51 protein-coding genes and 1 riboswitch (2 of these 52 cut by a window edge) are annotated in these 56,834 nt (G+C 68.9%); of the genes, 26 read left to right on the top strand and 25 right to left on the bottom strand.

Annotated elements, in window-relative coordinates:
* From cydD to hisC, 4 genes are all read right to left on the bottom strand, one after another.
* Window positions 1–1,246 carry the beginning of a thiol reductant ABC exporter subunit CydD gene (gene cydD / locus ACFY0K_RS31100; RefSeq protein WP_390642595.1) on the bottom strand. Its footprint begins 2,450 nt before the window's first position, so the window shows 1,246 of its 3,696 coding nt (coding positions 1–1,246); the start codon lies at window positions 1,244–1,246; the stop codon falls past the left edge of the window.
* Window positions 1,247–1,296: 50 nt separating this feature from the next.
* Window positions 1,297–2,304 carry a cytochrome d ubiquinol oxidase subunit II gene (gene cydB, locus ACFY0K_RS31095; protein ID WP_388719387.1) on the bottom strand — a complete coding sequence of 336 codons (1,008 nt, stop codon included), beginning with the start codon at window positions 2,302–2,304 and terminating at the stop codon, window positions 1,297–1,299.
* An 18-nt stretch (window positions 2,305–2,322) separates the two neighbouring features.
* Window positions 2,323–3,831, bottom strand: a complete 1,509-nt coding sequence (locus ACFY0K_RS31090; RefSeq protein ID WP_390642594.1) for a cytochrome ubiquinol oxidase subunit I — start codon at window positions 3,829–3,831, stop codon at window positions 2,323–2,325.
* 270 nt (window positions 3,832–4,101) lie between these two features.
* Window positions 4,102–5,181, bottom strand: coding sequence for a histidinol-phosphate transaminase (gene hisC / locus ACFY0K_RS31085; protein ID WP_390642593.1), 1,080 nt, complete (start codon window positions 5,179–5,181; stop codon window positions 4,102–4,104).
* A 470-nt stretch (window positions 5,182–5,651) separates the two neighbouring features.
* Here hisC and ACFY0K_RS31080 point away from each other — a divergent pair, with 470 nt between their 5' ends.
* The 3 genes from ACFY0K_RS31080 (at window position 5,652) to ACFY0K_RS31070 (ending at window position 9,159) form a co-directional block, all read left to right on the top strand.
* On the top strand, window positions 5,652–6,764 hold the full coding sequence (locus ACFY0K_RS31080; protein ID WP_351956859.1) for a LacI family DNA-binding transcriptional regulator: 1,113 nt from the start codon (window positions 5,652–5,654) through the stop codon (window positions 6,762–6,764).
* Between the two features lie 255 nt (window positions 6,765–7,019).
* Entirely contained in the window at window positions 7,020–8,108 is a 1,089-nt protein-coding gene (locus ACFY0K_RS31075) for a metallophosphoesterase (protein ID WP_390642592.1), read from the top strand.
* A 181-nt stretch (window positions 8,109–8,289) separates the two neighbouring features.
* On the top strand, window positions 8,290–9,159 hold the full coding sequence (locus ACFY0K_RS31070) for a hypothetical protein (RefSeq protein WP_351956857.1): 870 nt from the start codon (window positions 8,290–8,292) through the stop codon (window positions 9,157–9,159).
* 93 nt (window positions 9,160–9,252) lie between these two features.
* On the opposite strand, the gene thiC is transcribed toward ACFY0K_RS31070, so the two are convergent.
* Window positions 9,253–11,055 carry a phosphomethylpyrimidine synthase ThiC gene (gene thiC, locus ACFY0K_RS31065; protein ID WP_390642591.1) on the bottom strand — a complete coding sequence of 601 codons (1,803 nt, stop codon included), beginning with the start codon at window positions 11,053–11,055 and terminating at the stop codon, window positions 9,253–9,255.
* A riboswitch (TPP riboswitch) is annotated at window positions 11,048–11,225 on the bottom strand. Its footprint overlaps the gene before it by 8 nt.
* Window positions 11,226–11,296: 71 nt before the next feature.
* Between thiC and ACFY0K_RS31060 the strand changes: the two genes are divergently transcribed.
* Window positions 11,297–12,901, top strand: a complete 1,605-nt coding sequence (locus ACFY0K_RS31060; protein WP_390642590.1) for a YibE/F family protein — start codon at window positions 11,297–11,299, stop codon at window positions 12,899–12,901.
* A 179-nt stretch (window positions 12,902–13,080) separates the two neighbouring features.
* Here the strand turns inward: ACFY0K_RS31060 and ACFY0K_RS31055 are convergent, their stop codons facing one another.
* From ACFY0K_RS31055 to ACFY0K_RS31040, 4 genes are all read right to left on the bottom strand, one after another.
* Window positions 13,081–13,518 carry an SsgA family sporulation/cell division regulator gene (locus ACFY0K_RS31055; RefSeq protein ID WP_093500910.1) on the bottom strand — a complete coding sequence of 146 codons (438 nt, stop codon included), beginning with the start codon at window positions 13,516–13,518 and terminating at the stop codon, window positions 13,081–13,083.
* Between the two features lie 98 nt (window positions 13,519–13,616).
* Entirely contained in the window at window positions 13,617–14,483 is an 867-nt protein-coding gene (locus ACFY0K_RS31050) for an IclR family transcriptional regulator (protein ID WP_390642589.1), read from the bottom strand.
* 133 nt (window positions 14,484–14,616) lie between these two features.
* A complete protein-coding gene (locus ACFY0K_RS31045; protein WP_089100495.1) occupies window positions 14,617–14,829 on the bottom strand; it encodes a DUF5326 family protein in 213 nt (70 codons plus the stop codon).
* A gap of 164 nt (window positions 14,830–14,993) precedes the next feature.
* Window positions 14,994–15,311: a cupin domain-containing protein gene (locus tag ACFY0K_RS31040; protein WP_382731226.1), complete on the bottom strand. Its 318-nt coding sequence runs from the start codon at window positions 15,309–15,311 to the stop codon at window positions 14,994–14,996.
* Window positions 15,312–15,370: 59 nt separating this feature from the next.
* Between ACFY0K_RS31040 and ACFY0K_RS31035 the strand changes: the two genes are divergently transcribed.
* From ACFY0K_RS31035 to ACFY0K_RS31015, 5 genes are all read left to right on the top strand, one after another.
* Complete coding sequence (locus ACFY0K_RS31035; protein WP_351956854.1) at window positions 15,371–15,748, top strand: phage holin family protein; 378 nt, start codon at window positions 15,371–15,373, stop codon at window positions 15,746–15,748.
* A 7-nt stretch (window positions 15,749–15,755) separates the two neighbouring features.
* Entirely contained in the window at window positions 15,756–16,247 is a 492-nt protein-coding gene (locus tag ACFY0K_RS31030) for a low molecular weight protein-tyrosine-phosphatase (RefSeq protein WP_390642588.1), read from the top strand.
* Window positions 16,244–17,374, top strand: a complete 1,131-nt coding sequence (locus ACFY0K_RS31025; protein WP_390642587.1) for a cystathionine gamma-lyase — start codon at window positions 16,244–16,246, stop codon at window positions 17,372–17,374. Before ACFY0K_RS31030 ends, ACFY0K_RS31025 begins: the two co-directional genes overlap by 4 nt.
* Before the next feature lie 227 nt (window positions 17,375–17,601).
* Window positions 17,602–18,507 carry a LysR family transcriptional regulator gene (locus tag ACFY0K_RS31020; protein ID WP_390642586.1) on the top strand — a complete coding sequence of 302 codons (906 nt, stop codon included), beginning with the start codon at window positions 17,602–17,604 and terminating at the stop codon, window positions 18,505–18,507.
* Window positions 18,508–18,593: 86 nt separating this feature from the next.
* Window positions 18,594–19,076, top strand: coding sequence for an NUDIX domain-containing protein (locus ACFY0K_RS31015; protein WP_093500896.1), 483 nt, complete (start codon window positions 18,594–18,596; stop codon window positions 19,074–19,076).
* Window positions 19,077–19,080: 4 nt separating this feature from the next.
* Here the strand turns inward: ACFY0K_RS31015 and ACFY0K_RS31010 are convergent, their stop codons facing one another.
* On the bottom strand, window positions 19,081–20,163 hold the full coding sequence (locus tag ACFY0K_RS31010; RefSeq protein WP_390642585.1) for a globin domain-containing protein: 1,083 nt from the start codon (window positions 20,161–20,163) through the stop codon (window positions 19,081–19,083).
* Between the two features lie 684 nt (window positions 20,164–20,847).
* Complete coding sequence (locus tag ACFY0K_RS31005) at window positions 20,848–21,480, bottom strand: HAD family hydrolase (RefSeq protein WP_390642584.1); 633 nt, start codon at window positions 21,478–21,480, stop codon at window positions 20,848–20,850.
* Between the two features lie 193 nt (window positions 21,481–21,673).
* Between ACFY0K_RS31005 and ACFY0K_RS31000 the strand changes: the two genes are divergently transcribed.
* Window positions 21,674–22,540: a GNAT family N-acetyltransferase gene (locus tag ACFY0K_RS31000; protein ID WP_390642583.1), complete on the top strand. Its 867-nt coding sequence runs from the start codon at window positions 21,674–21,676 to the stop codon at window positions 22,538–22,540.
* A 69-nt stretch (window positions 22,541–22,609) separates the two neighbouring features.
* Here the strand turns inward: ACFY0K_RS31000 and ACFY0K_RS30995 are convergent, their stop codons facing one another.
* Together ACFY0K_RS30995 and ACFY0K_RS30990 are read right to left on the bottom strand one after the other, a co-directional pair.
* Complete coding sequence (locus ACFY0K_RS30995) at window positions 22,610–23,029, bottom strand: heme-binding protein (protein WP_390642582.1); 420 nt, start codon at window positions 23,027–23,029, stop codon at window positions 22,610–22,612.
* Between the two features lie 45 nt (window positions 23,030–23,074).
* Window positions 23,075–24,283 (bottom strand): MFS transporter, encoded by a 1,209-nt coding sequence (locus ACFY0K_RS30990; protein ID WP_390642581.1) that lies wholly within the window; start codon window positions 24,281–24,283, stop codon window positions 23,075–23,077.
* A 142-nt stretch (window positions 24,284–24,425) separates the two neighbouring features.
* Between ACFY0K_RS30990 and ACFY0K_RS30985 the strand changes: the two genes are divergently transcribed.
* Window positions 24,426–24,884 (top strand): MarR family winged helix-turn-helix transcriptional regulator, encoded by a 459-nt coding sequence (locus tag ACFY0K_RS30985; protein WP_390642580.1) that lies wholly within the window; start codon window positions 24,426–24,428, stop codon window positions 24,882–24,884.
* Window positions 24,885–24,893: 9 nt separating this feature from the next.
* Window positions 24,894–25,346, top strand: a complete 453-nt coding sequence (locus ACFY0K_RS30980; RefSeq protein ID WP_390642579.1) for a GNAT family N-acetyltransferase — start codon at window positions 24,894–24,896, stop codon at window positions 25,344–25,346.
* A gap of 84 nt (window positions 25,347–25,430) precedes the next feature.
* On the opposite strand, the gene ACFY0K_RS30975 is transcribed toward ACFY0K_RS30980, so the two are convergent.
* The gene (locus tag ACFY0K_RS30975) at window positions 25,431–26,816 is read right to left on the bottom strand and encodes a serine hydrolase domain-containing protein (RefSeq protein ID WP_390642578.1); all 1,386 of its coding nucleotides are present in this window, start codon (window positions 26,814–26,816) and stop codon (window positions 25,431–25,433) included.
* 81 nt (window positions 26,817–26,897) lie between these two features.
* Window positions 26,898–28,373, bottom strand: coding sequence for a replicative DNA helicase (dnaB, locus tag ACFY0K_RS30970; protein WP_351956841.1), 1,476 nt, complete (start codon window positions 28,371–28,373; stop codon window positions 26,898–26,900).
* A gap of 459 nt (window positions 28,374–28,832) precedes the next feature.
* Here dnaB and ACFY0K_RS30965 point away from each other — a divergent pair, with 459 nt between their 5' ends.
* Complete coding sequence (locus ACFY0K_RS30965; protein WP_390642576.1) at window positions 28,833–30,170, top strand: MATE family efflux transporter; 1,338 nt, start codon at window positions 28,833–28,835, stop codon at window positions 30,168–30,170.
* A gap of 169 nt (window positions 30,171–30,339) precedes the next feature.
* On the opposite strand, the gene rplI is transcribed toward ACFY0K_RS30965, so the two are convergent.
* From rplI to rpsF, 4 genes are all read right to left on the bottom strand, one after another.
* Window positions 30,340–30,786 (bottom strand): 50S ribosomal protein L9, encoded by a 447-nt coding sequence (gene rplI, locus ACFY0K_RS30960; protein ID WP_093500876.1) that lies wholly within the window; start codon window positions 30,784–30,786, stop codon window positions 30,340–30,342.
* Window positions 30,787–30,804: 18 nt separating this feature from the next.
* Window positions 30,805–31,041, bottom strand: coding sequence for a 30S ribosomal protein S18 (rpsR, locus tag ACFY0K_RS30955; RefSeq protein ID WP_003949403.1), 237 nt, complete (start codon window positions 31,039–31,041; stop codon window positions 30,805–30,807).
* A 48-nt stretch (window positions 31,042–31,089) separates the two neighbouring features.
* Complete coding sequence (locus ACFY0K_RS30950; protein ID WP_351956839.1) at window positions 31,090–31,683, bottom strand: single-stranded DNA-binding protein; 594 nt, start codon at window positions 31,681–31,683, stop codon at window positions 31,090–31,092.
* Between the two features lie 75 nt (window positions 31,684–31,758).
* Complete coding sequence (gene rpsF, locus ACFY0K_RS30945; protein WP_093500872.1) at window positions 31,759–32,049, bottom strand: 30S ribosomal protein S6; 291 nt, start codon at window positions 32,047–32,049, stop codon at window positions 31,759–31,761.
* 262 nt (window positions 32,050–32,311) lie between these two features.
* Between rpsF and ACFY0K_RS30940 the strand changes: the two genes are divergently transcribed.
* From ACFY0K_RS30940 to ACFY0K_RS30930, 3 genes are all read left to right on the top strand, one after another.
* Window positions 32,312–32,614 carry a hypothetical protein gene (locus ACFY0K_RS30940; protein ID WP_382725158.1) on the top strand — a complete coding sequence of 101 codons (303 nt, stop codon included), beginning with the start codon at window positions 32,312–32,314 and terminating at the stop codon, window positions 32,612–32,614.
* Window positions 32,615–32,774: 160 nt separating this feature from the next.
* The gene (gene femX / locus ACFY0K_RS30935; RefSeq protein WP_351956837.1) at window positions 32,775–33,896 is read left to right on the top strand and encodes a peptidoglycan bridge formation glycyltransferase FemX; all 1,122 of its coding nucleotides are present in this window, start codon (window positions 32,775–32,777) and stop codon (window positions 33,894–33,896) included.
* Between the two features lie 84 nt (window positions 33,897–33,980).
* Window positions 33,981–35,012 (top strand): alanine racemase, encoded by a 1,032-nt coding sequence (locus tag ACFY0K_RS30930; protein ID WP_093500866.1) that lies wholly within the window; start codon window positions 33,981–33,983, stop codon window positions 35,010–35,012.
* A 110-nt stretch (window positions 35,013–35,122) separates the two neighbouring features.
* Here ACFY0K_RS30930 and ACFY0K_RS30925 read toward each other — a convergent pair whose 3' ends face one another.
* Both ACFY0K_RS30925 and ACFY0K_RS30920 read right to left on the bottom strand, forming a co-directional pair.
* Window positions 35,123–36,622, bottom strand: a complete 1,500-nt coding sequence (locus tag ACFY0K_RS30925) for a glycosyltransferase family 87 protein (RefSeq protein ID WP_390642575.1) — start codon at window positions 36,620–36,622, stop codon at window positions 35,123–35,125.
* 131 nt (window positions 36,623–36,753) lie between these two features.
* The gene (locus tag ACFY0K_RS30920; protein ID WP_390642574.1) at window positions 36,754–39,393 is read right to left on the bottom strand and encodes a transglycosylase domain-containing protein; all 2,640 of its coding nucleotides are present in this window, start codon (window positions 39,391–39,393) and stop codon (window positions 36,754–36,756) included.
* Between the two features lie 362 nt (window positions 39,394–39,755).
* On the opposite strand from ACFY0K_RS30920, the gene ACFY0K_RS30915 reads away from it, so the two are divergent.
* The 3 genes from ACFY0K_RS30915 to ACFY0K_RS30905 all read left to right on the top strand — a co-directional run bounded on the left by ACFY0K_RS30915 (window position 39,756) and on the right by ACFY0K_RS30905 (window position 43,001).
* Window positions 39,756–40,439, top strand: coding sequence for a helix-turn-helix transcriptional regulator (locus tag ACFY0K_RS30915; RefSeq protein ID WP_390642573.1), 684 nt, complete (start codon window positions 39,756–39,758; stop codon window positions 40,437–40,439).
* A 43-nt stretch (window positions 40,440–40,482) separates the two neighbouring features.
* On the top strand, window positions 40,483–41,565 hold the full coding sequence (locus tag ACFY0K_RS30910) for an inositol-3-phosphate synthase (RefSeq protein WP_390642572.1): 1,083 nt from the start codon (window positions 40,483–40,485) through the stop codon (window positions 41,563–41,565).
* Window positions 41,566–41,705: 140 nt separating this feature from the next.
* Window positions 41,706–43,001, top strand: coding sequence for an MFS transporter (locus tag ACFY0K_RS30905; protein ID WP_390642571.1), 1,296 nt, complete (start codon window positions 41,706–41,708; stop codon window positions 42,999–43,001).
* A 96-nt stretch (window positions 43,002–43,097) separates the two neighbouring features.
* On the opposite strand, the gene ACFY0K_RS30900 is transcribed toward ACFY0K_RS30905, so the two are convergent.
* Window positions 43,098–44,540 (bottom strand): CCA tRNA nucleotidyltransferase, encoded by a 1,443-nt coding sequence (locus tag ACFY0K_RS30900; protein WP_390642570.1) that lies wholly within the window; start codon window positions 44,538–44,540, stop codon window positions 43,098–43,100.
* Between the two features lie 289 nt (window positions 44,541–44,829).
* On the opposite strand from ACFY0K_RS30900, the gene ACFY0K_RS30895 reads away from it, so the two are divergent.
* The 7 genes from ACFY0K_RS30895 to trxA all read left to right on the top strand — a co-directional run bounded on the left by ACFY0K_RS30895 (window position 44,830) and on the right by trxA (window position 54,633).
* Window positions 44,830–47,265, top strand: a complete 2,436-nt coding sequence (locus ACFY0K_RS30895; RefSeq protein WP_390642569.1) for a DUF6049 family protein — start codon at window positions 44,830–44,832, stop codon at window positions 47,263–47,265.
* Between the two features lie 45 nt (window positions 47,266–47,310).
* On the top strand, window positions 47,311–49,584 hold the full coding sequence (gene murJ, locus ACFY0K_RS30890) for a murein biosynthesis integral membrane protein MurJ (protein ID WP_390642568.1): 2,274 nt from the start codon (window positions 47,311–47,313) through the stop codon (window positions 49,582–49,584).
* A gap of 118 nt (window positions 49,585–49,702) precedes the next feature.
* On the top strand, window positions 49,703–51,427 hold the full coding sequence (locus ACFY0K_RS30885) for a protein kinase family protein (protein WP_390642567.1): 1,725 nt from the start codon (window positions 49,703–49,705) through the stop codon (window positions 51,425–51,427).
* 35 nt (window positions 51,428–51,462) lie between these two features.
* Entirely contained in the window at window positions 51,463–52,188 is a 726-nt protein-coding gene (sigM, locus tag ACFY0K_RS30880; protein ID WP_390642566.1) for an RNA polymerase sigma factor SigM, read from the top strand.
* Window positions 52,185–53,093 (top strand): anti-sigma factor family protein, encoded by a 909-nt coding sequence (locus tag ACFY0K_RS30875; protein WP_390642565.1) that lies wholly within the window; start codon window positions 52,185–52,187, stop codon window positions 53,091–53,093. Before sigM ends, ACFY0K_RS30875 begins: the two co-directional genes overlap by 4 nt.
* A gap of 191 nt (window positions 53,094–53,284) precedes the next feature.
* The gene (gene trxB / locus ACFY0K_RS30870) at window positions 53,285–54,253 is read left to right on the top strand and encodes a thioredoxin-disulfide reductase (protein ID WP_390642564.1); all 969 of its coding nucleotides are present in this window, start codon (window positions 53,285–53,287) and stop codon (window positions 54,251–54,253) included.
* Between the two features lie 47 nt (window positions 54,254–54,300).
* Window positions 54,301–54,633 (top strand): thioredoxin, encoded by a 333-nt coding sequence (gene trxA, locus ACFY0K_RS30865; RefSeq protein ID WP_093500841.1) that lies wholly within the window; start codon window positions 54,301–54,303, stop codon window positions 54,631–54,633.
* A 52-nt stretch (window positions 54,634–54,685) separates the two neighbouring features.
* Here trxA and ACFY0K_RS30860 read toward each other — a convergent pair whose 3' ends face one another.
* The 3 genes from ACFY0K_RS30860 to ACFY0K_RS30850 all read right to left on the bottom strand — a co-directional run.
* Window positions 54,686–55,303, bottom strand: coding sequence for a GNAT family N-acetyltransferase (locus ACFY0K_RS30860; RefSeq protein WP_390642563.1), 618 nt, complete (start codon window positions 55,301–55,303; stop codon window positions 54,686–54,688).
* 331 nt (window positions 55,304–55,634) lie between these two features.
* The gene (locus tag ACFY0K_RS30855; RefSeq protein WP_390642562.1) at window positions 55,635–56,756 is read right to left on the bottom strand and encodes a ParB/RepB/Spo0J family partition protein; all 1,122 of its coding nucleotides are present in this window, start codon (window positions 56,754–56,756) and stop codon (window positions 55,635–55,637) included.
* Window positions 56,753–56,834, bottom strand: partial view of a ParA family protein gene (locus ACFY0K_RS30850; RefSeq protein WP_093508184.1) — the end only. The gene runs 992 nt beyond the window's last position; only the last 82 of its 1,074 coding nucleotides appear in the window; the start codon falls outside the window, past its right edge; it ends in the stop codon at window positions 56,753–56,755. Before ACFY0K_RS30850 ends, ACFY0K_RS30855 begins: the two co-directional genes overlap by 4 nt.

The following is a 56,834-nucleotide window of genomic DNA, read 5'->3' as shown; positions in this document are numbered from 1 at the left end:
CCCACGCGATCCGCGACCGCCACTCCGCCAAGTCGACGTCGGCGAGGTCGGCTTCCCCGATCCGGACCCGCCCCTGCGCCGGCCGCACGAACCCCAACAGGACGTTGAGCAGCGTCGACTTGCCCACACCGCTCGGGCCGACCAGCGCGACGGTCTCCCCGGGTTCGACCGTGAACGACACATCGGTCACCGCGTCCGCCGAGCGTCCCGGGTAGCGGACCGTCACACCCTCGAAGGCCAGGGCCGCGGCGGAAGGCACCGCGCCCGTCCCCGACGCCGGCACCGGCGTCTCCAGCACCGCGAAGATCTCCTCCGCGGCCGCCAGCCCCTCCGCCGCCGCGTGGAACTGGGCTCCCACCTGCCGCAACGGCAGATATGCCTCGGGCGCCAGCACCAGGATGACCAGCCCGATGTACAGATCCATGTCCCCGTGGACGAGCCGCATACCGACGGTCACGGCGACCAGGGCCACCGACAGCGTGGCGAGCAGCTCCAGAGCGAACGAGGAGAGGAACGCGATCCGCAGCGTCCGCATGGTCGCCTGCCGGTACTCACCGGTGATCCGACGGATGGACTCGGCCTGCGCCTTGGCCCGGCCGAACACCTTCAGCGTGGGCAGCCCGGCCACCACGTCCAGGAAGTGGCCGGAGAGCCGCGACAGCAGCCGCCACTGACGGTCCGTCCGGGACTGGGTGGCCCAGCCGATCAGGACCATGAAGACCGGGATCAGCGGCAGGGTTCCCACGATGATCGCCGCGGAGACCCAGTCCTCGGTGACGATCCGCGCCAGCACCGCGACCGGCACGACCACCGCCAGTCCCAGCTGCGGCAGGTAGCGCGAGAAGTAGTCGTCGAGGGCGTCGACCCCACGCGTGGCGAGAGTGACCAGCGATCCGGTCCGCTGTCCGCTCAGCCAGCCGGGGCCGAGTGCCACCGCACGGTCGAGGAGCCGGCCGCGCAGCTCGGACTTGACCGCCGCGCTCGCTCGGTGTGCGGCGAGTTCGGTGAGCCAGGAGACCAGCGCCCGGCCGACGGCCACGGCCGCCAACAGCAGCAGAGGGGTGCGGAGTTCGGAGACGGAGTGACCGCGCTGGAAGGCGCCGACCACCACGTCGGCGATGAGCATGGCCTGGGCGATGACCAGCCCGGCACCGAGGGCACCGAGGCCCACGACGGCCACCAGGAAGAGACGGGTGGCGCGGGCGTAACGCAGCAGACGGGGATCGATTGGTTTCACGTGAAACATGCCCTTCGGCCCGGAGTGGGTGTTTCACGTGAAACACCCACTCCTCGGACTCAGTGCGCGGCTTCGGTCGCGATGTGCTGCGTACCGATCCGCTTGCGGAACACCCAGTAGGTCCACCCCTGGTAGAGCAGGACGAGCGGCGTGGCGATCGCCGCGAGCCACGTCATGATCTTCAGGGTGTACGGACTCGACGAGGCATTGGTGACCGTGAGGCTCCAGTCCCCGTTGAGCGACGACGGCATGACATTCGGGAAGAGCGACAGGAAGAGCATCGCCACGGCGGCCACGATGGTCACGCCGGACAGGGCGAACGCCCATCCCTCACGGCCCCGCAGATTGGCTCCGAGGGCCGCCACCAGTGCGGCGACCGCCACGATGAGCGCCACCAGGCTCTTGCCGTCACCGCTGTCGGCCTGGGTCCACAGCAGGAAGGCCAGCGCCAGCGCCGCGGTGAGGACACCGACCTTGGTGGCGAGCTTCCGCGCCCGTACCCGGATGTCGCCGACCGTCTTGAGTGCGGTGAACACCGAGCCGTGGAAGGTGAACAGGGTCAGTGTGACGAGTCCACCGAGCAAGGCGTACGGGTTCAGCAGGTCCCAGACGGTGCCGACGTACTCGAAGTTCCGGTCGATCTTGACGCCGTGCGCGATGTTCCCGAAGGCCACGCCCCACAGGAACGCAGGGATCAGCGAGGTCCAGAAGATCGCGGTCTCCCAGTTGCGCTGCCAGTTCTCCTCGGGCCGCTTGGCCCGGTACTCGAAGGCGACGCCCCGGACGATCAGGCAGACCAGGATGACCAGCAGAGGCAGGTAGAAGCCGGAGAAGAGCGTGGCGTACCACTCGGGGAAGGCAGCGAAGGTCGCGCCGCCCGCGGTGAGCAGCCACACCTCGTTGCCGTCCCAGACCGGGCCGATCGTGTTGATCAGCACCCGCTTCTCCAGGCGGTCGCGGGCGAGCAGCTTGGTGAGGATGCCGACCCCGAAGTCGAATCCCTCCAGGAAGAAGTAGCCGGTCCACAGGACGGCGATCAGGACGAACCAGACGTCGTGAAGTTCCATGACTGCGTCTCCCTCGCCCTAGTACGAGAAGGCCATCGGCTTGTCGGCGTCACGGGCCTCGCCGCCGATCTTCGTGGGCGGGTTGAGATCGTCCTCGGTGAGCTCGGGCGGGCCGGCCTTGATGTACTTCACGAGCAGCTTGACCTCGACGACGGCGAGGACGGCGTAGAGCGCGGTGAAGGTGATCAGTGAGATGAGGATCTCGGTCTGGGAGACACCTGGGGAGACCGCGTCGCGGGTCTGCAGGACGCCGTAGACGACCCAGGGCTGGCGGCCCATCTCGGTGAAGATCCAGCCCCAGGAGTTGGCTATCAGCGGGAAGCCCAGCGTCCATATCGCCACCAGCCAGTACAGCCTGCCGAGCTTGGGGCTGAGCGCCTTGTTCCTGAAGAGGACCAGGTTCGGCACCTCGTCCTCACCGACCCTCAGGTGCTGCGGCAGCATGAACTTCTTGCGGGTCAGCCAGAGTCCGGCGAGGCCGATGGCGAAGGACGCCATGCCGAAGCCGATCATCCAACGGAACGCCCAGAAGGTGACGGGGATGATGGGCCGGTAGTCGCCGGCGCCGTACTTCTGCTGCTCGGCCTTGTTGGTGTCGTTGATGCCGGGGACGTACGAGTTGAAGCGGTCGTCGGCCAGGAAGGACAGCAGGCCGGGGACGGACAGCTCGACGGTGTTGTGGCCCTTGCTGACGTCTCCGTAGGCGAAGATCGAGAACGGCGCCGGCTTCTGGCCGTCCCACAGGGCCTCGGCGGCGGCCATCTTCATCGGCTGCTGCTTGAACATGACCTTGCCGAGGGTGTCACCGCTGATCGCGGTGAGCATGCCGGCGATGACGACGGTGACCAGGCCGAGCCGCAGCGAGGTCTTCATCACGGTGATGTGCTTCTTGCGGAACAGGTGGAAGGCGGCGATGCCGACCATGAACGCGCCACCGGTCAGGAAGGACGCGGACAGCGTGTGGAAGGCCTGGGCCAGCGCGGTGTTCTGGGTGAGGACGGCCCAGAAGTCGGTGAGTTCGGCCCGCCCCTTCACCTTGTCGATCTTGTAGCCGACCGGGTGCTGCATCCACGAGTTGGCCGCGAGGATGAAGTACGCGGACAGGATCGTGCCGATGGAGACCATCCATATGCAGGCCAGGTGGATCTTCTTGGGCAGCTTGTCCCAGCCGAAGATCCACAGCCCGATGAAGGTGGACTCGAAGAAGAAGGCGATCAGCGCCTCGAAGGCGAGCGGGGCGCCGAAGATGTCGCCGACGAACCGCGAGTAGTCGGACCAGTTCATGCCGAACTGGAACTCCTGCACGATGCCGGTGACCACACCCATCGCGATGTTGATCAGGAAGAGCTTGCCCCAGAACTTGGTCGCCCTGAGGTACTTCTCCTTCTCCGTGCGCACCCAGGCGGTCTGCAGGCCGGCCGTGAGGGCGGCCAGCGAGATCGTCAGCGGGACGAACAGGAAGTGGTAGACGGTGGTGATGCCGAACTGCCAGCGCGCCAGTGTCTCCGGCGCCAGAGCCAGGTCCACGTCGTCAGTCTCCTTACGTCGCCGTGGTACAGCGGCATGTGCACCCATTTGTCACGTACATCACGGAGCAAACGGGACGCGCTTGTGAATGCATTCACATTCACAAGCCATTATGGCGCACTCACTCTCGAACATCGAAGGGGGGTCGCACTTGAGCCGTCCGGCCCCTCCGGAACATGCGAACGGGGCCGCTCGGCCCTCGTTCCGGCCGCGCGACCCCGCACACCTGACACCCTTCGCCCGCGGCGACCTCCCCGCGGCCCGCGGACGCTACAGCTCCTTGCGGAACGCCTCCGTCACCTTCAGGAAGATGTCGTTCGCCTCGGTCTCGCCGACCGTCACCCGCACACCCTCGCCGGGGAACGGCCGGACGACCACGCCGTGCTCCTCGCAGAGCTGCGCGAAGGCGGTCGTACGCTCCCCCAGCCGCAGCCATACGAAGTTGGCCTGGGTCTCGGGCACCGTCCAGCCCTGGCCGCGCAGCGCCTCGACCACACGCTGCCGCTCGCACACCAGCGAGCCGACCCGGCCCAGCAGCTCGTCCTCGGCCCGCAGCGAGGCGATCGCCGCCTCCTGGGCGAGCTGGCTCACACCGAAGGGGACCGCCGTCTTGCGCAGCGCCGCGGCCACCGGCTCGTGCGCGATCGCGAAGCCGACGCGCAGCCCGGCGAGACCGTACGCCTTGGAGAAGGTTCGCAGCACGCAGACGTTCGGCCGCTCACGGTAGATCGCGACGCCGTCAGGGACCTCGGGATCGCGGATGAACTCCCGGTAGGCCTCGTCCAGGACCACCAGCACGTCGCTCGGCACCCGGTCCAGGAACCGCTCCAGCTCGGCCCGCTTCACGACCGTACCGGTCGGGTTGTTGGGGTTGCAGACGAAGATCAGGCGGGTGCGGTCGGTGATGGCGTCCGCCATCGCGTCGAGGTCGTGCACATCGCCGGGCGTGAGCGGCACCTGGACGGACCGGGCCCCGCTGATCTGCGTGATGATCGGATAAGCCTCGAAGGATCGCCACGCGTAGATCACCTCGTCGCCCGGCCCGCTGGTGGCCTGGACCAGCTGCTGGGCGACACCGACCGACCCGGTGCCGGTGGCCAGGTGCCCGAGCGGCACGCCGAAGCGGTCCGAGAGCTCGTTCACCAGCCCTGTGCACGCCAGGTCCGGGTAGCGGTTGAAGGAGGCAGCGGCCGCGGTGACGGTCTCCATCACGCCGGGCAGCGGGGGATACGGGTTCTCGTTGGAGGACAGCTTGTACGCGACCGGGCCGTCGGCCGCCGCCGGCTTGCCCGGCTTGTAGGTGGGGATACCCTCCAGCTCGGCGCGCAGCTTGGGGCTCGTCTCGCTCACCGCAGTCCTCCTCGCGACCACCGGCGGACCGTCCACGCCGCCGGCATCCAATACTGCTCACCTTATGAGGATTCGGCGCCGCCGCGTACAGGGGAAGAGGGCGCGAAGAACCGGGCCGGAACGGCGGCGGGCGACCGAGGAGCCGGAACGGCGAGCCTCATCCGTACCACTGGCATCACGGGCATCACCGCACGAAGGCGCATTTAACGGGGGCGCGCCCTACATATATCTACGCGCCGGTGGCTCGCGCCGTAGCGCGCATCACCCGTGCAGGTGAGTTGAGACCTCTTCGAAACATCGGGCACTTGGCAGGCCCATCCGTGCCGACAAGTCACGTCTTACCATTGGATCGTTCAACTGACTTTCTTTCTAAGGCAGTTGACCCATATTGACCTTGCAGAAACGTGCCTGTCAACGCGTGCATATGCGTCCGCACTACCCCACCGCATGAGCCCTACTATCGGCTCGCCATGACAGCAGCAGGGAAGCACCAGGTGAGCCGCGCGGAAACCTCTCGGCGAGGCAGCCGGCCGGGCCGGGCGGGCATCAGAGACGTGGCCGCCGCCGCCGGAGTCTCCATCACGACCGTCTCCGACGCCCTGAACGGCAAGGGGCGGCTCCCGGATGCCACCCGCCGCCACGTCAGAGAGGTCGCCGACCGACTGGGGTACCGCCCCTCGGCCGCCGCCCGCACCCTCCGTACCGGCAAGTCGGGACTCATCGGCCTGACCGTGACGACGTACGGGGATGAACCTTTCACCTTCACCGAGTTCGCGTACTTCGCCGAGATGGCGCGGGCCGCCACCTCGGCCGCGCTCGCCCGCGGCTACGCCCTCGTCATCCTCCCCGCCACCTCACGGCACGACGTGTGGTCGAACGTCGCCCTGGACGGCACGGTCGTCATCGACCCCTCCGACCAGGACCCGGTGGTCAGCGAACTGGTCCGGCAGGGTCTCCCGGTGGTCTCCGACGGCCGCCCGGCCGGTGCGCTCCCGGTCACCGCCTGGGTGGACAACGACCACGAGGCCGCCGTACTCGGCATCCTCGACCATCTCGCCGCCGCCGGCGCCCGCCGGATCGGCCTGCTCACCGGCACCACGACGGACACGTACACCCACCTGTCGACCACCGCCTACCTCCGCTGGTGCGAGCGCGTCGGCCAGGACCCGGTCTACGAGGCCTACCCGGCCCACGACCCGTGCGCGGGCGCCGTCGCCGCCGACCGGCTGCTGGCCCGCCCGGACCGGCCCGACGCCGTCTACGGTCTGTTCGACCCCAACGGCACCGACCTGCTCGCCGCCGCCCGCCGCTACGGGCTGCGCGTCCCCGACGACCTGCTCCTGGTGTGCTGCAGCGAGTCGACCGTGTACGCCAACACCGAGCCGCCCATCACCACGCTCTCCCTCAAGCCGCGCCGCATCGGCACGGCGGTGGTCCAACTGCTCATCGACGCGATCGAGGGAGTCGAGTCGGACCAGCCGGTCGAACAGGTGATACCGACCGAACTGATCGTGCGTACCTCTTCCCAGCGACGCGCGCAGCGCACCACGGTCAGCCCGCCACGGGCACCGGAGGAGGAGTAGCACGGACACGCCGAACACGGGGCGGCGCGACTGCCGGGCGTCGCCCGACGACGGCCGGCAGCCGAACGACGGGTGGTCGAACCCCTGCCCAACCGGGGTGAAAGCCACCCTGAACTGGAGTCCTGCCCGGATTCACCACCCCTGGGTCATCACACGGCGCGACGGGCATTCCTATGATGGGCCCACGACACCGCGGGCCGCTGCGACCAGGCAGTCCGAAGCGGTGCAGATGCGGCGCGATGGTGGAGGGGTCTGATGACTCAGGGGGCCGGTCAGGGACCCGAGGCGGAGCGGACGGCGACGTTGCGCGACTTCCGGGTGCCCGGGTACGTCAACGAGACCGGTCCGTACGCCCCCAGCACCCACCCCGGCGACGTCGCCCCGCCCCTAGACGAGATGTATCCCGAGGGTTATCCGGACGGGTACACGCCCACCGAGCGCGACCTGCCCGTCATCAACCGCGGCGACACGCTCCAGGTGCCCGTCGAACCGGCCGCCGTCCCGGCCGTACAGTCCGCGGACGGTCCCGGCCCGCTGTACGTCGTCGGTGACGTGCACGGCTACTTCGACGAGCTGGTCACCGCGCTGCGCGAGCAGGGCCTGATCGACGCGGACGGGCACTGGTGTGCGGGCGTCGCCCGGCTGTGGTTCCTCGGCGACTTCACCGACCGGGGTCCGGACGGTATCGGCGTCATCGACCTGGTGATGCGGCTGTCCGCCGAGGCGGCCGCGGCCGGCGGCTACTGCAAGGCCCTCATGGGCAACCACGAGCTGCTGCTGCTAGGCGCCAAGCGGTTCGGCGACACCCCCGTCAACTCCGGGGCGGGCACCGCCACCTTCCAGGCGGCCTGGCTGCTCAACGGCGGCCAGAAGACCGACATGGACCGGCTCCAGGACCACCACCTGCAGTGGATGGCCCGCCTGGACGCCGTCGAGGAGGTCGACGGCTATCTGCTGGTCCACTCCGACACCACCGCCTACCTCGACTACGGCGACTCGATCGAGGCGGTCAACGACACGGTCCGCGAGACCATCACGCGTAATGACGCGGACGAGGTGTGGGATCTCTTCCGCAAGTTCACCAAGCGCTTCTCCTTCCGCGACGAGGGGGGTGCAGACGCCGTCCGTTCCCTTCTCGATACGTACGGCGGTACCCGCATCGTTCACGGGCATAGCCCGATTCCCTATCTGCTGGGCGAAGTCGGCTCCGAAGAGGGCGAAGAGGGCACCGGCCCCGTTGTGGAGGGACCGCACGTCTACGCCGACGGGCTCGCCATCGCCATGGACGGCGGCGTGACCATGGCCGGAAAGCTGCTGGTGAGGCAACTCCCGTTGAACACCTGAGCGTTAGCCGGGCGGTTTCATCCCCCCGATGTCACGCACGGGCCACCCCCAATTTCCGGCAACCCCCTGTCACCGCGTGCCGTAACGGCTCTACCATCGGTTTATCCGTAGCAGGCTCCCCTCCGTTTCTGCCCGACGGCTCGCCGGCGTGCGAGCCACCAGCCCTACGGAGCATCGGGGGATGCACATGAACAGCGTTCCGCAGCACCTGCACAGCGAGGACCGCCAGGAGTACGAGCGGATCCTCGACGAGGCGCTGCGCTCCGCCCCGTACCGTCCCGAACTGGCCGGTATAGGCCAGCACTTGAACACTGAACAGCTGCGCACCATGGCGCTCAACGCCACCGCATTGATCACGGCGGCCGCGGCGACCGAGTACCAGCACTACGTGAAGGTGCGCGAGGAACTGCGCAATCCGGCGCGGTCCACCCCGGCCACCGTCCAGGACTCCGGCTCCGCAGAGCCGGGGGCGGGCGGCGCGATGGGGCTCGCCACCACCCTCGGCGAGGCCGCCGAAACCACCGGCGCAGGAGGCTTCGCCCTCGCCCTGGTCCTGGCGCCGGTGCTCGCCGGCACCGCCGCCGCGATCTTTCTGCTCGTCGGGTACGTCCTGAAGATGCTGGACCCGGCCCCGGCGTTCGCCCAGACCATGCTCACCGCGGGCTGGGTGTTCGGCGTCCTGACCGCGGCCGCCATCATCATGGCCGGGGCGGGACTGCTGCTCACCGCACTGCGCAACAGCCCCTCGCTGGAGGCCGGAGCCTATGGCGAACCCGGCGGGGAGGTGGCCAAGGCCCGGGAGGCCTGGCGGGACGCCGTGCTGGAGCGGGGCATCCTGCCCTTCCTGCGGGAAGCACTGACCGCCGACTCCGGCACGGCGGGACTGCGCCGCACCGCCCCGTCGGGCCCGGCGGGCCGGATGCCGCGTCTCGGGTACGACCGCCCCGGCTTCAGCACCGATGACGGCGCCGCACCCGCCCCCCGCCCGAGCTTCACCAGTCCGGACTACACCAGCCCGGACTTCGGAGGCCCGGAACACCAGCCGGAATAACCCGGCTTGCGCCCCCGGCCAGGGGGCGCAGGCCGGACACCCGGCCCGGGCGCACCTGCTTCCCGAACCTCCGCACGCGCACAGGCCCTGCCGTCACTCCGCGATCGGCAGATACACCCGGTTCCCCGCAGCCGCGAACTCCTTGGATTTCTGCGCCATACCCGCCTCGACCTCGGCCTGACTACCGCCGTGTTCACGCCGGATGTCCTGCGAGATCTTCATCGAGCAGAACTTCGGCCCGCACATGGAGCAGAAGTGGGCGGTCTTCGCAGGCTCCGCAGGAAGTGTCTCGTCGTGGAACTCGCGGGCCGTGTCCGGGTCCAAGGCGAGGTTGAACTGGTCCTCCCACCGGAACTCGAAACGAGCGTCGGACAACGCGTCGTCCCACTCCTGCGCGCCCGGGTGGCCCTTGGCCAGGTCGGCCGCGTGGGCTGCGATCTTGTAGGTGATGACGCCGGTCTTGACGTCGTCCCGGTTGGGCAGCCCCAGGTGCTCCTTGGGCGTGACGTAGCAGAGCATCGCCGTGCCCCACCAGGCGATCATCGCGGCACCGATGCCGGAGGTGATGTGGTCGTACGCCGGCGCGACGTCCGTGGTCAGCGGGCCGAGCGTATAGAACGGAGCTTCATCGCAGATCTCCTGCTGAAGGTCGATGTTCTCCTTGATCTTGTGCATCGGGACATGGCCCGGACCCTCGATCATGGTCTGAACATGGAAACGCCTGGCGATCCGGTTGAGTTCCCCGAGCGTGCGCAACTCCGCGAACTGGGCCTCGTCGTTGGCGTCCGCGATGGAACCCGGGCGCAGCCCGTCACCCAGGGAGTACGTGACGTCGTAGGCGGCGAGGATCTCACAGAGCTCCTCGAAGTTCTCGTACAGGAACGACTCCTTGTGGTGCGCGAGGCACCAGGCCGCCATGATCGAGCCGCCGCGCGAGACGATGCCGGTCTTGCGGTTCGCGGTGAGCGGCACGTACGGCAGGCGCACGCCCGCGTGGACTGTCATGTAGTCCACGCCCTGCTCGGCCTGTTCGACGACCGTGTCCTTGTAGATCTCCCAGGTCAGCTCCTCGGCCCTGCCGTCGACCTTCTCCAGTGCCTGGTAGAGCGGCACCGTGCCGATGGGGACGGGGGAGTTGCGCAACACCCACTCGCGAGTGGTGTGGATGTTGCGGCCGGTGGAGAGGTCCATGACCGTGTCCGCGCCCCAGCGGGTCGCCCAGGTCATCTTCTCGACCTCCTCCTCGATGGAGGAGGTGACCGCGGAGTTGCCGATGTTGGCGTTGACCTTCACCAGGAACCGCTTGCCGATGATCATCGGCTCGATCTCCGGGTGGTTGACGTTGGCGGGCAGCACGGCCCTGCCCGCCGCGATCTCCTCGCGGACCACCTCGGGAGCGACGTTCTCGCGGATGGCCACGTACTCCATCTCCGGAGTGATCTCGCCCCGGCGGGCGTACGCGAGCTGCGTCACCGCCTCGCCTCCCCGGCTGCGGCGCGGCTGGCGCGGACGGCCCGGGAAGACCGCGTCCAGGTTCCGCAGGCCCCCGCGCGGCGAGGTGTGCTTTATTCCGTCGTCCTCGGGACGGACGGGCCGGCCCGCGTACTCCTCGGTGTCGCCGCGGGCGACGATCCACTTCTCCCGCAGCGGCGGCAGGCCCCTGCGGACGTCGGTCTCGACGAGCGGATCGGTGTACGGACCCGAGGTGTCGTAGAGCGTGACCGACTGCCCGTTGGTGAGATGCACCTGACGGACCGGCACCCGCAGGTCGGGGCGGGAGCCCTCGACATACCCCTTGTGCCAGCCGATGGACTTCCCGGCCTCCGGGGACGATTCGCCCGCAATGGGCTGTTCGTCCTGGCTGAAGGCAGGCGTGCGTACATCCTTGTTGGTCATGAGACCTACTCCCTACGCCGGCATTACCCGGTAACAGGTTCGGCGGTCGACGCAGCGGCTTCCGTCGGGCGGCGTTTCATGTGAAACATCACTCGTTCCACGTGAAACATCGCGAATACGGAGGTCAGCGCCCTCTCAGCCCGGTGCTCCGAGCTCCCGCGTGTGCAAAGGTGCCTCCACGCTAGCGTCAATTCGGGCGCGGTGAACAGAGGGCCCCTACCGTTCTTGCGATGATCGGGCGGTGACCTCGACACAGCAGCACCCCTATCCGCCCCCCGACCCGCGGCGCGGCAACGGCGCCCCGCAGGATGGCGGCCCCGGCCACGGGGGCCGTGGTGCCAGTGACGGACACATCCACGGGCAGGGCGAGCCGTACGACCCCGGGCAGGCCTTCAGCCATGCCCACCATCACGACAACGGCCATGCCCACGGCCACGGTGAGACCCAGCATCACTCGTCCCACGGCCAGGCTCACGGCCGTTCGCCCGCTCCCCGCCCCGACCAGGGCCGCTCCGGGCCAGGCGGTGGTCACGGCTACTCGCACGGGCACAGCCACAGCCACGGCCCCGCCGCCCCCGTCTCCAAGCACCTGCGGAAGGTCATCGCGGCGATCCTCATCCCCTTCACCGCCGCGGTCGTGGTCGGCCTGGTGGTGCTGTGGCCCGGCGGCGCCCCGCCGCACGAACGCACGGGTGTCGGCTTCGACCGCCAGACGCAGGCGGCGACGGTCACCAAGGTCGTCTCGGTCAGCTGCAAGTCGGTCAACGCCTCCGGAGGCGGATCGATCGGCGACACCTCGACCTCCGACGGCACCTCCTCGAAGGAGGAGGGCGGCACCTGCAAGAAGGCCACGGTCCGGGTCGACACCGGCAAGGACAAGGGCCGTACCTTCACCGAGATCGTGCAGCCCGACCAGTCACGGCAGTTGCACGAGGGCGAGCAGGTCGTGGCCGCATACGAGCCGTCCGCACCCAAGGACCTGCAGTACTCGGTCACCGACGTGAACCGGAAGTTCCCGATGGCGCTGCTGGCCGGGATCTTCGCGCTCGCCGTCGTGGTGGTGGGCCGGCTGCGCGGTGTGATGGCGCTGGTCGCGCTGGCCGTCAGCTTCCTGGTGCTGACCATGTTCATCCTGCCGGGGATCCTGCAGGGCTCGAATCCACTGCTGATGGCGGTGGTGGGGTCGAGCGCCATCATGCTGATCGCCCTGTACATCTGCCACGGGCTGTCGGCGCGGACCTCGGTGGCGGTGCTCGGCACGCTGGTCTCGCTGTGCCTGATCGGACTGCTCGGCTCGGAGTTCATCGACTGGGCCGCCCTCACCGGCAACACCGACGACAACACCGGCCTGATCCATGGCCTGTACCCCTCGATCGACATGAGCGGCCTGCTGCTGGCCGGTGTCATCATCGGGTCGCTGGGTGTCCTGGACGACGTGACGGTGACCCAGACCTCGGCCGTCTGGGAGCTGCACGAGGCCAACCCGACGATGGGCTGGCGCGGGCTGTACCGGGCGGGCATCCGCATCGGCCGCGACCACATCGCCTCCGTCGTCAACACCCTCGTCCTCGCCTACGCGGGCGCCGCACTGCCCCTGCTGCTGCTCTTCTCCATCGCGCAGAGCAGTGTGGTCACGGTCGCCAACAGCGAACTGGTCGCCGAGGAAATCGTGCGCACCCTGGTCGGCTCGATCGGCCTGGTCGCCTCGGTGCCGGTCACCACGCTGCTCGCGGCCCTGGTGGTGTCGGCCGACCGGCCGGGCGCCGAGACGGCCTTGTCCGCGGAGGCCGCACCAGCCGGGCCGACCACGGCACGCGGTGGGCGGGGGCGGCGCCGGAAGCGGTGAGCCGCGGTGGACGGCCCGGGAGAAGGCCGTCCACGAGGTGGGGGCGCGAGCCGTGCGCCGACGCGGTGGGGGAAGCGTTCCGGCAAGGGCCGCCATCGGCGCCCAGGGGCACGCAGAAGCGTTCCTGCGCGTCCTCACGCGGCTCGGACGAGCGGCGCGCGGCTCCGTGCCGTAACGCTTCAGCCAGTGCTCGGTTCCTCGGCCAGGATGCGGTCCAGAGCCTCGTCGAGATGGGCGTCGAAGTCGGCGAGCGAACCCTCCTGTCCGAGCGGCACCAGCTTGTCCGTGCGGTCCAGGAAGGCCACCAGCGGGGGCGCGGAGGACCGGAACACCGCCTGGTCGCCGCCGACCTGAAGCCGGATCAGCACCTCGCCCAGCACCTCGGAATCGGCGGGCGCGATGTGCACATCGCCCTCCCCGCACGGCCGCCCCACCCCGTCGATCAGCAGCTCCCGGCCGAAGGCCCAGGTCACCGGAGCATCCCCGGGCAGGTGGAAAGTGAGCCGGACGGCATAGGGATCACAGGTCTCGTAGCGCAACTCCACGGGGATGCGGAAGGAGAGCTCCTCCGAGACGAGAAAGCTCATCATGACTTCTGCTTGTACGGACTCGCGCATTGCCTACCCCGTCATATGGCACCGACTGGCCGGGATGTATCCCTTGATGGTGGTCAAATCTTGCTGAAAGTACACGGGAGATCACAAGGAGTGAGTTTTCAGATACTGATAGCGATCGCCAGGGACCCCATGTGCCGGCCCACTTCGGCCTGCAACTGCCGGACGGCGGGCAGCAGCCGGTCGGCCTGGTGGAGTGGGAGCGAGATGGCGATCGTGGCGGCCGTGGTGCCGACGGTGAGGGGGATCGCCGCGCACACCGTCCCCAGCGTGTACTCCTGGCGCTCCACCACCGGCTCCATCCGCCGCACACGCTCCAGCCGGCGCAGCAGCGTCTGTTCGTCACGGACCGTGTACGGGGTGAGGTGACGCACGGGATAGCGGCGGAGATGGTCGCGCCGGACGTCCTGATCCAACTGGGAGAGGAGGCACTGGCCGACGGCGTGCGCGTGCCCGGTCTCGCGGAAGTCGGCCCACTCCTCGACCGCCGGGATGGCCGGGGAGTCGGAGACGGTCATGACCTCGATCTCGCCGTCCCGGTACATGGCGTAGTACACCGGGACACCGATCGAGTCCCGCCAGTGGGCGAGGGTGTCGACGACGGCGCTGCGACGTTTCTGCTGCGCTCCGCTGCTGCTCAGCCGCTCCGCCGCGTCACCGAGGAAGAACAGCCCCTTGTCGCGGCGCAGATAGCCCTCGTGGACCAGGGTGCGCAGCAGGTGGTAGGCGGTGGGCAGGGCCAGCCCGGTCTCGCGGGCGAGTTGTTTGGCGGGTGCGCCGTGTTCGTGTCCGGCGACGCACTCCAGCAGGCGCATCGCACGCTGCACGGAGCCGATGAGGGTGGCCGAATGCGGCTGCGCGGAGTCGGCCGGAGAGGCCGGCCGCTGCACGGGGGGTGTGCCCGAACTCCGTTGGGTCGGAGGCGGAGGGTGTTCCGTGGGTGCGGAGGTGGCGTCAAGCGTGGCCAAGGGTCACTCCCGGAGCGCGAGGGGGTCAGCGACTCTAACCGTCCGCCGCCGCTCCCGGTCGGCCCCTACGGGAAACTTCCCCCGCCCGAGGGAACCGGTGATTCCTGTTACCGGCCACCGATTCCCACGGTCCTCACCAGTCGCTCTTCGACGAGGAGTTCGACATGAACTTCCGCACGATGTAGATCAGTCCGCCGACCAGCGCCACGAAGATCAGGAGCTTGAAGAGGAGGAAGACCACCCAGCTGATCACGGCCGTGATCAGACCGCCGAACACCACCAGCGCGATGACCGGCACCGCGATCCACTTCACCCACCACGGCAGACCCGTGAAGATCTCTCGCATTGCCCTGTCCTCCGCCTTCTCGTGCGCTCCGGCACGTACGGTCTCGTGCGTCCCGCACGATGCGATGTCCTGCACCCGATGCTAGAGCCGCGAAGGGGTGTGCGGGGGCCCTGGATCCCTTGTCCTCCCCTGACCCGTCCCCTAGGGAACCCCGAGGCCCGGGGTCAGGCCTCAGGCGGAGAGAAGACGACCAGAACCCGCAGATCCTCGCTGATGTGATGGAACTTGTGGGCCACCCCCGCCGGCACGTACACCACGCTGCCCCGCGCCACCTGAGTGGTCTCCATGCCGACGGTGATCGCGGCACGACCGCTGACGACGAAGTAGACCTCGTCCTGGTTGTGCGGCTGCTGCGGGTCGCGCGAGCCGGCATCGAGGGCGTAGAGGCCGACCGACATGTTCCGCTCCCGCAGGAACTGCAGGTAGGCCCCGTCGTTGGCGGCGCGCTCCGCCTCCAGTTCGTCCAGCCGGAATGCCTTCATCGCCTTCGCCACCCTCGCCCCACTGCTCGTATCCGATCTCTTCTGCCACGATCAGACACATGAAGAATTTCGTAGTCAAGACGATCGCCAACGCGGGCGCCCTGGCGGTCGCCGTATGGCTGCTCGACAAGATCACCCTGACCGGCGACAGCACCACCAAGAAGGTCTGGACGCTGATCCTGGTCGCCCTGGTCTTCGGCCTGGTCAACTTCCTGGTCAAGCCGATCGTGAAGATCCTGACCTTCCCGCTGTTCATCCTCACACTCGGCCTGATCACCCTGGTGGTCAACGCGCTGATGCTGCTGCTGACGTCGTGGGTGTGCGACAAGCTCGACCTGAGCTTCCACGTGGAGGGCTTCTGGACGGCCGTCCTCGGCGGTCTGATCATCTCGGTCGTGTCCTGGGCCCTCAACATGATCCTTCCCGACACGGACTGAGCTCCCGATGACCTACCGCGTCTGCTTCGTCTGCACCGGCAACATCTGCCGCTCCCCGATGGCCGAATCCGTCTTCCGTGCCCGCACGGCCGAGGCCGGGCTCGACGACCTTGTCGATACCGACAGCGCCGGCACCGGCGGCTGGCACGAGGGCGACGGCGCCGATCCGCGCACCGTCCGTGTCCTCCAGGAACACGGCTACGACAGCGAGCACACCGCCCGTCAGTTCCAGGCGTCCTGGTTCGCCCGCCTCGACCTCGTGATCGCCCTCGACTCCGGGCACCTCAAGTCCCTGCGCCGCCTGGCTCCCACCGAGGAGGACGCGCGCAAGGTGCGGCTGCTGCGCTCGTACGACCCGGCCGCCGGTGACGACCTGGACGTACCGGATCCCTACTACGGCGGTCTGGACGGCTTCGAGGAGTGCCTTGAGATGGTGGAGGCGGCGAGCGCGGGCCTGCTCGCCGCGGTACGGGCCGAAGTGGAGGGAACGGCGGCATGAGCGAGGCAGCCATGGGCGAGGGCACACGCGCGGTGCGGGCGGGACTGCCCGAGCCGGTCAAGAACGAGCCGACCCTGCCCGGGCCGGTCTTCGCCGCGCACTTCCATCTGCCCGGTGAGGTGAGCGGGCCGTACGCCTACGGCCGTGACGAGAACCCGACCTGGACCCATCTGGAGCGGGCCATCGGCGAGTTGGAGTCACCCGGCGAGGACGTGGAGACGCTGGTGTTCGCCTCCGGTGTGGCGGCCATCGGGGCGGTGCTGTTCTCCCAGCTGCGCGCCGGTGACGCGGTCGTCCTGCCCTCCGACGGCTACCAGGTGCTGCCGCTGGTCCGTGCCCAGCTGGAGGCGTACGGCATCGAGGTGCGCACCGCACCGACCGCCGGCGACGCCCAGCTCGACGTCCTGGACGGCGCGAAGCTGCTGCTGATCGAGTCGCCGTGCAACCCCGGGCTGGACGTCTGCGACATCCGGCGGCTGGCCGAGGCGGCACACGCGCGCGGCGCCCTGGTCGCCGTCGACAACACCCTCGCCACCCCGCTCGGCCAGCGGCCGCTGGCGCTGGGCGCCGACTTCTCCGTGGCCAGTGGCACCAAGCAGCTCACCGGCCACGGGGACGTTCTGCTGGGGTACGTCGCCGGGCGCGACGCGGAGGCCATGGCCGCGGTACGCCGCTGGCGGAAGATCATCGGGGCGATCTGCGGACCCATGGAAGCCTGGCTGGCCCATCGCTCCCTCGCCACCCTCCAGCTGCGGGTGGACCGGCAGAACGCCACCGCCCTGCTGCTCGCGGAGGCGCTGCGCGAGCGGCCCGAGGTGACCGCCCTGCGCTACCCGGGGCTGTCCGACGACCCGGCGCACAAGATCGCCTCGCAGCAGATGCGGCGCTTCGGCTCGGTGCTCTCCTTCACGCTGCCCACGCGTGCGCGTGCCGAGCGTTTTCTCGAGTCCCTGCGACTGGTCGACGATGCCACGAGCTTCGGCGGGGTGCGTTCCACGGCCGAGCGGCGGCGGCGCTGGGGCGGGGACGACGTACCGGACGGCTTCGTCCGGCTCTCGGTCGGGGCCGAGGATCCCGAGGATCTCGTGGCCGATGTGCTGCGCGCGCTCGACGAGTCGGACCGGTGACCGGATTACGGACGCCACCACGGGTCCGGCTACGCATAACGGACGGTCCGAGCCTCCCCCCTCGTGGCTCGGACCGTCCCGGTTCCCGCGAGCCAAGAACCGCGCGACCAAGGCTAGTTGACTATGCGTCAGTGTCCAATCACTGTAGCGACAGAGACCTATCGACTTATTTATAGTTGAGGCCTGCCCGAAGGCCCGAAAGGGCAGGCGGAACGGGAGAGTGTGCGATGGATCTGGCCTTGCTGCGCACCTTCGTCACCGTGCACCGGGCCGGCTCCTTCACCCGCGCCGCCGCCCTGCTCGGCCTCTCGCAGCCGGCCGTGACCTCGCAGATCCGGACCCTGGAACGGCAAGTGGGCCGACCGCTCTTCCTGCGCCAGGCCCGCGGGGTGACCCCCACGACGATCGGCGACGAACTCGCCCACAAGGCCGCCCCGCATCTCGACGCCCTCGTGGAGATAGCGGAGCGCGGTCTCGACGACGACTCCTCGGTGCGTACCCTGCACCTCGCCGGCCCGCCCGAGTTCACCGCCGAGCGCGCCCTCCCAGCTCTCGCGGAACTCGCCGGGGACGGGGGCCAGGGCTTCGCGCTGCGCGCCTCGTTCGGGAACGCCGAGGACACCCTGGAGGGGCTGTCCGCCGGTCACCACGACCTGGCCATCAGTACGGTCCGGCCGCGCGGCCCCCTGCTCACCGCAACCGCGCTCTGCGACGAGGAGCATGTACTGGTCGCCGCTCCGCGCTGGTCCGCGGAGATCGGCGCCGGCGCCGTGGCCGGCAAGGGGGCGGCCGCCCTGGAGAACCTCCCGGTCGTCGAGGTCCACGAGTCGCTGCCGTTCGTCTCGCGCTACTGGGGCTCCGTCTTCGACACGCGCCCTGCCGCCTCGGGCACGGTCGTGGTGCCGGATCTGCGCGCGGTCCTCGCCTGTGCGGTCGCGGGTGCCGGCCTCGCCGTGCTGCCCCGCTATCTGTGCACGGCCGCCCTGGAACGCGGTGAGGTCGTGGCACTGCACGATCCTGCGGTACCCCCGCTTCGGACGTACTTTCTTGTGGTGCGCACCGGCACGCTCGCCATGCCCCATGTAGCACGGGCGCACGAGTGGCTGCAGCACGCGTCCGCGGACTGGGCCTGAGCACATCCCGCGGCGTTGACGCAGTGCGGCCGTACGGTGGCGCTTCGCGATGTTTCACGTGGAACCAGCTGGGCCACATTTCTCCCATGACCGTCCGACCCGTGGTCAAGCGCACCGCCCGTGCCGTTCTCCTGGACGGCGACGACCTGATCCTGATCAAGCGCACCAAGCCCGGTGTCGATCCCTACTGGGTTACGCCTGGTGGCGGGGTCGAGCCGGAGGACACCACCGTCGTCGACGCCCTGCACCGCGAGGTGGACGAGGAGCTCGGCGCCAAGATCACCGACGTGGTGCCCTGCTTCGTGGACACCGTGGAGCACATCGGTGACAGCGGCAGCACGACCGGTGTGAAGGTGCAGCACTTCTTCGTCTGCCGGCTGGAGTCCATGGACCCTGCCCTTCGGCACGGCCCCGAAGTCGACGAGCCCGCCGGCGAGTACGAGATCGTGCGCGTCCCCTTCACCCGCGTCGGGATCGCCTCCGTCCACCTCGTACCGCTGTCGCTGCGGCACTACCTGGACGGCAACATCGAGGGCGTGCGGGCCATGCACGCTCCCGATCTCGGGTGACGGGTCAGTCGCCGGCGACGACCAGTTCCTCGACCGAGTCGTGCCGGATGCGGTGCGCGGGGATGCCGGCGGCCCGTAGCGCGGGGATCCCGTTGCGGATCATGCCGGGCGGACCGGACAGATAGGCGTCGTACTCGGTCCACGGGCCGTATCCGCGGATGGCGTCGGGGAGCTGGACGTGCGCCCGCTGGTCGACTACGGCACGGACCGTGAGCCAGGGATGGCTCTGCTGGAGCCGGAGCAGGGTGTCGATGTCGTACAGGTCGTGGTCGGTACGGGCGCCGTAGAACACCTCGACCGGGCGGCGCGAGCTGCGTTCGGCGAGGTCCTCGACCATCGCCTTGACGGGTGCGATGCCTGTGCCGCCGCCCAGGCAGAGCAGTCCGTTGTCCCGCGTGTGGTCGACGGTCATCGAGCCACCGGCCGGACCGAGGCGGACGACGTCACCCGGGCGGGCGCGGTGCACCAGCGAGTTGGAGACCCAACCGGCCGGGACGGCCTTCACATGGAACGTGAGCAGGCCGTCCGAACGGGGCGCGGAGGCGAAGGAGTAGTGCCGCCACACCCGCGGCCACCACGGTGTCTCCAGGCTCGCGTACTGCCCGGCGAGGAAGGGGTACGGCTGGTCCGGACGGAGCGTGAGCACCGCGACGTCCGCGGTCCTGAGGTCGTGAGCGACGACCTCCGCGTGCCACCACGCCGGGGCACGCAGTTCGTCCGTGGCCGCGGCGTCGATCATCACCTGGGACATCGTCGTGTACGCCCGTACCCAGGCCGCCTCCGTCTCGCGGTCCCAGATGCCCGTGGCGTACTTGCTCAGTGCGCCGATGAGGCATTCGCCGACGGCGGGATAGTGCTCGGGCCGGGTGCCGTACTTGCGGTGGCCGCGGCCCAGGTTCTGGAGGTACTCGACCAGGACGGGCGGGTTGTCGATGTGCTCGGCCGCGGTGAGCAGCGCCTTCAGCAGCCGGTCCCGCTGCGTGTCCATGGCGGCCGGGAACAGCGGACGCAGTTCGGGGTGGCGGACGAAAAGCAGTGCGTAGAAGTACGAGGTGACCTTGTCGGCGATCGGGCCGATCTCGCCCATGGTGCCGCGGATACGGACCGCGTCCGGGGAGGCGTCCTGGGACTGCTGTGTGCTGCGCTGTGGCGGGACGCGCTGACCGGAGGATCCCGGTGCGGGGTGCCCGGGCGCGGAAGCGAAGGAGCCGGGTGCCGCATGCTGTCCGGCAGGCGGGGGCTGAGCGGCTCCCTGACGGCGCGCCGGCTCCGTCGCCGACCGTATTCGCTCCCGGGACTCTGCGGGCACGAGAGGGCGGCTCTGGGGCGGTTCCTGCCCGCCGCCCGGCACCACGGCCGGAGGCCCGGCGGAAGGATCCACCGCGGGCCTGTCGTGCGACGTGAACCAGTTCCCTCCGCCGGCCCCGTCGTTGCCCGCCGACGTGGTGGTCGGAGCGTCCATGGTGTGCCCTCGCCTCGAACATCTTGCGGTCGGTCTGCACACTTCTCTCGGAAGGTGCCTGCTTTCCCCCGGATGACGGCTAGCTCTCCCCAGTCGGGCCAGGTGGCCGACACGACCACATTCAACCCGCGATTCCCCCGTGTACGGACAAGTAAGGCGAGAGTGTGACATGGGACGCAATCACTCCCGCAGGGAGCGTCCGGCCCCGGACGTTAACCGGAGTCGACCCTACCGGCCGTCGCCCCGCACACAAGTCCCCCCTGTATCCCCGAGTAAAACCGGCAACGGGCGAACCATCGGTTCCCTCAATTAGCGGGCGCCGCACGCCAATTCATAGGCATCCCATAGATCCCGTCCTGTGTACGAGTACGTCGCCAGTCCGGCGAGATGTCCGTCCGCATTGACCGCCACGGACACCGGAACCGCGCCGAACAAGTCCCTGTCCGAGATCGAGTCGCCATAGGCGACGCAGTCCGCCCGACCGACCCCGAACTGCTCGCACAGGCGGTCCGCGATCGTCACCTTGGCCGCGGCGGTGAGGACACCCGCCGGGTCCACGGGCTCGGCGAACGGCACTGCCGGGAAGCGGGATCCGAAGGCCTCGTGGGCTCCCCAGTCCAGCAGACGCTCGACGAAGAACGAAGGCGAGAGCGAGACCACCGCGCAGTAGTCCCCCGATCCCCTGATCTCGGCCCAGACGTCCCGGATACGCGCCAGCCACGGCGCCCCGTCGAACGCCGCCGTCACATGGGCGTCCGTCAGTTCGGCCCAGAGGGTGTACACCCGCGCCGCGTACTCCGGCGCATCGATCCGTCCAGCCGAAATCGCCCGGTCAAGCTCGATGGTCTCTGCTTCCAGGCCGAGCTGACGGGATATCTCGACAGGGGCGGAGGTGCCGTGCAGCAATGTGCCGTCGAGATCGAAGAGGTGAAGTCTCGCCATGGGCCCGAGGTTATCGGGCAGCCTCCATGGCTCCTTGGCGCGGCGACGCACGGGGGCCATCCGGCGCTGTTTCACGTGAAACGTCCCGCACCTGTCCAGAGGCTGAGCGGCGTACTACGACATGGCCAAAAGCACGTGTGTCCGGCCTGAAACGGGTGGACGCCAAGGGTCTCGGTCGGCAAGCCTGACCTGCGTGTCAACTCCTTCCGACGGTCCTCTGCCCATCCGCCGACTGACGCCACGCGATCTGAGCGCCTGCGCCGACTTGTCCGAGGATCGGGGGTGGCCCCGTGAGGAACACAAGTGGCGCTTGCTCCTCACGGCCGGGAAGGGATACGGCATCGACGATCCCGACGGAGGTCTGGTCGCCGCCGGCGTCATCACGGAGTACGGCCCGGGGGAACGCCCGCATCTCGGCGCCGTCGGCATGGTCCTGGTCGCCGAACGGCACGCCCGCCAAGGCATCGGGCGCCGGCTGATGCGGCACATCGTCTCGGTGATGGGAACGACTCCCCTGACCCTGTACGCGACGCCGTACGGCCGACCGCTCTACGAGGAGCTGGGATTCAAGGTCACGGGACGTTCGGAGATGCTCAGCGGGCCCTTCACGCCGGGCGGGCCCGAGCCGAGGGTGGTGACCCGGGCGGCCACCGCCGAAGACCTCGGTTCCATCCTCCGGCTGGACGAGGAGGTGTTCGGCGCCGACCGCACCCTGCTGATCACTCGGCTGCCCGCTTTCTCGGACCTGCTGCGGGTCGCCGTGGACGACGGACGGATCGTCGGGTACGCGGCCGCCTGGCCCAACATGGACACACATGTCGTCGGACCGCTGATCGCCCAGGACACGGAGACGGCGAAGTCCCTGATCTCCTCGCTTGCCGCCCGTACCGACCGCCCGCTCCGAACAGACATCGACGTCCGGCACGAGGAACTGCTGGCCTGGGCGAAGGCCCGCGGGCTGGTCTCCGTCGCCGAGAACTCGGTGATGACCTACGGGATGACGGAGTTGCCGGGCGACTGGACACGGCGGTTCGCGCCGCTGACGGTGGCGGCGGGCTGAGCAGCCTTCGACCGCGGCGGACTCCGGCTTCCCCGGGGGAGCCGGAGTCCGCCGTCGAGCGAGGTGCTGTCAGGCGAGTGCAGTCACGGCGGCGGAGGCGAAGCCGTGGTCCTGGTCGGGCGCACCGCCGCCGACACCGATCGCCCCGATGAGCCGGCCGTCGCGCCGGACGGGGACACCGCCCGCGATGAACAGCAGCGGCCTGTCGAGCGCCGTGGGCAGGGTGTGGAAGAGGCCTCCCGGCTGCACGGCGTCGACGAGGTCGGCGGTAGGCGTGTTCAGCTGGAGTGCCGTGTAGGCCTTGCGGGTGCTGGTCTCACCGGATATCAGCACGGCGCGGTCGTCCCGACGGAAGGCCAGCAGATGGCCCCCGGCGTCCAGGACGGTGACGCTGACGGTGACCCCGGCGGCCTCGGCGGCACGGCCTGCCTCGGTGACCAGGAACTCGGCGTCCTGGATGGTGAGCGTTGCGACGGTGGTGGTGCTCATGGTTCTCCTTGGTTGCTGCTGGTGTGCGGTGAGAGATGCGGGCGGTCAGTGGTGGACCGACGCCCGCTGTCCTGCGGGCGTGCCGCCGGTGACCACCGCGCCGGGGACGCTGTCGCGGCGTTCCAGCGCGGCCGACAGGAAGGCGAGGACGAGGGCGGCCGCGGCCAGGGCGGCGCCGACCCAGTTGGGGGAGGTGTAGCCGAAGCCTGCGGCGATCACCATGCCGCCGAGCCAGGCGGACAGGGCGTTGCCGAGGTTGAAGGCGCCTATGTTCACGGCCGAGGCCAGGGTCGGAGCGCCGTGTGCCTGGTCCAGGACGCGCTTCTGGAGCGGCGGGACGGTGGCGAAGCCCAGGGCGCCGATGAGAGCCACGGTCACGGCGGCCGCGATCTTGCTGTGCGCGGTGAGCGTGAAGAGGGCGAGGACGACGGCCAGGGCGCCCAGGGACACATACAGCATGGGCATCAGGGCGCGGTCGGCGAACTTGCCGCCGATGAGGTTGCCGCCGACCATGCCGAGGCCGAAGAGGACCAGCAGCCAGGTGACCGAGCCGTCGGCGAAGCCGGTGACATGGGTCATCATCGGCGCGATGTAGGTGATGGCCGCGAAGACCCCGCCGAAGCCGAGGACGGTCATCGCCATGGCGAGCAGGACCTGGGTGTTCTTGAAGGCGGCCAGCTCGTGCCGCAGGTGCACGTTCTGCGGCTTGGGCAGCTCGGGGACCAGTTTGGCGATGCCGGCCAGGCCGACGACGCCGAGGGCGGCGATGATCCCGAAGGTGACGCGCCAGCCGGCGTGCTGCCCCACGAGGGTGCCCAGCGGGACGCCTATGACGTTGGCGACGGTGAGGCCGGTGAACATCATCGCGATGGCCCCTGCCTTCTTGCTCGGGGCGACCAGTTCGGCCGCCACGACCGAGCCGATGCCGAAGAAGGCGCCGTGGGCGAGGGAGGCGACCACTCGGCCGATCAGCATGACGGCGAAGACGGGGGCCACAGCCGTGAGCAGGTTGCCGGCGATGAAGAAGCCCATCAGGAGCATCAGCATCCGCTTGCGGGGAACCTTCGTGCCCAGCACGGTCATCAACGGGGCGCCGATGACGACGCCGAGCGCATAGCCGGTGACGAGCAGGCCGGCGGTCGGGATGGAGACCCCGAAGTCACCCGCGACCTCGGGCAGCAAGCCCATGATCCCGAATTCGGTCGTTCCGATTCCGAAGGCCCCGATCGCGAGGGCCAGAAGCGCGAGAGGCATGGAGAGTGGACCTTCCCAGACGATTGCAGGTGCGCTTTGCGTGCGTTCACAATAGTTGCAGACGCGGGCTATGTGCAAGCGATTGATATTGCGGGTCTGCTCTATCCTTGGTTCAGCCGCTCCGGGACGGAGGAAAACGCCAATGACAGCGACGGATCCCGCGCTCACCGCCCTCTCCCAGGGCTGGTGCGCTCTCTCCCTGCTCCACGGGAGGATCGAGGCGCACATCGAGCGCGCCTTGCAGACCAAGCACGACCTGAGCGTGCGCGAGTACTCCCTGCTCGACGTGCTCAGCCGGCAGCACGACGGCGAAGGGGGCCATCTGCAGATGAAGCAGGTGGCCGACGCGGTCGTACTCAGCCAGAGCGCCACCACCCGGTTGGTCACCCGCCTGGAGGACCGCGGTCTCCTGGAGCGCTACCTCTGCCCGACCGACCGACGCGGCATCTACACCAACGTCACCGAGGCAGGCCTGCGGCTGCTGGAAGAGGCTCGCCCCACCAACGACACGGCACTGCGCGAGGCCCTCGACGAGGCGGCCAGGAAACCGGAACTGGCCCCCCTGGTCCGGGCCGTGGAGGCGCTGCACGTGCCCGCTTAGGCTGTCGGTATGGGAGACCTTGAGATACGTACCGCGGTCGCCGACGACATCCCGGCCATCGTTGGCATGCTCGCCGACGACCCGCTGGGCGCCCGGCGGGAGACTCCGGACGACCTGGCGCCCTATCTGAGCGCCCTGGAACGGCTCAGTGCCGATCCCAACCAGCAGTTGGTCGTCGCCGTCCGAGAGGGCCGCGTCGTCGGCACGCTGCAGCTCACGATCATCCCTGGACTGTCGAGGCGGGGCGCCACCCGGTCGATCATCGAGGGTGTCCGCATCCACGCCGACGAACGCGGCAGCGGGCTGGGCACCCGGTTCATCGAATGGGCCATCGACGAATCCCGCCGCCAGGGCTGCCAGTTGGTCCAGTTGACCTCGGACACGTCACGGGTCGACGCCCATCGCTTCTACGAGCGGCTTGGTTTCACCGCCTCCCACACAGGCTTCAAGCTCGAAATCTGAACCCCAGCGGCCCACAGCCGAACCGAGGGAGAGGGCGGGGGGGCGGTGTTTCACGTGAAACACCGCCCCCCGCCCTCTCGTCCGCTAACCGATCCCCCGCCACCCCTCGGGGTCGACCCCACCGGGCACGGGAGACGTCTCGTCGTACGGCTGACGTGTGAAGACGAAGGATCCGAGGTCCAGATGGCTCACGGTGCCGTCCGGCCCCCGTACGGGCCGTAGCAGCTCTCCGGCGTAGTAGCCGTCCAGGCCGGTCCACGTTCCATCGCCGTTGGAGCGGAAACGGGCCCGGCGGCCGGCACCGGTCAGCGGCCCCAGTGAGACAAGCCCGTCGGCCGCCACGCGGAGCACGAACGCATGTGTGCCCCAGTACCACGGGCCTGCCAACTCCAGGACGGACGGCTCGACCTGGGCCAGCGGGCGCCATGGCTCGGGGATGCGCGGCTCGGACTCCGCGACGATACGGACGAGATCGGCACCGGTGGCGGACAGGAGTGGGCCGGAGGTGCAGTTCGCCAGGACCACCGCCGCCACGTCGTCGTCCACGCTGATGGTGAGGTTGGCCAGGAAACCGGGCAGCGAGCCGGAGTGCCCGACGAACAGCCTCCCGTCACGACGCTGGATCTGCAGCCCGAGGCCGTAGGTGGAGCCGTCCAGTACGTCGGCGGACTCGGCGGGGGCCGCCGGGGTGCGCATCTCCCGCACCGACTCGGCGCTCAGCACCCGCTCGTCCCCGGCTGCCAGGAACACCGCGAAGCGGGCGAGGTCGCCGGTGGTCGACCAGAGCTGTCCGGCCGGTGCCATCCGCCCGAGGTCCTCCAGCGGTTCCGGGAGCAGAGCGTCGGCCCAGGGGTGCACAGCCCAGCCGCCCGCGTGCGGCGCCTGCGGTTGAGCGGCTGTGCGATCGAGGCCCAGCGGTTCGAGTACCTCTAGCCGCAGTACCTCCTCCCAGGGGGCACCGCGGAGTTCCTCGACCAGTGCGCCGAGCAGGGTGTAGCCGGGGTTGGAGTAATGGTGGCGGCGGCCGACGGGATGCAGGAGGGGCTGTTCACCGAGCACGTCGCTGAGCTCCGGGCGCAGTGAGCCGGGAGTGCGCTCCCACCACGGTGCCGGGGACTCGGCCGCCAAGCCGCCGGTGTGCGCAAGGAGTTCGGCGATGGTCGCCTCCCCCGCGCCGGTGCCCGGCAGATGTTTCTCCAACGGGTCGCCGAGGTCGAGCAGCCCCTCGTCACGCAGCCTGAGCACCAGAACGGCCGTGAAGGTCTTGGTGATCGAGCCGATCCGGTACTGCACGTTCTCGTCCGGCCCATGCCCGTCCACCGAGGTCCGCGCCCCATGCCAGACGGCCCGTCCGCCTCGCACGACCGCCGCCACCAGTGACGGCGCCCGGCCTTCGGACTGGGCCACGGAGATCCGATGCAGCAGCGCCCGCCGGGTGGCGGGGAGCAGCTCTTCCTGGAATGTCGTCATGCGCCTAGTCCACCTGGTGGGCGGACTGGCGTCGAGTCCATATCGCCGGCACGGATCAAGTCGGTGCCTGCGCGCCTCGGATCAGGTCTGCGCCATGTCCACGAAGCGGGAGTAGTGGCCCTGGAAGGCCACGGTGATGGTCGCCGTCGGACCGTTTCGGTGCTTGCCGACGATGATGTCCGCCTCGCCCGCGCGGGGCGACTCCTTCTCGTAGGCGTCCTCGCGGTGGAGCAGGATGACCATGTCGGCGTCCTGCTCGATGGAGCCGGACTCACGCAGGTCGGACACCATCGGCTTCTTGTCCGTGCGCTGTTCGGGACCACGGTTGAGCTGCGAGAGCGCGATCACCGGAACCTCCAGCTCCTTGGCGAGCAGCTTGAGGTTTCGCGACATGTCCGATACTTCCTGCTGGCGGCTCTCGGACCGTTTGCCGCCGGACTGCATCAGCTGGAGATAGTCGATGATCACGAGCTTGATGTCGTTGCGCTGCTTCAGGCGACGGCACTTGGCGCGGATCTCCATCATCGACAGGTTCGGGGAGTCGTCGATGTAGAGCGGTGCGGCCGAGACGTCCGGCATCCGGCGGGCCAGCCGGGTCCAGTCGTCGTCGGTCATCGTGCCGGACCGCATGTGGTGCAGGGCGACCCGCGCCTCGGCGGACAGCAGACGCATCGCGATCTCGTTGCGGCCCATTTCGAGGGAGAAGATGACGCTGGGCAGGTTGTGCTTGATCGACGCGGCGCGTGCGAAGTCCAGCGCGAGGGTGGACTTGCCCATGGCGGGACGCGCGGCGATGACGATCATCTGGCCGGGGTGCAGGCCGTTGGTGAGTGAGTCCAGGTCGGTGAACCCGGTGGGCACGCCGGTCATCTCGCCGGTACGGGAGCCGATCGCCTCGATCTCGTCGAGGGCACCCTCCATGATGTCGCCGAGCGGCAGGTAGTCCTCGCTGGTCCGCTGCTCGGTGACGGCGTAGATCTCGGCCTGGGCGCTGTTGACGATCTCGTCGATGTCGCCGTCGGCCGCGTATCCCATCTGCGTGATGCGGGTGCCCGCCTCGACCAGGCGCCGCAGCACCGCCCGCTCGTGGACGATCTCCGCGTAGTACTCGGCGTTCGCCGCCGTCGGCACCGTCTGGACGAGAGTGTGCAGATAGGAGGCGCCACCCACCTTGTTGATCTCGCCGCGTTTGGTGAGCTCGGCGGCGATGGTGATCGGGTCGGCCGGCTCGCCCTTGGCATAGACGTCGAGAATCGCCTGGTAGATCGTCTCGTGCGCGGGCTTGTAGAAGTCGTGACCCTTGAGGATCTCGACGACGTCGGCGATGGCGTCCTTGGAGAGCAGCATGCCGCCGAGGACCGACTGTTCGGCGTCCAGGTCCTGAGGGGGGACGCGCTCGAAGGTGGTGCCCCCGCCGTCCCATTCCCCGCTGTCCCGGCCCCGGTCGTGCCGGTCGTCCCGGCCGCGGCCGCCCTCGTCCCTGCGGCGGGAGGCGGGCAGACGATCACCCGGACCGGCGTCGGCCCACGGGTCGTCCAAGGGCTCGGAAATGCTCACCGAGCCACCTCCTCCCGTCCGCACCGCGGACCTCGCCATGCCCTCTTTTCTACGGCACGGCACTGACAACTAGGACGCCCCATTCCGGTTCTGGACGCGTCGGTTTTGTGAGGTTTCCGAGGCCGTGACAAGGAGCGGGTGCCGGACCACGTTAGGCCCGCGGGCACCGTCAGCCAATCTGGTTATCCACAGGCCATGTGGACGACCGCCCGTATGCTGTGGAGAACCCGCCAAAACCTGTGCACGACGCGGTGGACAGCCCTGTGAACAAGCCCTCGATCCCTGCCCTCAACAGGCCCTGAGCTGCACTTTTCCCATCCACCGGCTGTGCAGAAGAAAAACTTTCCCAGTCGGATCAAGATCGCTTCGAACAACGCGCGACGGCGCGGGCAACACAACCAGAGGTAAGGGTCACAAAGCATTTGCATCACTTACCTGTGGACGATTAGATTAGCGCCCATGTCACAGGCTCCCGCGACCACCGAGACCACCCGACGGGGGCACGACCGAGAGATCATCGCACTGGCCGTCCCGGCCTTCGGCGCACTCGTCGCCGAACCGCTTTTCGTCATGGCCGACAGCGCGATCGTCGGCCACCTCGGCACCGCACAACTCGCCGGTCTCGGAATCGCCTCGGCCTTGCTCACCACCGCCGTGAGCATCTTCGTCTTTCTCGCCTACGCCACCACCTCCGCCGTCGCCCGCCGGGTCGGCGCAGGCGATCTCCAGGCGGCCGTCCGCCAGGGCATGGACGGCATCTGGCTGGCCCTGTTGCTCGGTGCCGCGGTCATCGCCGTCGTCCTGCCTTTCGCTCCCGGCATCGTGGACGTCTTCGGCGCCTCGGCCACCGCCGCCCCCTATGCGACCTCCTACCTCAGGATCTCCTCCCTCGGCATCCCGGCCATGCTGGTCGTGCTCGCCGCCACCGGTGTCCTGCGCGGCCTCCAGGACACCCGGACACCCCTCTGCGTAGCGGTAGCGGGGTTCATCGCCAACGCGGGGCTCAACGCAGCGCTCGTCTACGGCGCCGGACTGGGCATCGCCGGCTCGGCCTGGGGCACGGTCATCGCCCAGTGCGGGATGGCGGCGGTCTACCTGACCGTCGTCGTCCGTGGCGCCCGCAGGCACGGGGCATCGCTACGCCCCGACGCCGCCGGGATACGTGCCTCGGCACAGGCCGGCGTACCCCTGCTCGTCCGGACGATCTCACTGCGGGCCGTCCTGATGATCGCCACCGCCGTGGCTGCGCGGCTGGGCGATGCCGACATCGCCGCCCATCAGATCGTGCTGTCCCTGTGGAGCCTGCTGGCGTTCGCCCTGGACGCGATAGCGATCGCGGGGCAGGCCGTCATCGGACGCTATCTCGGGGCGGATGACGCAGTCGGCGCCCGCGAGGCCTGTCGGCGGATGGTGCAGTGGGGCATCGCCACCGGAGTGATCCTGGGCCTGCTCGTGATCGCCGCCCGGCCGCTCTTCCTCCCGCTGTTCACTGGCGACCCAGCCGTGCGAGACACCGCGGTGCCCGCGCTGCTCATCGTGGCGCTCTCCCAGCCGATCTCCGGCGTGGTTTTCGTCCTCGACGGCGTGCTGATGGGTGCCGGAGACGGGCCGTATCTCGCCGGAGCCATGGTTCTCACGCTGGCGGTCTTCACTCCGGTGGCCCTGCTCGTCCCCGCCCTCGGCGGGGGGCTGACGGCGCTCTGGGGAGCCATGACGCTGATGATGACCGTACGGATGCTCACCCTCTGGCTGCGCGCCCGGTCGGGCCGGTGGATCGTGACCGGCGCGACGCGCTGACCGATGGGTGCTGCCGACGGTTTCACGTGAAACATCGCGGGCTGTCACGTTTCACGTGAAACACCCACGGCTCCACACCATGGCCGTCCCAGAGAGCCGACGCAAAACAGGGGCCGCACCCTTCACGGGTGCGGCCCCTGTTCAGCTACCGCTCAAGCCGAGCGCGGCGTCAGCCCGCGACGACCTCGATGTTGACCTTGGCGGCAACCTCGGGGTGCAGACGCACGGACGTCTCGTGGGCGCCCAGGGTCTTGATCGCAGAACCGACCTCGATGCGGCGCTTGTCGACCTCGGGACCACCGGCAGCCTTGATCGCCGAAGCGATGTCGGCCTGGGTGACGGAACCGAAGAGGCGGCCGGCGTCGCCGGCACGGACGGCCAGACGGACCTTGACGCCCTCGAGCTGGGCCTTCACCTGGTTGGCCTGCTCGATGGTCTGGATCTCGTGGATCTTGCGAGCACGACGGATCTGCTCGACGTCCTTCTCGCCACCCTTGGTCCAGCGGATCGCGAACTTCCGCGGGATCAGGTAGTTGCGTGCGTAGCCGTCCTTGACGTCGACGACGTCGCCGGCGGCGCCGAGGCCAGAGACCTCATGGGTCAGGATGATCTTCATGAGTCGGTCACCCTTCCCTTAGCGCGCAGTGGAGGTGTAGGGCAGCAGCGCCATCTCACGGCTGTTCTTGACGGCCGTGGCGACGTCACGCTGGTGCTGCGTGCAGTTGCCGGTCACGCGGCGGGCACGGATCTTGCCGCGGTCGGAAATGAACTTCCGCAGCATGTTCGTGTCCTTGTAGTCCACGTACGTGACCTTGTCCTTGCAGAAAGCGCAGACCTTCTTCTTAGGCTTGCGCACAGGCGGCTTCGCCATGGTGTTTCTCCTGTGTGATCAAGAAGTGGGGATTCGAGCCCTGGCCCCTTAGAAGGGAGGCTCGTCCGAGTAGCCGCCACCGCCGCCGGAGCCGGAGCCGGAGCCGCCGCCCCAGCCGCCGCCACCCTGGTTGCCGCCACCGGCGGGAGCGCCGGAAGCCCAGGGGTCGTCGTTGGGAGCGCCGCCCTGGTTGCCGCCACCGGAGCCACCGCCCCAGCCGCCGCCACCCTGGCCGCCACCGCCGCCATAACCGCCCTGGCCACTGCGGCCGCCGCCACCGGCGGTCTTGGTGACCTTGGCCGTGGCGCTCCGCAGGCTGGCGCCGACTTCCTCGACGTCCAGCTCGTAGACCGTGCGCTTGACACCCTCACGGTCCTCGTAGGACCGCTGCTTCAGCCGGCCCTGCACGATGACGCGCATGCCTCGCTGGAGCGACTCCGCGACGTTCTCCGCCGCCTGACGCCAGACCGAGCAGGTCAGGAACAGGCTCTCGCCGTCCTTCCACTCGTTGGTCTGACGGTCGAAGGTGCGGGGGGTGGACGCGACGCGGAACTTCGCGACCGCCGCACCGGAGGGGGTGAAGCGCAGCTCGGGGTCATCGACAAGATTGCCGACGACCGTGATGACGGTCTCGCCTGCCATGGGGGAACCTCTCGGCGGGTTTGCTGCTGGCTGCTTGTGCTGCTACTCGAAATCCCGAGATCGGCTGAGCGGAGCTCAGTGGGTCTCGGGGCGGAGGACCTTGGTCCGGAGGACCGACTCGTTCAGGTTCATCTGGCGGTCGAGCTCCTTGACGACCACAGGCTCGGCCTGCAGGTCGATGACCGAGTAGATGCCCTCGGGCTTCTTCTTGATCTCGTACGAGAGACGACGACGGCCCCAGGTGTCGACCTTCTCGACCTTTCCGTTGCCCTCACGGACGACGGAGAGGAAGTTCTCGATCAGGGGGGCGACAGCGCGCTCCTCCAGATCGGGGTCGAGGATGACCATCACCTCGTAGTGACGCATGTGGAACCCACCTCCTTTGGACTCAGCGGCCACGGTCGTTCCGTGGCAGGAGGGTTGTGATGCGTGCGCAACGGTAGCGCCGGCCACTGACATTCGGGGGTCCCGCTGGGATCCCGGACAGGGCATGGGCAGACACCGGTGCAGACGCTACAGACTACCCGCACACCCGCTTCCGGTTGAAATCCGGCGGCCAGGGCCCTCAATCTGTACACATCGGGTGTGTACGGCGCTACGATGCGCCGCCTTCCGCAGGAGGTGCCCTATGGCACAGGCATTGCGACCCAACACCGCCGGCTCCCTGTTCGCCACCGACGGCAAGACCCATGCGCTCCAGGACTCGCTGATGGCAGTGACGCTGGTGCTCGGGCTGATCGCCTTCATCACGTCGTTCTTCCACGGCCTTCATCTGCTCAGCTCCTGGACCGGCCTGATCGGCCTCTTCACCGGTCTGTACGGGCAGTGGGTCTCGATCACCACGCGCGAGCGTTTCGGCCTGATCCTGGGTCTCGGTGCCTCGGGCATCGGCTTCTTCATCGGCATGGCGCACGGCGGTCTGTTCGGCTGAGGCCGGCGCCCGCACCACCGTCGAACGCCCCGGCCGGGCAGCGGCCGGGGCGTAGGTGCCGTACGGCCAGTCGGGCCGCGGGAAAGGCGCAGTAGGCTTCGGCGCGAGAGCCGGAGCCCCTGTACCCATGGGGACACACCAGCCCGAGGAGCGCCCCGACATGAGCCTGACCCTGAGGACCATCAGCCGCGAACAGCATCTGGCGTACATCCAGAGCCTGCCGGCGGCTAGCCACATGCAGGTCCCGGCCTGGGCCGATGTCAAGGCGGAGTGGCGTTCGGAGAACCTCGGCTGGTTCGACGAGCGCACCGGCGAGATGGTCGGCGCGGGTCTGGTGCTGTACCGCCAGCTGCCCAAGATCAAGCGCTACCTCGCGTATCTCCCCGAGGGCCCGGTCATCAACTGGTTCGCGCCGAACCTCGACGAGTGGCTCCAGCCGATGCTGGCGCACCTCAAGCAGCAGGGCGCGTTCTCGGTGAAGATGGGCCCGCCGGTGATCATCCGCCGCTGGGAGTCCAACTCCATCAAGCAGGGCATCCAGAACCCGGACGTGAAGCGGCTGCGCGACATCGAGGCCGACTTCATCGAGCCGCGCGCCTTCGAGGTGGCCGACAAGCTGCGCCGGATGGGCTGGCAGCAGGGCGAGGACGGCGGCGCCGGCTTCGGTGACGTGCAGCCGCGCTATGTCTTCCAGGTGCCGCTGGCGAACCGTTCCCTGGAAGAGGTCCAGAAGAACTTCAACCAGCTGTGGCGGCGCAACATCAAGAAGGCCGAGAAGGCCGGCGTCGAGGTCGTCCAGGGCGGTTACCAGGACCTGGCGGAGTGGCAGCGGCTGTACGAGATCACGGCCGTGCGCGACCACTTCCGCCCGCGCCCGCTGTCGTACTTCCAGCGCATGTGGACGGCGCTCAACACCGAGGACCCCAACCGGATGCGGCTGTACTTCGCCCGGCACAACGGGGTCAACCTGTCCGCGGCGACCATGCTGATCGTCGGCGGGCACGTCTGGTACTCCTACGGCGCGTCCGACAACATCGGCCGTGAGGTGCGACCCTCGAACGCCATGCAGTGGCGGATGCTGCGCGACGCCTACGCGCTCGGCGCCACCGTCTACGACCTGCGCGGCATCTCCGACTCGCTGGACGAGACGGACCACCTCTTCGGCCTGATCCAGTTCAAGGTGGGCACCGGTGGCCAGGCCGCCGAGTACCTCGGCGAGTGGGACTTCCCGCTGAACAAGCTGCTCCACAAGGCGCTCGACATCTACATGTCGCGCCGCTGACGTCACGCTCCGTGCTTCTATAGCCCTGACACACCGCAGTCCTCTGGCAGTCGCCAGCCACGCAGAAAGGTTCCAGGTCCGGCCATGGCGCTCACGCTCTACGTCGACACCGCGCGCTGGCGGGCGCACCACAAGCACGTGCAGGAGCAGTTCCCGGGTCTGGTCCCGGTCTGCAAGGGCAACGGCTACGGCTTCGGGCACGAGCGGCTGGCGGAGGAGGCCACTCGGCTCGGCTCGGACATCCTCGCCGTCGGCACGACGTACGAGGCCGCGCGCATCAAGGACTGGTTCGGCGGCGACCTGCTGGTACTGACCCCGTACCGGCGGGGCGAGGAACCCGTGCCGCTGCCCGACCGGGTCATCCGCTCGGTGTCGTCCATCGACGGCGTGTACGGCCTGGTCGGTGCCCGCGTGGTCATCGAGGTGATGTCCACGATGAAGCGGCACGGCATCAGCGAGCAGGACCTGCCGCAGCTGCACTCGGCGATCGAGAACGTCCGGCTGGAGGGCTTCGCCATCCACCTGCCGCTGGACCGCACCGACGGCTCGGACGCGGTCGAGGAGGTCATCGGCTGGATGGACCGGCTGCGTGCGGCCCGGCTGCCGCTGCACACGATGTTCGTCAGCCATCTCAAGGCCGACGAACTCGCCCGGCTGCAGCAGCAGTTCCCGCAGACCCGGTTCCGGGCCCGGATCGGCACCCGGCTGTGGCTGGGGGACCACGACGCCACCGAGTACCGCGGAGCGGTCCTGGACGTCACCCGCGTGGCCAAGGGCGACCGGTTCGGCTACCGGCAGCAGAAGTCCGCCTCGGACGGCTTCCTGGTGGTCGTGGCGGGCGGTACGTCGCACGGGGTGGGCCTGGAGGCCCCGAAGGCCCTGCACGGCGTCATGCCGCGCGCCAAGGGCGTCGCACGGGCCGGCCTGGCCACGGTGAACCGGAACCTCTCTCCGTTCGTCTGGGGCGGCAAGCAGCGCTGGTTCGCGGAGCCGCCGCACATGCAGGTGTCGATCCTCTTCGTGCCCTCGGACGCCCCGGAGCCGAAGGTCGGCGAGGAGCTGGTGGCCCATCTGCGGCACACCACGACCCAGTTCGACCGGATCGTGGACCGCTGACGGTCCGCGACACGGAGAAGCGCACCACCTGACCTCTCGCGGGACAGGCAAGTGGGCCGCACACGGAGTCCGTGTGCGGCCCATTTCCGTTCAGGACCCGGGGTGTTCGCTCAGAGCGAACCCTCCTCGGAGGATCGGCTTCCCCATTCCACCTGCGGCCCCTCGAATTGGGCCGCGTGGCGCGGGGGACGGGCCGCCGCGCCGAGCACGAAGGCGTCCTCCGCACCGTCCAGCACCCCGCCGGAGGGATCGTCCTCCCCGCTGCGGCGCACCACGTCCCGCTCGGGCATGAGGATGTCGCGCACGACCATGCCGCACAGGTAGAGCGTGCCCAGCAGGTGCACGGCGATGGCCCAGTGATAGCCGGCGGTCGGCAGGCCCTTGTGGGCGTCCCCGCTGGTCGTGTACGCGAGGTACATCCAGATCCCCAGGAAGTACGCCACCTCGCACGCCTGCCAGATCAGGAAGTCCCGCCACTTGGGCCGGGCGAGGACGGCCAGCGGCACCAGCCACAGCACGTACTGCGGGGAGTAGACCTTGTTGGTGAGGATGAAGGCCGCCACCACCAGGAAGGCCAGCTGAGCGAAGCGCGGCCGGCGCGGGGCGGTGAGGGCCAGGGCGGCGATGCCCAGGAAACAGAGCAGCACCAGGACCGTGGCAGCGGTGTTCACGAAGTCGGTGCTGGGCGGAGTGGTCGTGTTCTGCGCCCAGATCAGCCAGAAGGAACCGAAGTCGACGCCCCGTTCCTGGCTGAACGTGTAGAACTTCGACCAGCCGTCGAAGGCGAAGATCATCACCGGCAGGTTGACGACGAGCCAGGCGGCCACCGCACCGCCCGTGGCGACGAAGAACTCCCGCCATTTGCCCGCGCGCCAGCACAGCAGGAACAGCGGCCCCAGCAGGAACACGGGGTACAGCTTGGCGGCCGTGGCGAGCCCCAGGAGGACACCGAAGGCGAGGGGACGGCTCCGGGACCACATCAGCATCGCCGCGGCCGTCAGGGCGACCGCCAGGAGGTCCCAGTTGATGGTGGCCGTCAGGGCGAAGGCAGGCGCCAGGGCGACCAGCAGGCCGTCCCAGGGGCGCCGGCGATGCGTACGGACCACGCACACCGCGATGACCGCGGCGCACACCATCAGCATCCCGGCGTTGACGAACCAGTACACCTGCTCCTGGAGCATGATGCTGCCGCTGCCGGGCGTGAGCCATGCGGCCACCTCCATGAACACACCGGTCAGCACCGGGTATTCGAGGTAGTCCATGTCGCCGGGGAGCTTGTCGAAGTACGGCACCAGACCGTCGGCGAAACCGCGTCCCTGGTAGAGGTGCGGAATGTCCGAGTAGCAGGCGTGGGTGTACTGGGAACTCGCGCCGAAGAACCAGCCACTGTCGTAGCAGGGCAGCTTCTGCACCATGCCGAGGGCGAACATCCCGACCGCCACGATGACGACCACCCTGAGCGGCGTCCACCAGGACGTGCCGAGCAGGGCACGTCGCCCGATGGGGCCGCCGATCAGCTCACTCCCGGCCGCGGCGACCTCGTCTTCCCTGGTCGGCCGCACCGGATCCGGCTCGCGCACGCCCGCGGGCGTCGTCTCTGCACTGGGCATGGGGCCCATCCTGCCGCACCTCTCTAGGAATACGCCGAGGGCCGCCGCACCTCGCCGGGTGCGACGGCCCATGTTTCACGTGAAACTGACTTCGGCGGGCGAAATGGTCACCATCCGGTCAGACCGCGCGGCTAGCCGGTTGCTCCACCGAAAAAGTTTCCTCCGCCGTTGGCATTGCCTCTGGTGGTGTCGCCGGTCGTCTCCGTAGCCGACGGCGAGGAGCTCGTACCCGAGGTGCTGCCGCCGGTGCCGCCACCGTCGGTCGGGCAGTTCCAGGCGAACTGGCAGGTCTCCGTCACCGTGGGCGACGGGGAGGTGGCCGTCTCGCTCGGAGTGGCGCTCGGCGTCTCGGTGGGCGTCTCACTCGGCGTGATGCTGACGGTCGGCGTCGGGGAGGGAGCGCCCGCCTCGTCGGCGATCTTGCCAATCTTGATGGCGTCCGGGAAGCCGGGGTCGTTCTTGCCCTTCAGCGCGGACTGCATGTACTCGGTCCACACCGAGGTCGGGATGTCACCACCGTGGATGGACGCCACGCCGGCGGTGCCGTTCATGGAGAGCAGTTCGGCGTCCTTGGGATTCTCACGGAACATGGCGACCGACGTGGCCAGCTGCTGGGTGTAGCCGACGAACCAGGCCGACTTGTTGCTGTCGGTGGTACCGGTCTTGCCCGCCGCCGTACGGCCCAGAGCCTTGGCGTTGGTACCCGTACCGTTCTGGATGACGTTCTCCAGGGTGTCCGTGACGTTGTTCGCGATGTCCTCGGGCATCGCGCTGGTCACCTTCGGCTTGCTGAAGCCCTGCAGGTCAGTTCCGTCCTGCTTGACCTCGGTCACCGAATACGGGTCCGCGTGCTTGCCGGAGGCGGCGAAGGTCGCGTAGGCGTCGGCCATGCGGATCGCGCTCGGAGTCGACGTACCGAGGGCGAAGGACGGGTTGAGGGTCGCGAAGCTGCTGTCCAGGATGCCGGACCGGCTGGCCACGTCCCTCACGTGCGACATGCCGACGTCCCAGCCGAGCTGCACGAACGGCGTGTTGATCGACTGCTCCATCGCCTTGCGCAGGGTGATATATCCCCAGCGATAGTTGCTCTCGTTGTTCTGGAAGAACGTCGAGCCGTCCTTGTTCAGGACGGCGGTGCCGTCCTCGTTCAGGACCTTGAGATGGTCGTTGCCGTTGTACTTGCTCAGCGGCGAGACCCCTTCGGGAGAGGTCTTGTACGTGCCGTACTGCATGGCGGCGGCCAGGACGAAGGGCTTCCACGTCGAACCGACGGGGACACCGGAGGTGTCGGCGTTGTTGGTGAAGTGGTTGTTCTCGTAACCGGCACCGCCGTACAGCGCGACGATCGCGCCGTCGTTGGGCACCACCGACGCGGCACCGAACTGGACGTACTTGTCCTTCTCCCGGTTCTTCGGGTCCAGACGCGCCTTCTGGACCTTCTGCACCGCCGCGCTCAGCGCGTTGACCTTGTCCTTGTCGAAGGTCGTATAGATCTGGAAGCCGCCCTGGTCGAACTGCGTCTCCGTGATGTTGGAGTGCGCGAGGACGTACTTCTTGGCTGTGTCGGCGAGGTAGCTGATCTGGCCGGTCATGCCCTTGACCGCCTTGCGGCCCTGGGGCATCGGGTACTTCTTGACGGCCGTCTGGTACTCGGCGTCGGTGAGGTGCTGGTCCTTGTGCATCTCTTCGAGGATCCAGGCCCAGCGGTCGTGCGAGCGCTGGTAATTGGCCTTCTGGGTGGCCGCGGGGTCGATGTCCGGGTTGCCTGCGGGGTCGTAGTACGTCGCGCCCTTGAGCAGGGCTGCCAGGACCGCACACTGGCTCGGCTTGAGGTCCTTCGCGTCCACGCCGTAGTAGGTCTGGGCCGCGGCCTGGATGCCATACGCGCCACGGCCGAAGTAGGAGGTGTTCAGGTAGCCCTGGAGGATCTGCTCCTTGGGGAGCTTCGTGCCCACCTTGATGGAGATGAACATCTCCTTGAACTTGCGGGTGAGCGTCTGGTCCTGGCTGAGGTAGGTGTTCTTGACGAACTGCTGGGTGATCGTCGAACCACCCTGCGTCTGACCGCCCTGGGCCATGTTGACGAGCGCGCGGGCGATGCCCTTGAAGTCGACGCCCGGGTCCGTGTAGAAGCTCTTGTTCTCCGCCGAGATCACCGCGAACTGCATGGCCTTGGGGATCTGGGCGATGTTGACGTTCTGCCGGTTGACGCCGGTTCCCGTCGCGACCATCTGCTTGCCGTCGGCCCAGTAATAGACGTTGTTCTGGGACTGGGCCGCCGTGTTCTCGCTCGGGACACCCACCATGGCGTAGCTGACGCCGACCAGTGCGACCAGGCTGCCGAAGAAGGTGAGGCACAGGCCTGAGACGAGCTTCCAGGAGGGGACCCAGCGGCGCCAGCCGAATCTGTTCGCCCTGGGGTAGTCGATCAGACGCTTCTTGCCGGGCGCCGTCGACGCCCGGCCTCTGCCACGCCCGGGCCCGGCAGGACCACCCGGACCGCGCCCTGTGTTGTCGGCGGTTCTGCGGCGGCTGTTTCCCGTACTTCTCTGCGCCGCCCGGCGTGCCTCGGCACGGCCACCGTACGGGCGCTCCTCACCTCCCGAGCCAGCGTCCGACCCATAGGAACTGGACCCATAGGAGTCGGAAGGAGACCCGGTGGCGCCTCGCGGTGCCGCGCGGCGACCGGAGGACGGTCCGGGCTGGCCGCGTCGGGCCGCGGCACGTCCGCCTCCCTGCGGCGGCGGCGGTTTGCGACGGTGCTCGCTCATCGAACGATTACTCCTCGGGCAGGCGCACCCGTGGGCGCCTGGAACGGCGGCTGATTTCCGGTCCCCCCGAAATACGGATGTGGTCGGTCCTGCATTCACCCGTACGGCACCGAGGACATCGACGCCCCCCAGGCGTCACTTGGTTCCCGGTGGTATGCATGCCGCACAGACTACGCATCAACAAAACCCGCCGAGGCCCGAAGTTCACCCCAAATCAGGCAAGTTGCCTCCAACGAATCGGTGATGTGATCCCGTTCACCGCCGTTCCTCTTGTCGCACGGGGAAAGCCGATCTATCGTCGGGATGTATCGAGTCGATACATCAGAGCGAGATAAGCAAGCCGCAGACGAGAGGAGGCGACCATGAGCCGGCGCTCCGGCATCCTTGAGTTCGCCGTCCTCGGCCTGCTCCGCGAGTCCCCGATGCACGGCTATGAGCTGCGGAAACGGCTCAACACGTCACTTGGCGTCTTCCGTGCCTTCAGCTACGGAACGCTCTACCCCTGCCTCAAGACGCTGGTCACCAACGGCTGGTTGATCGAGGAGCCGGGGAGCACCACCGAGGATGCTCTCGCCGCGCCCCTCGCCGGCCGCCGCGCCAAGATCGTCTACCGGTTGACGGCCGAAGGTAAGGAGCACTTCGAGGAGCTCCTGTCCCAGACCGGCCCCGACGCTTACGAGGACGAGCACTTCGCGGCACGGTTCGCCTTCTTCGGGCAGACCTCGCGGGATGTGCGGATGCGCGTGCTGGAGGGCCGCCGCAGCCGGCTGGAGGAGCGCCTGGAGAAGATGCGCGCCTCGCTGGCGCGGACCCGGGAGCGCCTCGACGACTACACGCTTGAGCTCCAGCGCCACGGGATGGAGTCCGTGGAGCGCGAAGTGCGCTGGCTGAACGAGCTCATCGAGAGCGAGCGGGCCGGACGGGACCTGAAGGGTTCCGCCTCCGGGGGGTCCGCTCAGAAGAACACCAACAATGGAGCGCCGGGCGCCCTGCCCCGGTCCGGAGATCCCCTCCGGCCGGATGCGTCCGACGACACCGCCACGTGAGACCCGTTCAGGGCCTCACTCGTACACACAGGGAGCAACCGGAATGGGTTCGGTTCGCGTAGCCATCGTCGGCGTGGGCAACTGCGCCGCATCGCTGGTGCAGGGCGTCGAGTACTACAAGGACGCCGACCCGGCGTCCAAGGTCCCCGGCCTGATGCACGTGCAGTTCGGCGACTACCACGTCAAGGACGTGGAGTTCGTCGCTGCGTTCGACGTGGACGCCAAGAAGGTCGGCCTCGACCTGGCGGACGCCATCGGCGCCTCCGAGAACAACACCATCAAGATCTGCGACGTGCCCAGCACCGGTGTCACCGTCCAGCGCGGCCACACCCTCGACGGTCTCGGCAAGTACTACCGCCAGACCATCGAGGAGTCCGAGGCCGAGCCGGTCGACATCGTCCAGATCCTCAAGGACAAGCAGGTCGACGTCCTCGTCTGCTACCTGCCCGTCGGTTCTGAGGACGCGGCGAAGTTCTACGCCCAGTGCGCCATCGACGCCAAGGTCGCCTTCGTCAACGCCCTTCCGGTCTTCATCGCCGGCACCAAGGAGTGGGCGGACAAGTTCACCGAGGCCGGTGTGCCGATCGTCGGTGACGACATCAAGTCGCAGGTCGGCGCGACTATCACACACCGCGTCATGGCAAAGCTGTTCGAGGACCGGGGCGTCATCCTGGACCGCACGATGCAGCTGAACGTCGGCGGCAACATGGACTTCAAGAACATGCTGGAGCGTGAGCGCCTGGAGTCCAAGAAGATTTCCAAGACGCAGGCCGTCACCTCCCAGATCCCCGACCGGGACCTCGGCGAGAAGAACGTCCACATCGGCCCGTCCGACTACGTCGCCTGGCTCGACGACCGCAAGTGGGCCTACGTCCGCCTGGAAGGCCGCGCCTTCGGTGACGTCCCGCTGAACCTGGAGTACAAGCTCGAGGTCTGGGACTCCCCGAACTCGGCCGGTGTCATCATCGACGCCCTCCGCGCCGCGAAGATCGCCAAGGACCGCGGCATCGGCGGCCCGATCCTCTCCGCGTCCAGCTACTTCATGAAGTCCCCGCCGGTCCAGTACTTCGACGACGAGGCCCGCGAGAACGTCGAGAAGTTCATCCGCGGCGACGTCGAGCGCTGACCCGGAACACCGCCGGGCACTGAAGCTCCACAGCTGAAGCTCGCAAAAAAACGCTCCTGCCAGGGCTCATAAGGGTCCCCGGGTCATCCGATCCGGGGACCCTTCTCCTGTGCACGGCCCCATATGTGAGGCTGTGCCCCATGCCCGTCGTCCGCGACCTGCGTGTCCTGCTGCGCCTGCGGAACTTCCGCCGTCTCCTCCTCATACGCCTGCTCTCCCAGGGAGCCGACGGCGTCTACCAGGTCGCCCTCGCCGCCTACGTCGTCTTCTCCCCGGAGAAGCAGACCTCACCGGCCGCGATCGCCTCGGCCATGGCCGTCCTGCTCCTCCCGTACTCCCTCGTGGGCCCCTTCGCCGGCGTCCTGCTGGACCGCTGGCGCCGCCGCCAGATCTTCCTCTACGGCAATCTGCTGCGTGCCCTGCTGGCAGCGGCCACCGCGGTCCTCATGGTCAGCCAAGTCCCCGACTGGCTCTTCTACGCCTCCGCCCTGTGTGTCACGGCCGTCAACCGCTTCGTCCTCTCCGGCCTGTCCGCCGCGCTGCCACGGGTGGTCGACACGGACCGGCTGGTGCTCGCCAACTCCCTCTCCCCGACCGCCGGTACTCTGGCCGCGACCGCCGGCGGCGGCCTTGCCTTCGCCGTACGGCTGGTGGCCTCCGATTCCGACGCCGCGGTGGTACTGCTGGGCGCCACGTTGTACCTGGGCGCGGCGCTCGCCTCTCTGGCCATGGCCCCTGACCTCCTCGGCCCGGACCGGCATCCGACCCAGCCGAGTCTGGGCGCGGCCGTGATCACCACGGCACGCGACCTGTTGGAGGCGATCCGGCATCTCGCCGCACCGGGCCGCCGTGAGGCGGCCTGGGCCCTGGTCAGCATGACGGCGATGCGCTTCTGCTACGGCGCACTGCTCGTCCTGGTGCTGATGCTCTGCCGGTACGCCCTCTCCTCCGACCCGGACGACGGACTCGGCTTGCTAGGGCTGGCCCTGGGCATCTCCGGCGCGGGTTTCTTCGCCGCCGCCGTGGTGACGCCCTGGACCGCGGGGCGGCTCGGCCCCGGCCGCTGGATCGTCGTATGCGCTGCGTCGGCCGCCGTGCTGGAGCCCGCCCTGGGCCTCCCGTTCACGACCGTCCCCATGCTCGTCGCCGCCTTCGTCCTGGGGCTCATCACCCAGGGCGCGAAGATCGCCACGGACACCCTCGTCCAGTCGTCCGTCGACGACGGCTTCCGCGGCCGGATCTTCTCCGTCTACGACGTGCTGTTCAACGTCGCCTTTGTCGGGGCAGCCGCGGTAGCCGCGCTGATGCTTCCACCGGACGGCCGCTCCGCGACTCTCGTCATCATGGTCGCCCTCGTCTACGCAGTGGTTGCTGCGGCCATGACCCGCTTCGAGCGCGACCGACAGCCGCAGCAAGAACACACGACTCCACAGTGAAGAGCCAACAGGGGCGATGTTTCACGTGAAACATCGCCCCTCGTTCCGTCACAGCGGGGTCATGTTTCACGTGAAACATGACCCCGCTGAGCACCCTCAGCCTTGCGCGGCCCACCATTCCTTGAGCGCGGTCACCGCTGCGTCGTGCCCCATCGGCCCGTTCTCCAGCCGAAGCTCCAGCATGTGCTTGTAGGCCTTGCCGACCTCCGGACCGGGACGGATACCCAGGATCTCCATGATCTGGTTTCCGTCGAGGTCCGGACGGATCGCGTCGAGCTCCTCCTTCTCCTGAAGTTCGGCGATGCGCTGCTCCAGGCCGTCGTACGCACGGGAGAGCGCCGCGGCCCTCCGCTTGTTGCGGGTGGTGCAGTCGGACCGGGTGAGCTTGTGCAGACGGTTCAGCAGCGGGCCCGCGTCGCGGACGTAGCGGCGGACCGCCGAGTCCGTCCACTCGCCGGTGCCGTAGCCGTGGAAGCGCAGATGGAGTTCGACCAGCTGCGAGACGTCCTTCACCAGTTCGTTGGAGTACTTCAGGGCCGTCATGCGCTTCTTGGTCATCTTCGCCCCGACCACCTCGTGGTGGTGGAACGAGACCCTGCCGTCGCTCTCGAAGCGACGCGTGCGCGGCTTGCCGATGTCGTGCATCAGGGCGGCGAGCCGGAGGGTCAGGTCGGGGCCGTCCTCCTCCAGCGCCATGGCCTGCTCCAGGACGATCAGCGTGTGGTCGTAGACGTCCTTGTGCCGGTGGTGCTCGTCACTCTCCAGGCGCAGTGCGGGCAGCTCGGGCAGGACGTGGTCGGCGAGACCGGTGTCGACGAGCAGGGTCAGCCCCTTGCGGGGGTGAGCCGAGAGGATCAGTTTGTTGAGCTCGTCCCGGACCCGCTCGGCCGAGACGATCTCCAGACGGCCGGCCATGTCCTTCATCGCCGCGACGACCTCGGGGGCCACCTCGAAGTCGAGCTGCGCGGCGAAGCGGGCGGCCCGCATCATCCGCAGCGGATCGTCCGAGAAGGACTCCTCGGGCGTCCCCGGGGTGCGCAGCACCCGGAGTGCGAGGTCTTCCAAACCGCCGTGGGGGTCGATGAACTCCTTCTGCGGCAGCGCCACCGCCATCGCGTTGACCGTGAAGTCACGGCGGACGAGGTCTTCCTCGATGGAGTCCCCGTACGACACCTCGGGCTTGCGCGAGGTGCGGTCGTAGGCCTCGGAGCGGTAGGTGGTGACCTCGATCTGGTAACCCTGCTTCTGCGCGCCGACCGTGCCGAAGGCGATCCCCACCTCCCAGACGGCGTCCGCCCAGGGCCGGACGATCTTCAGTACGTCCTCGGGACGGGCATCGGTCGTGAAGTCCAGGTCGTTGCCGAGCCTGCCCAGCAACGCGTCCCGAACCGAGCCGCCGACCAGGGCGAGGGAGAACCCGGCCTCCTCAAATCGGCGGGCGAGGTCGTCGGCGACCGGCGCCACCCGCAGCAGTTCGCTCACCGCGCGCTGCTGCGCCTGGCTCAGGACAGTGGGAGTGTCTTCATTGGCGTTCGGCACAACAGAACAGGGTACGTGCCCCGGACGGTCCGAAGCGCCGCCATATTCCGGCAGCGCCCCATGTAAAGCCTCCCTGCGCGGAGAGTGGGACACCTCACTCCGTACCCGCACAAGCAGAGCTTTCGCCGCTTAAACGAGTCTCCCGGCGATACTGGATATAGGGGAACGGTCCGCTCTCCTCTCCCGATCTTGTGAGGCAGACCGCGGCACTTCCGTTCAGCGCACCTCGTTACCATGCGTGGACGCACATTCCGACGACCACTGACGACGACGAGGGACGGACGAGCGCGTGGCCGAGGCGGCAGACTTCCAGGGGACGCCCTCACCTGCCCGCCGCTGGCTGCGGCGCACCGGGGCACTGCTCGCGGGTGCGCCCCTGCTGGCCGGACTGATGCAGTTGCCCGCGGCGGTACCGGCACAGGCGGCCGGCTCGGACACCGTGTCCGTCGCCCTGGACTCACTGAGCCCCAGCGCCCCCACCGACGGGGACACGCTGACGGTCTCCGGCACGGTGACCAACAACGGCAAGCAGGCCGTCACGGAAGCCCATGTGGACCTGCGGACAGGCGCCCTGCTCAGCACGCGCTCGGAGATCGACACGGCCGCCCGGCACTCCGACGACCTCCAGTCGGCCCTGGGCACCGAGGTGGGCGGCAAGTACACCGAGGACTTCGGCTCGCTCCCGCCGGGGGTCGCCGAGCACTTCAGCATCTCCGTGCCGGTCGACAAGCTGGACCTCGGCCAGGACGGCGTGTACCAGTTCGGCGTCTCGGTCTCCGGCAAGACCTCCGCGCAGCAGTGGGACCAGGTCCTCGGCATCCAGCGGACGTTCCTGCCGTGGCAGCCCTCCGAGGCCGACACGAAGACGAAGACGACGTACCTCTGGCCGCTGATCTCCACCGTCCACGTGACGGCGAAGACGGGCGCCGGCGAACTACAGACGCCGGTCTTCCAGAACGACGACCTCGCCAAGGAGATCGCGCCCGGCGGCCGGCTGGCCCAGATGCTGGCGCTCGGCAAGGACCTCGACGTGACCTGGGTCATCGACCCGGATCTGCTGGCCTCCGTGGACGCGATGACGCGCAACTACCGGCTCCAGGGCGCCGGCGACACCACCACGGCCGGCACCCATCAGGCGGTGGCCAAGCAGTTCCTGGCCGACCTGCAGGACGCCGTGGCGGACAAGGAGGTGGTGGCCCTCCCCTTCGCCGACCCGGACCTGGCCTCCCTCGCCCACAACGGCACCAGCGTGACCGGCTCGCTGAGCCACCTCAAGGACGCCACCGAGGTCGCCGCCACCACCGTGAAGACCGTGCTCCATGTCACACCGAGCACCGACTTCGCGTGGCCCGTGAACGGCGCCGTCGACCCCTCGATCATCAAGGTCGCCACCTCGGCGGGTGCCGACAAGGTGATCGCCCGCAGCGACAGCCTCCAGGAGACCGGCGGGCTGACGTACACGCCCTCGGCAGCGCGTCCGATCGGCGGCGGCACGACGGCCGTGGTCGCCGACGCGCGGCTGTCCACGGCGTTCCAGGGCGATCTGACGGATGCCGACTCGTCGACGCTCGCGGTGCAGCAGTTCCTCGCCCAGAGCCTCGCGCTGAACACTCAGACCGGAAAGCAGCGCAGTATCGTCGTCGCCCCGCAGCGGATGCCGTCGACCAGCCAGGCCGAGGCGATGGCGACGGCGATCACCGCACTGCAGGACATCACCTGGTCGCAGTCCCAGGATCTGGAGGCGGCCGCCAAGGCCAAGCCCGATCCCGGCGCGACCACGAAGATCCCCTCGTCGTCCGCGTACCCCTCCGCGCTGCGCAAGCAGGAGCTGCCCCGGACGGCCTTCGAGCAGATCGCCCGCACTCAGGACAAGCTCGACAACTTCCAGGTGATCCTCACCGACGAGTCCCGGGTGGTGACCCCCTTCGGGCGGGCCATAAACCGCGAGATGTCCACGTCGTGGCGAGGCCGCGGCAGTGAGGCGGACAGCTTCCGCACGAGCGTGGAGTCCTGGCTCGACGACCTCACCAGCCAGGTCAAACTGATCGACAAGTCCGAGACCAAGCTCTCCGGCCGCAGCGCCACCATCCCCGTGACCGTCCAGAACAACCTGGTGCAGGGTGTCGGCCACCTCGTGCTGCGGCTCACCTCGACCATGCCGACCAGGCTGGAGATCGGCGGCAAGCCCTACTACGAGCAACAGGTCGAGGTCTCCGGCGGCCACAGCCAGTCCGTGAAGTTCTCCACCTCGGCCAACGCCAACGGCCGGGTCGAGGTCACCGCCCAGCTCTACACCGAGGACGGGCAGGAGTACGGCGCGCCCGTCAGGTTCGACGTGAAGGTCACCGAGGTCACCCCGACGGTGATGCTGGTCATCGGCGGCGGCGTGCTGCTGCTGGTGCTCGCCGGCTTCCGGATGTACACCCAGCGCAAGCGGGCGGCCGCCCGGCGGGCCGAAGAGGGCGGCGGCCCCGACGCGGAGGGCGAGGGCACTCCGGAGGCGCCCGGCGACCCGGAGACTCCCGGCACCTCGCAGGCCGCGAGCCCAGGGGACAGCGAGGACGCAGACGGTCCGGGGAACCCCGCCGCCCGTGAGGATCGTCTCCAGGAGGAATCCGTCGCTGGGTCCCGGGAAGACGACCCGGAGCAGCCGAGTGACCCGACACCGGACACCGCACCGGAAAGCGCCGACCCGTCCGAGACGGGTGAGAGAGTGGACCGTTGAGCGATGTCGTGGCCGGTGGGCCCGGGACGATGAGGTGGGGTAACCATGAACGCGCCGTACAACGGTGAAAGCGGCCAGGGCGCGGCCGGTTCGGGCTACCCCGAGCCGCCGCCGGAGCCCGGCCAGGTCCCGCCGCAGCACGCGGCTGACATGTACCTCCAGGACGCCTACGACCAGGACCCCTACCGGGCACGCGACCTCTCCGCCCAGGACCCGGTCGCCGAGGCACTCTACGACCGTGCCGCGCACCCCCCGCCGGCTCCGGGCAGCTACCCGCAGCAGCCCCTGTACGGCCAGCCCGCCCAGTCGCCCTATGCCCCCGACCCGCACGTGTGGGCCCAGACCCCGGCGCCGGAGCCGGACGGCCCGAGCCAGTACCTGCCGTACGGCGACAACCCGCGCACGACCCAGTTCGTAGGCGTGGACGACCTGGTCTCGCACTCCGGTGAGGAGCGTCACGAGCCGGACGCCTTCGCACACCTCTTCCGCGATCAGCAGCAGGGCGGCGGTCAGGGGCCGCCGGAGCCCCCGGCGGTACCGGGTCCGACGGCCGCCCCGGGAGGGTCCGCCCAGGTGCCGCCGTACCAGGTACCGACGCCACCGGCCGCTCCGACGCCCGCGGTCGACCAGACCCTGAACCTCGGTGCCGTACCCGCCGCGGCCCCGGCGCCCGCCCCCGCGAAGAAGGGCGGAAAGGCCGCGGGCCTGCTCAAGTCGAGCGCCGTCATGGCGGCGGGCACGATGGTCTCCCGCCTCACCGGCTTCGTCCGCTCCGCGCTGATCGTCTCCGCGTTGGGCGTCGGCCTGCTCGGCGACACCTTCCAGGTCGCCTACCAGCTGCCGACGATGATCTACATCCTGACCGTCGGTGGCGGTCTCAACTCCGTCTTCGTGCCGCAGCTGGTGCGGGCCATGAAGGAGGACGACGACGGCGGTGAGGCCTTCGCCAACCGCCTGCTGACCCTCGTCATGGTGGCGCTGGGCCTGCTCACCGCGGCCACCATCGCGGCCGCGCCGCTCCTGATCCGCCTGCTGTCCGACTCGGTCGCCAGCGATCCGGCGGCCAACCAGGTCGGCATCACCTTCGTCCGCTACTTCCTGCCCTCGATCTTCTTCATGGGCATCCACGTGGTGATGGGTCAGATCCTCAACGCGCGCGGCAAGTTCGGCGCGATGATGTGGACCCCCGTCCTCAACAACATCGTCATCATCGTCACCCTCGGCCTGTTCATCTGGGTCTACGGCACCGCCGCACACTCCGGCATGAAGGTCACGAACATTCCGCCGGAGGGCCAGCGGCTGCTCGGCCTCGGCGTGCTGCTCGGCCTCGTGGTCCAGGCGCTGGCGATGATCCCCTACCTGCGCGAGACCGGGTTCCGGCTGCGGCTGCGCTTCGACTGGCGGGGCCACGGCCTTGGCAAGGCCGCGACTCTCGCCAAGTGGACCGTGCTGTTCGTCCTCGCCAACCAGGCGGGCGCACTCGTCGTCTCCCAGCTGTCGACCTCGGCCGGCAAGAGCTCCCCGGTCGACGGCACCGGCTTCGCCGCCTACGCCAACGCCCAGCTGATCTGGGGCCTTCCGCAGGCCATCATCACCGTCTCCCTGATGGCCGCCCTGCTGCCGCGGATCTCCCGCTCGGCCGCCGAGAACGACACGGGCGCCGTCCGCGACGACATCTCGCAGGGCCTCAGGACGACCGCCGTCGCGATCGTCCCCATCTCCTTCGGCTTCCTGGCCCTCGGCGTGCCGATGTGCACCCTGATCTTCGGCTCCTCGGGCATCAGCGAGGCCACCAACATGGGATTCATGCTGATGGCCTTCGCCCTCGGTCTGATCCCCTACTCGGTGCAGTACGTCGTCCTACGCGCCTTCTACGCCTACGAAGACACCCGCACCCCGTTCTACAACACGGTCATCGTCGCGGCGGTCAACGCGGGTGCCTCGGTCGCCTGTTACGTGCTGCTCCCGGCCCGCTGGGCGGTGGCCGGCATGGCGGCCTCCTACGGCCTGGCCTACGCGATCGGCGTCGGAGTGGCCTGGCGGCGGCTGCGCAAGCGGCTCGGCGGCGACCTGGACGGCTCCCGCGTCACCCGCACCTATGCCAGGCTCTGCATCGCGTCCGTCCCGGCCGCGCTGCTCAGTGGTGCGGCCTGCTACGGCATCGGCCACACTCTGGGGCAGGGCGTGATCGGTTCCTTCGCCTCGCTGCTGGCCGGCGGGGCGGTCCTGCTCGGCGTCTTCTACGTCGCCGCGCGCCGCATGCGCATCGAGGAGCTCAACTCCCTCGTGGGTATGGTGCGCGGGCGTCTGGGTCGCTGAGACGGGGGTAAGCGCACAACCATCGTTCGCCGCCGCGTGTCGTGCATAGCGGGGGACTGTGGGCACAATTGGTTTCGGCGTCGGACAGCGTGCAACGGATGGGGAGGCAGGAACGACGGTGGCGGAACGGAGCACGGCTGCCGTCGACGTGGCAGACAACAGCGGTGACAAGCCGCTGACCGCCAAGGCGGACCAGTCCACGGCCGACGGGGTGGCCAAGAACCCGGAGCGGGACACGGACAGCGACGAAGCACAGGGAAACGGCATGGCCGCGGGTGCTGAGAAGCAGGCCGCACCCCCTGAACTGCACAGCGGGCACAAGCTCGCCAGACGCTACCGTCTTGAGGAGTGCGTCACCCGTCTGGACGGATTCAGCAGTTGGCGTGCGGTCGACGAGAAACTTCGCCGTGCCGTCGGCGTCCACATCCTGCCCTCCGACCATCCGCGGACCCGTGCGGTGCTGGCCGCCGCCCGGTCCGCCGCGCTGCTCGGCGATCCGCGCTTCGTACAGGTCCTGGACGCGGTCGAGGAGAACGACCTCGTCTACGTCGTCCACGAGTGGCTTCCGGACGCCACGGAACTGACCCCGCTGCTCGCGGCCGGCCCGCTGGAGCCGCACGACGCCTACCAGATGGTCAGTCAGATCGCCTCCGCCATGGCGGCCGCGCACCGCGAGGGGCTGGCCCATCTCCGCCTGAACCCGAACGCCGTGCTGCGCACCTCCACCGGGCAGTGGCGCATCCGCGGCCTCGCGGTGAACGCGGCGCTGCGCGGTATCAGTTCCGACACCCCCCAGCGCACCGACACCGAGGCGATCGGCGCCCTGCTGTATGCGGCGCTGACCCAGCGCTGGCCGTACGAGAGCGACGCCTACGGGCTGGCCGGGCTGCCCAAGGACGTCGGCCTGATCGCACCCGACCAGGTGCGTGCCCGTGTCCACCGCGGCCTGTCCGAGCTCGCCATGCGGGCCCTCGTCAACGACGGCGCCACCGCCTCCCGCCACGAGTCCGCGTGCACCACGCCGGAGGAGCTGGTGAAGGCGATCGGCGAGATGCCCCGCATCCGCCCGCCGGAGCCCGCGTTCACCGCACCGCCCGAGTACCAGCGCACCACGTACCAGCAGGGCACCTACGGCCGCCCCACGCCGCCCGGCGCGACGCCGGCCATCCAGGCCCCGCCGCCCCCGTTGCAGAGCCGCACCGGCAAGGCGCTGAAGTGGGCCGTCTCGGCCCTCCTCATCGCCGCCCTGGGCCTCGGCAGCTGGCAGCTCGCGGACGCCCTGATGCACCAGGGCGACAAGTCCGGCGATGACACCACCAACACCCAGACGACGGACGACGGCGACAAGAACAGCGCCAGCCCGGCGCCCGCCGCAGCGATAAAGATCCACGACGCGCAGGAGTACGTCGCCAAGGGCGATGCCCAGCATCCGAACGACGTCGGTAAGACGTACGACGGCAGCACCTCGACATACTGGAGGACCAACACCTTCCTGAGCGGCCCGGAGCTCGCGCCGTACAAGCCAGGTGTGGGGATCGTCTACGACCTGGGCTCCGCGCAGGAAGTCGCCACGGGAACCATCTCCCTTCGCTACTCTGGCGATCACACGACGGTCGAGCTGTACGCCGCCGACTCGCTGAACCCGGGGTCGATCAGCTCGATGACGAAGATCGGCAGCGTCACCACCACCGGGAACACCGCCACGGTGAAGGTCAGCAAGAAGGTGAAGAGCCAGTACGTGCTCATGTGGATCACCGCCGTCCCGAAGTCGGGCGAGGATCCCGACGCGTACGCACACGCCGGCTACAAGCAGGCCGTCACCGAGGTGAAGTTCACCGGCTGACGTCTCACCGGCAGCACCGAAGGCGGAGGGGGCAGATGACGGAGGGCGCCGGATACGGCGGAGTGAGCGACCAGGAGCTGCTCGCCCGCCACGTGGAAGGCGACCCCGATGCCTTCGGTGAGATCGTGCGACGGCACCGGGACCGGCTCTGGGCGGTCGCCCTGCGGACCCTGGGGGACCGCGAGGAGGCCGCTGACGCCGTCCAGGACGCCCTCGTATCCGCCTACAGGGCCGCCCACACCTTCCGGGGCCAGTCGGCCGTCACAACGTGGCTGCACCGGATCACGGTCAACGCCTGCCTCGACCGCGCCCGCAAGGCGGCCTCCCGCAAGACCGCCCCCGTCGACGACACCGAGCGGCTGGAGCAACTGCTGGAGCCGCATGAATCCGCCTCCGCTCCGGCCGAGCGGAACGATCTGCATCGCCAGCTCCTCGAAGCCCTCGGCACCCTGCCCCACGATCAGCGTGCCGCCCTCGTCCTGGTCGACATGCAGGGCTATCCGGTCGCCGAGGCGGCCCGGATCCTCGATGTCCCCACCGGGACGGTGAAGAGCCGCTGCGCTCGCGGCAGAGCCAGACTCCTGCCGCTGCTCACCCATCTACGGCCGGAGAACACCGCCGACGAGAATGACCCGGCCCCGGCACGGAACCGGGCGGAGGGGACATCCGTCCCACCCGCAGCGGGGCCTCGGAACGGGGATCCACAGGACACCGGGCCGAGTGATTCAGCCGCAGTGAAGGGCGGAGGTGGGCGAGCGTGACGTCGACGACAGACATGGCCGGGCACCCGGACGTCGCGGAGATCTCCGACCTCAGCGAGGGTCTGCTCCCACCCGCCCGGACGGAGGAAGTACGACAGCACCTGAACGGGTGCGAGCTCTGCACCGACGTCCACGCCTCGCTGGAGGAGATCCGGGGTCTGCTGGGCGCACTGCCGGATCCCCCGCAGATGCCGACCGACGTCGCGGGCCGGATCGACGCCGCCCTCGCCGCCGAGGCTCTGCTCGACGCAGCGGCTCCCGTGACTCATGTTTCACGTGAAACATCGCCCCGAGAAACGTCGCCTCGCGAGATGTCGCCCGCGGGAGACCGCCCCGCCGGACGGTCAAACGCCTCCGCCGGCCCCGGCCGCAAGGACCGCGGACGCGACCGCGGCCCACGTCGCCGGACCATCGTCCTGGGCACTGTGCTGACTGCCGCCGTCCTGGGCGCCGGTTCGTTCTTCCTCCAGTCGCTCGGAGGCGACGGAACGACGACCGCGCAGGGCAAGCCGACCAACTCTGCCGGGACCTTCTCCAAGAGCACTCTCCAGAGCCAGGTGCAGGTTCTCCTCGGCGCCAGGACGAACACCCCGCGCGGCTCTCAGAAGCCCTTCGGTATCGAGTCACAGCCTTCGGGAGCCGGCTCCACGGAAACCCCGTACACCACCCGGATCCAGCCCTCGGTATCCGTTCCGACCTGTGTCCGTTCAGGTATCAGCCAGAGCGGCGATGTCATCGGCGCGAAGCAGGGGACGTACGACGGGAAGGACGCCTTCCTCGTCGTTCTCCCCGACGCCTCCGACGCCTCCCGGGTGACGGCCTTCATCGTCGACGCCACCTGTGGCAGCAAGGCCTCCACCTCTCCTGGCAAGGTCCTGCTGACGGAGTCCCTGGCGCGTCCCTGAGCGTCCGCCGGCATGGCCCTCAGGCGGAGAACGCATCTCTTGCTCCGGCGCGGAAATCCGTACGGTAGGGGATGCTCGTGTGCCCGGACACACCGGGAATGCGCGCCCCTTAGGATCCGTTGGGTGGGGTGAGAGCTTCTGAGGAGTTCCCACCGGTCGAATGACGTAGACCAGAGACGAGGAATCAAGCCGTGAGCGACGTCCGTAACGTGATCATCATCGGCTCCGGGCCCGCCGGCTACACGGCGGCGCTCTACACCGCGCGCGCGTCGCTGAAGCCCCTGGTGTTCGAGGGGGCCGTCACCGCGGGCGGTGCCCTCATGAACACCACCGACGTGGAGAACTTCCCGGGCTTCCGCGACGGCATCATGGGCCCCGAGCTCATGGACAACATGCGGGCCCAGGCCGAGCGCTTCGGCGCCGAGCTGATTCCGGACGATGTCGTCTCCGTCGACCTGACCGGTGAGATCAAGACCGTCACCGACACCGCCGGCACAGTCCACAAGGCGAAGGCCGTCATCGTCACCACCGGCTCCCAGCACCGTAAGCTCGGTCTGCCGAACGAGGACGCCCTCTCCGGACGCGGCGTCTCGTGGTGTGCCACGTGTGACGGGTTCTTCTTCAAGGACCAGGACATCGCCGTGATCGGCGGCGGCGACACCGCGATGGAGGAGGCCACCTTCCTCTCCCGGTTCGCCAAGTCCGTGACGATCGTCCACCGCCGGGACACCCTGCGCGCCTCCAAGGCGATGCAGGAGCGCGCCTTCGCCGACCCGAAGATCAAGTTCGCCTGGGACAGCGAGATCGCCGAGGTGCAGGGCGACCAGAAGCTGGCCGGTCTGAAGCTGCGCAACGTCAAGACCGGCGAGCTCTCCGACCTGCCCGTGACCGGTCTGTTCATCGCGATCGGCCACGACCCGCGCACCGAGCTCTTCAAGGGCCAGCTGGACCTCGACGAGGAGGGCTACCTCAAGGTTGCCTCCCCCTCGACGCACACCAACGTGACGGGTGTCTTCGCCGCCGGTGACGTGGTGGACCACACCTACCGTCAGGCGATCACCGCGGCCGGTACCGGATGTTCCGCCGCTCTCGACGCCGAGCGTTTCCTCGCCGCCCTCGCGGACGAGGAGAAGGCCGAGCCCGAGAAGACCTCCGTCTGATCTTTCCCCCTTCCGCCCCACCGCACGATCAAGTAAAGGAGCCCGCCGTGGCCGGCACCCTGAAGGCAGTAACCGACGCGACGTTCGACGAGGACGTGCTCAAGAGCGACAAGCCCGTCCTGGTGGACTTCTGGGCCGAGTGGTGCGGCCCGTGCCGCCAGATCGCCCCGTCGCTTGAGGCGATCGCCGCCGAGCACGGCGAGAAGATCGAGATCGTCAAGCTGAACATCGACGAGAACCCGGACACGGCGGCCAAGTACGGCGTCATGTCGATCCCGACCCTGAACGTCTACCAGGGTGGCGAGGTCGCCAAGACCATCGTCGGTGCCAAGCCGAAGGCAGCGCTCCTCCGCGACCTCGAGGACTTCATCGCCGAGTGATGTTTCACGTGAAACACGAATGGGCCAACCCCCAGGGGTTGGCCCATTTGCTTTAGAGCGGCCGTAGCGCCGGTTCCTTCTGTACGGCCCCCAGAAGCCTGTCGAGCGCCAGCTCCACGTCTTCCTTCCAGGAGAGAGTCGTCCGCAGCTCCAGCCGCAGCCGGGGGTGCGAGGGGTGCTGTCGGACCGTCTTGAAGCCGACAGCCAGCAGGTGCTCGGCAGGGAGCAGACAGGCCGCTTCCTTGTAGCGGGCGTCACCGAACGCCTCGATCGCCTTGAAGCCCCGCCGGAGCAGATCCTTGGCGACCGTCTGCACCATCACGCGCCCGAGCCCCTGCCCCTGATAGCCGGGCATGATGAAGCCGGTCATCAGCTGCACGGCATCGGGTGACAAAGGGCTCGTGGGGAACGCCGAGGAGCGCGGGACGTAGGCGGGCGGAGCGTAGAGCACAAAGCCCACCGGCACGTCGTCGACATAGACCACTCGGCCGCACGATCCCCAGTCGAGCAGGACGGCGGAGATCCAGGATTCCTTTTCCAGCGCGGCTGTACCCGCTCTCACCGCTGCTTCGCTGCTGACGGGGTCCAGTTCCCAGAAGACACACGAGCGACAGCGCTGGGGAAGGTCCTGAAGGTTGTCCAGCGTGAGCGGTACGAGCCGACGCCCCATGAAGGCTGTTCCTCGCTTCCTTCGCCCGCGGCGTCGCGAGCGGCTGTCAGAGCACTGCGTTCCCTGAGCAGACTGCCGACGAATCCGACGGTCGCGCCCAGTCCCAGACCCGCGCTCACCAGTCCGGTGCGGCTCATCGATCGCATGGCCCCCGCCTCTCTCAGAGGTGCTGCCAGCTGCCAGGTAGATGCGCCATACCGAACGCATCGTATCCACACAGCGTTTCCATCGATAGCGCCAGAAAGCAAAGAGCGGACCGTGTCCAGCACATCGGACACGATCCGCTCTTTGGGCGACAGGGCGCCGGCCGGGCGGGAGACACCCGGGACGATCAGTCCTCGGACTCCTCGGGGGCCGAGGAATCGCCGTCGTGGAGGCCTTGGTGCAGAACCGGTCCTTCGCCCGGGGCGAGGGTGCCGAGGATCCGCTCAAGGTCTTCCATGGAGGCGAACTCGACGGTGATCTTTCCCTTCTTCTGGCCCAGGTCGACCTTCACCCGCGTCTCGAAGCGGTCCGAGAGCCGGGTCGCGAGGTCGGTCAGCGCCGGGGAGACCCGAGCGCCGGCCCGCGGTCCCTTGGCGCGTGTCGCCGTTTGAGGCCGCGAGCCCATGAGGGTCACGATCTCCTCGACGGCCCGTACCGAGAGGCCCTCGGCGACGATCCGGTGGGCCAGCCGGTCCTGCTCCTCCGAGTCGTCGACGGAGAGCAGCGCCCGGGCGTGCCCGGCCGACAGGACTCCGGCGGCCACCCGGCGCTGGACCGCCGGGGAGAGCTTCAGCAGGCGCAGGGTGTTGGAGACCTGCGGGCGGGAGCGACCGATACGGTCGGCCAGCTGGTCATGCGTGCAGTTGAAGTCCTTCAGCAGCTGGTCGTAGGCGGCGGCCTCTTCCAGCGGGTTCAGCTGAGCGCGGTGCAGGTTCTCCAGCAACGCGTCCAGGAGGAGCTTCTCGTCGTCCGTCGCCCGGACGATCGCCGGGATGGCCTCCAGGCCGGCCTCACGGCAGGCCCGCCAGCGTCGCTCGCCCATGATGAGCTCGTAGCGGGAAGGGCCCAGCTGCCGTACGACGACGGGCTGGAGAAGGCCGACCTCCTGGATGGAGGTGACCAGCTCCTGCAGAGCGTCCTCGTCGAAGACCTCACGCGGCTGACGCGGGTTCGGCGTGATGTCGTCGAGGGGGATCTCCGCGAAGTGGGCGCCCATCGGAGGAGCAGGCGTCTCCGCACCTCCCCCTCCGTCCCCGAACACCGAGGGCTCCTCGGTTTCATGTGAAACAGCCGGCAGTGTCGTCACCTTGGCCGCGGCGACGCCGCGGTCGGTCGTCAGCACCGGAGCCGCAGCGGGAGATGGAACTGCCGCTCCCCCCACGGCCGTCTGAGCCGGGGTCTTCTCAGTCGGGGCAGCTGGGATCAGTGCACCGAGACCACGACCCAGCCCCCTCCGTCGCTCGCTCACTGGATCCCCTCCACCATGCTCGGGTTGGTCTGAGCGCCGATATGGGCCTGCGTCGGGTCGTAGCTGACCCCGACGCCC

The sequence above is a fragment of the Streptomyces sp. NPDC001507 genome (assembly GCF_042894765.1).
Taxonomy (GTDB): Bacteria; Actinomycetota; Actinomycetes; order Streptomycetales; family Streptomycetaceae; genus Streptomyces.
The sequence above is the reverse complement of the archived record's forward strand: the minus strand, read 5'-3'. Positions and strand labels throughout refer to the sequence as shown.

Excerpts from the sequence above, each read along its gene's own strand:
- cydB (WP_388719387.1), bottom strand. The coding sequence starts at position 2,304 with ATGGAACTTCACGACGTCTGGTTCGTCCTGATCGCCGTCCTGTGGACC.
- ACFY0K_RS31080 (WP_351956859.1), top strand. The coding sequence starts at position 5,652 with ATGACAGCAGCAGGGAAGCACCAGGTGAGCCGCGCGGAAACCTCTCGG.
- ACFY0K_RS31075 (WP_390642592.1), top strand. The coding sequence starts at position 7,020 with ATGACTCAGGGGGCCGGTCAGGGACCCGAGGCGGAGCGGACGGCGACG.
- ACFY0K_RS31070 (WP_351956857.1), top strand. The coding sequence starts at position 8,290 with ATGCACATGAACAGCGTTCCGCAGCACCTGCACAGCGAGGACCGCCAG.
- thiC (WP_390642591.1), bottom strand. The coding sequence starts at position 11,055 with ATGACCAACAAGGATGTACGCACGCCTGCCTTCAGCCAGGACGAACAG.
- ACFY0K_RS31055 (WP_093500910.1), bottom strand. The coding sequence starts at position 13,518 with ATGCGCGAGTCCGTACAAGCAGAAGTCATGATGAGCTTTCTCGTCTCG.
- ACFY0K_RS31045 (WP_089100495.1), bottom strand. The coding sequence starts at position 14,829 with ATGCGAGAGATCTTCACGGGTCTGCCGTGGTGGGTGAAGTGGATCGCG.
- ACFY0K_RS31040 (WP_382731226.1), bottom strand. The coding sequence starts at position 15,311 with ATGAAGGCATTCCGGCTGGACGAACTGGAGGCGGAGCGCGCCGCCAAC.
- ACFY0K_RS31035 (WP_351956854.1), top strand. The coding sequence starts at position 15,371 with ATGAAGAATTTCGTAGTCAAGACGATCGCCAACGCGGGCGCCCTGGCG.
- ACFY0K_RS31030 (WP_390642588.1), top strand. The coding sequence starts at position 15,756 with ATGACCTACCGCGTCTGCTTCGTCTGCACCGGCAACATCTGCCGCTCC.
- ACFY0K_RS31025 (WP_390642587.1), top strand. The coding sequence starts at position 16,244 with ATGAGCGAGGCAGCCATGGGCGAGGGCACACGCGCGGTGCGGGCGGGA.
- ACFY0K_RS31020 (WP_390642586.1), top strand. The coding sequence starts at position 17,602 with ATGGATCTGGCCTTGCTGCGCACCTTCGTCACCGTGCACCGGGCCGGC.
- ACFY0K_RS31015 (WP_093500896.1), top strand. The coding sequence starts at position 18,594 with ATGACCGTCCGACCCGTGGTCAAGCGCACCGCCCGTGCCGTTCTCCTG.
- ACFY0K_RS31010 (WP_390642585.1), bottom strand. The coding sequence starts at position 20,163 with ATGGGCGAGATCGGCCCGATCGCCGACAAGGTCACCTCGTACTTCTAC.
- ACFY0K_RS31005 (WP_390642584.1), bottom strand. The coding sequence starts at position 21,480 with ATGGCGAGACTTCACCTCTTCGATCTCGACGGCACATTGCTGCACGGC.
- ACFY0K_RS30995 (WP_390642582.1), bottom strand. The coding sequence starts at position 23,029 with ATGAGCACCACCACCGTCGCAACGCTCACCATCCAGGACGCCGAGTTC.
- ACFY0K_RS30990 (WP_390642581.1), bottom strand. The coding sequence starts at position 24,283 with ATGCCTCTCGCGCTTCTGGCCCTCGCGATCGGGGCCTTCGGAATCGGA.
- ACFY0K_RS30985 (WP_390642580.1), top strand. The coding sequence starts at position 24,426 with ATGACAGCGACGGATCCCGCGCTCACCGCCCTCTCCCAGGGCTGGTGC.
- ACFY0K_RS30980 (WP_390642579.1), top strand. The coding sequence starts at position 24,894 with ATGGGAGACCTTGAGATACGTACCGCGGTCGCCGACGACATCCCGGCC.
- ACFY0K_RS30975 (WP_390642578.1), bottom strand. The coding sequence starts at position 26,816 with ATGACGACATTCCAGGAAGAGCTGCTCCCCGCCACCCGGCGGGCGCTG.
- ACFY0K_RS30965 (WP_390642576.1), top strand. The coding sequence starts at position 28,833 with ATGTCACAGGCTCCCGCGACCACCGAGACCACCCGACGGGGGCACGAC.
- rplI (WP_093500876.1), bottom strand. The coding sequence starts at position 30,786 with ATGAAGATCATCCTGACCCATGAGGTCTCTGGCCTCGGCGCCGCCGGC.
- rpsR (WP_003949403.1), bottom strand. The coding sequence starts at position 31,041 with ATGGCGAAGCCGCCTGTGCGCAAGCCTAAGAAGAAGGTCTGCGCTTTC.
- ACFY0K_RS30950 (WP_351956839.1), bottom strand. The coding sequence starts at position 31,683 with ATGGCAGGCGAGACCGTCATCACGGTCGTCGGCAATCTTGTCGATGAC.
- rpsF (WP_093500872.1), bottom strand. The coding sequence starts at position 32,049 with ATGCGTCACTACGAGGTGATGGTCATCCTCGACCCCGATCTGGAGGAG.
- ACFY0K_RS30940 (WP_382725158.1), top strand. The coding sequence starts at position 32,312 with ATGGCACAGGCATTGCGACCCAACACCGCCGGCTCCCTGTTCGCCACC.
- femX (WP_351956837.1), top strand. The coding sequence starts at position 32,775 with ATGAGCCTGACCCTGAGGACCATCAGCCGCGAACAGCATCTGGCGTAC.
- ACFY0K_RS30930 (WP_093500866.1), top strand. The coding sequence starts at position 33,981 with ATGGCGCTCACGCTCTACGTCGACACCGCGCGCTGGCGGGCGCACCAC.
- ACFY0K_RS30925 (WP_390642575.1), bottom strand. The coding sequence starts at position 36,622 with ATGCCCAGTGCAGAGACGACGCCCGCGGGCGTGCGCGAGCCGGATCCG.
- ACFY0K_RS30920 (WP_390642574.1), bottom strand. The coding sequence starts at position 39,393 with ATGAGCGAGCACCGTCGCAAACCGCCGCCGCCGCAGGGAGGCGGACGT.
- ACFY0K_RS30915 (WP_390642573.1), top strand. The coding sequence starts at position 39,756 with ATGAGCCGGCGCTCCGGCATCCTTGAGTTCGCCGTCCTCGGCCTGCTC.
- ACFY0K_RS30910 (WP_390642572.1), top strand. The coding sequence starts at position 40,483 with ATGGGTTCGGTTCGCGTAGCCATCGTCGGCGTGGGCAACTGCGCCGCA.
- ACFY0K_RS30905 (WP_390642571.1), top strand. The coding sequence starts at position 41,706 with ATGCCCGTCGTCCGCGACCTGCGTGTCCTGCTGCGCCTGCGGAACTTC.
- murJ (WP_390642568.1), top strand. The coding sequence starts at position 47,311 with ATGAACGCGCCGTACAACGGTGAAAGCGGCCAGGGCGCGGCCGGTTCG.
- sigM (WP_390642566.1), top strand. The coding sequence starts at position 51,463 with ATGACGGAGGGCGCCGGATACGGCGGAGTGAGCGACCAGGAGCTGCTC.
- ACFY0K_RS30860 (WP_390642563.1), bottom strand. The coding sequence starts at position 55,303 with ATGGGGCGTCGGCTCGTACCGCTCACGCTGGACAACCTTCAGGACCTT.